Origin of the sequence: Bradyrhizobium genomosp. III (assembly GCF_000261705.1) — a bacterium.
Lineage (GTDB): Bacteria > Pseudomonadota > Alphaproteobacteria > Rhizobiales > Xanthobacteraceae > Bradyrhizobium > Bradyrhizobium ottawaense.
On the sequence record NZ_AJQF01000163.1, the window covers coordinates 1 to 44,559 of the forward strand.

Below are 44,559 nucleotides of genomic sequence, written 5' to 3' on the forward strand. Positions count from 1 at the left end.
TCATCAGCCCCATCGAGGAGCGCATCGCGACCTTGTCGGCGGCATCCAGCCCCGCGATCGGGGCCAGCATGATGATGAAGCCGACGATGGTGCCGAGCAGGCCGAGCTTCATCAGCGTATCCGAGACGAAGGCGCCGAATCCATTGGAGCCGCGCAGCCGGTCCGCGAGCGTCCGCAGCAGCAGCGTCTGGTCGACCGGGCGGTAGTCCTGCGCGGCCGCTTTCGTCACCAGGCTCTGGATGTGGTCGCGCACCAGCCCGCGCGGCAGCACCGCCGCGCTCGCGTCAAGCACCTTGCCGCCCTCAGGCGCGGCGAGCGCCTCGCGGCAGCGCCGCGCCGCTGCGCCTTCACGCGCGATCGCCCGCGTGCGCAGGAAGCAGTGGCCGCAGGTCAGGACATAGAGCACCGCGATGACGCTCGAAATGTAGGTCCGGTCCGAGGTCAGCATCAGATGGATCAGGCCGAACCGCCACAGCAGCACGACGGCGAAGACCGAGAGCCCCGTGAAGATCATCCAGAACAGGAGCGCGCTGCGCTCGGATGGGTCGGTCGCGGTTCCCGCGATCGGTCCAATCGTGATCGAACTCATGCTGCACTGCTCCCGGCCCGCAACGATTGGCCTGCAAAGATTTCCGGTCGATTAGATCAAAGCCGTCGTATCAGGTCCAAAGACCCATGCCCAATCCGGCTTGGGAAATTTGCCCGAGCTGCAATCCCGCCACACCCCGCAATTGGCAAGGCGCGGCGGCGTTGTTAGGCTGAGCTTATCAAACGTCGAGGGTGATCGCATGCGCCTCGTGCTTCAGCTTGTCGCCCGTCTGCTGCTTATCGTAGCCCTGTGCCTTGGCGCGGCAACCATATGGGCCACATTCGACGCCTATCGCAGCGTCGACCGGTCGACTGCGGCCTCGGCGCAGCGGGTCGCGCAGGCGCTTCAGGCGCTGTATTGGCGCGAGCTTTTGTTGCGCAGCAGCAGAGCGCGCGAGCACCTCCTGCCCGTTCCGGACTGGCGCACCCTGGAGACCATGAAGCTGATCTCGCCCGGCGTCTGCGTCGAGTTCCAGCCGGCTGCCGCATTCGAGAAGCCGCTCTGCGGCCAGAGCGAGGGGCTGGGAAAGACCCCGCCGCGCTGGTTCGCCGCGATCGTGCCGACCTTCCTCGGCAGCCACGCCGAGGTGGTCCGGCCGGTCAGTCCCCGCGCCGCGACCGCCGGCACCGTGGTCGCGACGCCGGATGCCGCGGCCGCCATCTCGCTCGCCTGGGAATACATCCTCAACGTGATCGACGTCGCGCTGTTGATGGCGGCGGCGATCGCGCTGCTGGCTTCGCTGGCGATCGCGCAGGCGCTGGCACCGGCGCGCACGATCGTGACCGCCCTGCAGCGCATGGCGCGCGGGCAGTATCGCACCAAGCTCCCGCGTTTCCGCTCCATGGAGCTGGCGATGATCGGCGGCGCCGTCGACGAGCTCGGCGGCCGGCTGGAGGAAGCCACAGAGCAGCGCGCCGCGCTGACGCGGCGCCTGATCGAGATCCGCGACGACGAGCGCCGCGCCCTCGCCCGCGAGCTGCACGACGAGTTCGGGCAGAATCTTTCCGCCATTCTCGCCTTCGCCAACACGATCGAAACGGCGAGCACGAAGGACAATCGGGATAATGGCATCGCGCAGGACGCGCGCATGATCTCGCAGGCCACCCATCATCTGATGGCCTCGCTCCGCGATGCGCTGAAGCGTCTGCGCAATCCCCTGCCCGAGGAGCTCGGGCTCGAGGCAAGCCTCGTCAATCTCGTCGACAGCTGGCGCTCACAGAGCGCGGCGCGGCCGACGATCCAGCTCGATCTCAGGGGTGACCTCACTGACATCAGCGGTCCGGCCGCCACCACGGCCTATCGCGTGGCACAGGAATGCCTGACCAACGCGCTGCGTCACGGTACGGCGCGCGAGATCTCTTTGCGCATCGAACGCCGGGCCGGCGAGGATGACTCGCTGCTCATCCGTGTCGAGGACGACGGCGGCGGCGATGCGGAGCGCGTCTCGCAATCTGCCGGCTTCGGCCTGACCGGCATCCGCGAGCGCGTCACGGCGGCCGGCGGATCGCTCTCGATCCTGCCCGCCCGTGGCGGCCTCAGTGTCGCCGCCACCATCCCGCTCGCCGCGTGAGGGCGGAATGAGCGAGGTTGCAGCAACAGGCATCTCCGTGCTGCTCGTCGACGACCACCCGATCGTCCGCCAAGGCTATCGGCGCGTGCTGGAAAGCCAAGGCGATCTGCATGTCGTGGCGGAGGCCGACAACGCCGCGGACGCCTACAGTGCGTTCAAGGCGCATGATCCCGATGTCGTCTTGCTCGACATCTCGATGCCCGGCGCGAGCGGGCTGGAGGCGATCCGCAACATCCGCGCGCGCAGTCCGCGGGCGCGGATCCTCGTCTTCACCATGCACAACGAGGCCGTGCTGGTGAAAGCCGCCTTCAGCGCGGGGGCCAGCGGCTTCGTCACCAAGAGCAGCGAACCGTCCGCCGTCGTCACCGCGATCCGCGCCGTCGCGCGCGGCGAGCGGGCCATGAGCGACGATATCGCGCATATCCTCGCCGAGGACAGTCTGTCGGCGGGCTCAGCGCTGGATCAGTTGGGCGAGCGGGAGATCGAGATCCTGCGCCAGTTCGCCGGCGGCGCCACCACCGAGCAGATCGCGACGCACCTCAATCTCAGTGTGAAGACAGTGCAGAACTACCACTATCTGATCAAGACCAAGACCGGCGCGCGCACCGACGCGCAGCTGGTGCGGCTCGCCGCGACCTGCGGGCTGACGAAGATCTAGCAGCGGGGCTGCCGCTTTCCCCACGTCACTTGAAGATTTCGAATCTGCCGGGCCCGATGGAACGGAGGCCATCCGGCTCCGGTTAGGAGTAGAGTGGAGGAATCGCCATGAGTAAGGCTCATCACAAGGCAGTCGACCATCCCCCGATCATCACCGTAGGCGAGCTCATCGATGAACTTTGCCGCCTGCCCGATACGGCCGTCGTCCACTTCCGCTGCCCCATGCTCGAGCAGGAGCTGACATTCTACCGCCTTCGAAAGCGGTCAAAGGATGCCGTTGAAATCGCGGTCAATGCATATCCGGAGAGCCCGCCAGTCGTACCGGCGACCAACGGCGGTGCGTTTCAGCCGCGCAGGCACGCGACAGCCGCGCCCCCCGTTCGGGAGAGTGCGCTTCTTCACAAGGCAAGAGGGTGAGATAGGCCTCCGGGTCTAGGCCGCCTTCAGGCCGCGCAGCAGCAGCGCGAGCGTCGCATCGACGCGCGCGGAGAGATCCGCATCCTTCCACTCGTCGGCATGCGCCGGATGGTGGAAGCGGACGGTGGCATCGAAGATCGCGCGCGCAGTGGTCTTGACGTCGCCGATGGCGAATGCGCCCTGCTTCACGCCGTCAGTCAGGATCGCCGAGATCTGGTCGATCATGGTGTCCTTGTGACATTTGACGGCCGCGCAGGCCTCGCGCGCCAGCGTCAGATAGGTCTCGAACATCTCGGGGTCGTCGAGCACACGCGAACGCTTGGCGGCGAACAGCGTCCGCAGCCAGCGGTCGAGCCGCGCCGGCGCCGGGCCCTGCTCCGCAGCGATCTGGCGGAGCGGCGCGTCGATGCGGTCCAGCCAGCGTTTGGCAACGGCCTCGCGCAGCGAGGCCTTGCTCGGGAAATGGCGATACACGCTGCCGTGGCTCACATCGAGCGCACGGGCAACGTCGACCACGGTGGCCTTGGCAAGTCCGTAACGCCGCAAGACGTCCTCGGTCACTTCGAGGATCCGCTCCGGCGTCAAGACAACGGCTTCATTCATGCCAGCACCATGTTCCCGTTTGGGCTCAGTTATCCGGCGATAGAGCTGCTTCCGAAGCGCCCATGCCGGCCGTTTCGGAAAGCTTTCGCCTTAATGAGGCAGTTTTGCAGCCTGCGCCGCGATCTGGCGCGCCACCAGCAAATTGAGCCAATGCCCAATCGCCCCGGTGAGATTGATGATTTCGGTCGTCATTTTCTTATATCTCCATTCGTCCACGGCCCTCGCCCTTCGATGGCGACCTTCGATCCGAGAGGTATTTCGGATGTCGGGCTCCCCCTGGAGGTGACCGCGGGACGCCCAATCGGAGCGTCCGAGAAGGGATATACACGTCCCGCTGACAGATTTCAATATCTGTCAGTCAATGATCCGTGATTGACAGTTAGTATTTGCGGCTGGCGTCGCCATCCCCGGCCGTCCGGTCCGGTGGATAGCTCGGCGATCCCCCTCTCCCGGGGTCCAGACCGTTTGTTTCGCCCTGCCTGCTCTGTTAAATCACGGCGTAAAAAGCATTTTGGCCGGCGCCGCCCCTTGGGACCGCCCGCCCACCTTCCTGGAGCCGTCAGATGATCCCCCGCTATACCCGCCCGGAAATGGCCTCGATCTGGGAGCCGCAGACCCGGTTCAAGATCTGGTTCGAGATCGAGGCGCATGCGGCGGACGCCCTCGCCGCTCTCGGCACCATCCCCAAAGAGGCCGCCAAAACGGTCTGGGCCAAGGCCAAGGACGCCACCTTCGACGTCGCCCGCATCGACGAGATCGAGCGCGAGACCAAGCACGACGTCATCGCCTTCCTCACTCACCTCGCCGAGATCGTCGGCCCCGAGGCGCGCTTCGTCCACCAGGGCATGACCTCGTCCGACGTGCTCGACACCTGCCTCAACGTCCAGCTCACCCGCGCCGCCGACCTCTTGCTCGCCGACCTCGACAAGGTGCTGGCCGCACTCAAGAAGCGCGCCTTCGAGCACAAGATGACGCCGACCATCGGACGCAGCCACGGCATCCATGCCGAGCCCGTGACCTTCGGCCTCAAGCTCGCTTATGCCTATGCCGAATTCTCGCGCGCCAAGGAGCGCCTGATCGCGGCGCGGAAGGAAGTCGCGACCTGCGCCATATCAGGCGCCGTCGGCACCTTCGCGCAGATCGATCCGCGCGTCGAAGAGCACGTTGCGAAAGCCATGGGCCTTGTCCCCGAGCCGATCTCGACCCAGGTGATCCCGCGCGACCGCCATGCGATGTATTTCTCGACGCTCGGCGTGATCGCCTCTTCGGTCGAGCGCATCGCGGTCGAGATCCGCCACATGCAGCGCACCGAAGTGCTGGAGGCCGAAGAGTTCTTCTCGGAAGGACAAAAGGGCTCCTCGGCGATGCCGCACAAGCGCAACCCGGTGCTGTCGGAGAACCTCACCGGCCTCTCCCGCATGGTGCGCGCCTATGTGACGCCTGCCCTGGAGAACGTCGTGCTCTGGCACGAGCGCGACATCTCGCACTCCTCGGCCGAGCGCATGATGGGCCCTGACGCCACCGTGACGCTCGACTTCGCGCTGGTGCGCCTCGCCGGCCTGATCGACAAGCTCCTGGTCTATCCCGCCAACATGCAGAAAAACCTCGACCGCCTCGGCGGCCTCGTCCATTCGCAGCGCGTGCTCCTGGCGCTCACGCAGAAGGGCGCGAGCCGCGAGGACGCCTACAAGCTCGTGCAGCGCAACGCGATGCCGGTCTGGCGCGGCGAAGGCGATTTCCTTGTTCTGCTGAAGAAGGACGCCGAGGTGAAGAAATATCTCACCGACGCCGAGATCGAGGAGCAATTCGACCTCGGCTATCACCTCAAGCACGTCGACACGATCTTCAAGCGCGTGTTCGGCGAAAGCTGAGCACCGCTTGCGTCGCCCAGGAGCCACGCTCGTGGCTGCCGGGGCTCGTGCAATTGCGGTCTATAGTCGCTTCTGCAGCCATTTCACGAGCGCGGGGCTGCCGAAGGTGGCGGCGATGAAGCCGCACATATTGCCGTCGACATAGCCCGCGCGGCCGCGCCCTTGCACGTAGCGCTTGCTGAAGAAGATCGTGTGCAGCTTGTTGCCAGCGTCATCGAGGAAGACGAGCTGCCAGCGCAAATCGGGCTGGTAAGACAATTGTACAGGCGCCAGCGTCTTGACGGCTGCCGCCAGTTCGGTCGCGTCGGTCGCGGTCAGGACCTGCGTCTTGCGTTCGCTCGCGTAGCTCGAAAAATGCTCCGGCGAGATCGGGATGCTGGTGAGCAGCCGGTCGGAGATCTTCTGAAGATCGATCCGCTTGATCTGCCCCGCCTGGATCTTCTGACTGATCGATCCAATCACGGCAGTGGCCGGGCCGACATCGCAGGCGAAGGCCGGACTGGCCATGATCGAGAAGCAGGCCGCCAGCACAAGACTATCGCGTCCGAACTTCATGCCCTGCCCTCGTCCCCGGCGGATCGCTGCCGCACCTTATAGCCACGGAGCGGGGCGACGAAAGCCCGGCGACCATTTGCGGACCGCGATGCCGCGGAGTACGCTTCCAGCCCATCGACCCCTGCGAACATAGAAGAAACGGATCCCCATGCCCATCGTCAACCGCGTTGCCGCCCTCTCCGACGAAATGGCCGCCTGGCGCCATGACTTCCACGAGAACCCCGAATTGCTCTACGAGGTCCACCGCACGGCCGGCATCGTCGCCGAGAAGTTGCGCGCATTCGGCTGTGACGAGGTGGTGACGGGTATCGGCCGCACCGGCGTCGTCGGGGTGATCCGCGGCCGCAAATCCGCCTCCGGCAAGACCATTGGCTTGCGCGCCGACATGGACGCGCTGCCGATCATGGAGACCTCGGGCGTGCCTTATGCGTCGAAGGTCCCCGGCAAGATGCACGCCTGCGGCCATGACGGCCACACCGCGATGCTGCTGGGTGCCGCCAAATATCTCGCCGAGACGCGCAATTTCGACGGCACGGCGATCATGATCTTCCAGCCCGCCGAGGAAGGCGGCGGCGGCGGCAAGGCCATGGTCGAGGACGGGTTGATGACGCGCTGGAACATCCAGGAGGTCTACGGCATGCACAACATGCCGGGCCTGCCCGAAGGCCACTTCGCAACCACGCCCGGCGCGATGCTGGCCTCCTCGGACAACATCCAGATCACTGTCCACGGCAAGGGCGGCCACGCCGGCGCGGGTCCGCACAAATCCGTCGACAGCGTGCTGATCGGCTCGCAGATCGTCAACGCGCTGCAATCGATCGTGGCGCGCAACGTCGATCCGTTGAAGTCGGCAGTCATCTCGATCACGCAATTCCACTCCGGCACCGCCTTCAACATCATTCCGGAGGTCGCCGAGCTAGGCGGTACCGTGCGCACGCTCGATCCCGAGGTGCGCGATCTCGTCGAGCGCCGCATCGGCGAAGTCGCCGAGAGCGTCGCCCGCGCCTATGGCGGCTCGGCCGAGACGAAATACACGCGGATGTATCCGGTGACGATGAACCATGCGCGCGAGGCCGGCCTTGCCGCCGACGTCGCCCGCGACATCGTCGGCACCGATCGCGTCAACGACAAGTTCATCCCGATGATGGGCGCCGAGGACTTCTCCTTCATGCTGGAGGCGCGTCCCGGCGCGATGGTGCTGGTCGGCATGGGCGACGGCAACGAGTGCCATCACCCGGCCTACGTCTTCAACGACAACATCCTCGGCCACGGCGCCTCGTTCTGGGCGCGTCTGGTCGAGACGCGGATGCCGGCGGGGTAATCCCTCGCCTCAGCGGGGGCCGCTTCAATTGCAGACCTCGGTCAAGCCGCCACCGTTAATGGCAACGCTCGGCGATCGTCCCAGCTTGCAGCCGGGACGAAGGGGCCGGCAGCCGGCATTTGTGCATACGATCTGGCCGGACGAATTCGCTTGTGAAGCAGCCGGCGATGACTCACTCTTTTTCCGGTCCGAGTCACGCCTTGCGGGTTCATCGCGCGTCGCCGCATCTCGGAGGCATTGAGGTCTGTTTTGACATCGACCGCATCGAAGCCCGCCTTCTTGAACATATCGCCGACCAGGGCGGCATCGTTCACGGGATTGGTGAGCCGCAGCGTGTTCTTGTACGCGGAATTGCCGATCACGAGCGCGACGCGCTTCTCGGCCTGCGCCGGCGCGCAAGTTACGAGAGTGGCAACGATCAAAGCGCAGAAAGATCGAACAATATTCACGCACATTACCTATCAGCCTTGATGCATTTCATGTGACCATTCGAAGGCTAGTTGCACACTTCCGCTTGGATCGCGCCGGAACTCCCCGGCCTTGGATCGCGCACAATGCGACACCCTTTGGCAACTGGCCTACATCCAGCACTTGTGCAGATTATTTGCCCTGAGGCCTGCGGGGGCGACGGCGCGGCCTCCTTTTGTTTTCGATCACTGTCCCGCCTCCGCGACTCCTCGCGCGTTGCGACCGGCTTCTTCTCCTGGACCTTCTCGCATTCATTGTCCTCGCCGACGCGATAGCCGGCGCGGCAGGTGATCTTGACGCATTGGTCGCCGTCGGCCTTGAAGCCGAAATTGCACACCAGCGGGCAAACCCTTCCCGGCTTCGCCTTCAGCGCATCGAGCGCATCCACGCTCGCGAGCTTCACGTCGAGCTGGGTGCCGGCATATTTGTTGAACAGCGTCAGCGAGCGCTGCGACGTCGCATTCCAGTCACCGTCCGCCGCGGCGGACAGGCAGCCGACGCGGCGCAACTCGCTCTGCACGGACTTAGTTAGATCAGCCGCCGACAATGTGGACGCCGGAGCGGGCGAGAGCGCGGCGACTTTCTGGTTCTCGACTTCGGGCATCTGCCGATCGGCCGTCGGCTTGGCCGCCTGCTCAGCCTTCTCCGCTGCCTGCTTTGCAGCAAGCTCGGCCTTGGCTTTCTCCGCCGCCTGCCTCTCGGCCAATGCCTTCGCTGCGGCCGCCTCGGCAACCTTGCGCTGCTGCTCGGCCGCCTCGGCCCTCGCCTGCTCGATCTGCTTCTGCTTCTCTGCGGCGATGCGGGCATCTTCGGCAACCTTGGCCGCAGCGGCCGCCTTGTCCTGCTCGGCCTTCTGGGCGCGTTCGGCAATGAGCCTGGTCTTTTCCTGCTCGGCCGCCTTGGCCTTCTGCTCGGCCGCAGCGCGCGTCTCTTCGGCGCCGATCTTGTTCAACTGGCCTTTGGCGAGATTCGCATAGAATCCGTCAGGATATTGCGCCAGGAACGCTTCCCAGCCGTCACGGGTGCCGAGTTGGAGCGCAAGTTCATAGTCTCGCCTGAGCTCAGACTGCGGATTGGCTTGCGGGCCGGTCGCAACGGGCTTGGCAGGAACGAGCGGCACGTCGTCGCCGCCGAGCGAGCCATACACGAATGGCTCTTGCTTGTTGGCCGTGCTCTTCAGCACGTCATCGCGCACGAAGCCGAACGCTTTGCGCAGATCCAGGCCGGGTTTTGGCAGGTGGTCCGAGAGAGCCGTGGCGAACGGGCTGTTCCGGGAGTCTCCATCGGACGCCGTCGAACCGGCCTTGGCCGCAAACGCAATCATCGTGTTCGGAGTTGTTGGCTCGACCTTGGCGAGGCCGCGGCCGATCGCGCGCGAGGCCACCGTGCGCTTCATCGTCTTCGCAAAGGGATTGTCTCGGCAGGCATCGAGGATGACGAGCCGAAGCTGCTTGGCAGGCTCGATGCTCACCAGCACGCGATCGATCGGCAACGCCTCGTCGTAGACGTCGGTGTCGGTCTCGAGCGCGGCATCGGTCGGGATCAGATAGTTGGTGCCGTCCACCTCCATGCCGTGGCCCGCATAGTAGATGACCGCGACATCGGCATCCCGGGTCCGCCCGCCGAATTCGCGCAGCGCCTTGCGCATTTCAGACGCGTTCAAGTCCTGCCTGACGTCGACCGTATCGAAGCCGGCCTTCCTCAACATGCCGCCGATCAAGCCGGCGTCGCTCGCGGGGTTGGCAAGCTTCGGCACGCTCTTGTAGGCGGAATTGCCGATGACGAGCGCGACGCGCTTGTCGGCGAGCGCCGGGCTGCAGGCGAGACAGCCTGCAAGAGCAAAAAAAGCAAGGGCCGTCAGCGCGATGGAGCAAGCCCGAAAGATGTGCTTCATCATCAGTTGCATATTTCAGCCGGTATCTTAGCCGCGGGATTGGAAGGATGATTAGCGGTCCCGAGCCGGCATCCCTTGGCGATCGGCCTGCATCCGGCGGCATTGCAGATCATCTGTCCCGAGGCTTGCGGCGCGGCCGGCGCGGCCTCCCTTTGCTTTCGATCCGTATCCCGCCTCCGCGACTCCTCGCGCGTCGCGACCGGCTTCTTCTCCTGGACCTTCTCGCACTCGTTGTCGTCGCCGACGCGATAACCGGCGCGGCAGGTGATCTTGACGCATTGGTCGCCGTCGGCCTTGAAGCCGAAATTGCAAACAAGCGGGCAGACCCGCCCCGGCTTCGCCTTCAGCGCGTCGAGCGCATCCACGCTGGCGAGCTTCACGTCGAACTGGGTGCCGGCATATTTGTTGAACAGCGCCAGCGAGCGCTGCGACGTCGCGCTCCAGTCGCCGTCTGCGACGGAGGACAGGCAGCCGACGCGGCGCAATTCGCTCTGCACGGATTTTGTCAAATCAGCCGCCGATAACGTGGATGCCGGCGCGGGCGAGAGCGCAGCGACTTTCTGGTTCTCGACTTCGGGCATCTGCCGATCGGCCGTCGGCTTGGCGGCCTGCTCAGCCCTCTCCGCCGCCTGCTTTGCGGCAAGCTCGGCCTTGGCCTTCTCCACGGCCTGCTTCTCGGCAAGCGCCTTCGCAGCCGCCGCCTCAGCTACCTTGCGCTGGTGCTCGGCCGCTTCCGCTTTCGCCTGCTCGATCTGCTTTTGCTTCTCTGCGGCGATCCGCGCCTCTTCCGCCGCCTTGGCAGCTGCTGCTGCCTTCTCCTGCTCGGCCTTCTGGGCGCGCTCGGCGATCAGCCTCGTCTTTTCCTGCTCGGCCGCCTTGGCCTTTTGCTCGGCCGACGCGCGCGTCTCTTCGGCGCCGATCTTGTTCAACTGGCCCTTGGCCAGGTTGGCGTAGAAACCGTCCGGATACGCCGCCAGGAACGCTTCCCAGCCGTCGCGCGTCGCAAGCTGAAGCGCGAGCTCGTAATCCCTGCGAATGGCATCCTGCGGGTTGGCCTGCGGACCGGTCGCGGCGGGCCTCACGACGAGGGGCACGTCGTCGCCGCCGAGCGAGCCATAGACATAGGGCTCCTGCTTGTAGCCGGTAGTCTTGAGCACGTCGTCGCGCACGAAGCCGAAGGCCTTGCGCAGATCAAGGCCCGGCTTCGGCAGATGCTCGACCAGCGCAGCGGCGAACGGACTGTTTCGCGCATCGCCATCGGACGCCGTCGATCCTGCCTTGGCCGCGAAGGCGATCATGGTGTTCGGGCTGGTCGGCTCGACCTTGGCCAGGCCGCGCCCGACGGCACGTGAAGCCAGCGTGCGTTTCATCGACTTGGCGAAGGGGTTGTCGCGGCAGGCATCCAGGATGATCAGGCGCAGCTGCTTGGCCGGCTCGACCGCGAACAGCGCGCGTTCGACCGGAATGGTCTCGTCGAGAACGTCGCCATCCGTCTCCAGTGTCGCGTCGGTCGGAATGAGATAGTTGGCTCCATCGAGCTCGATGCCGTGGCCGGCGTAATAGATCACCGCCATGTCCGCGTCGCGCGACCTGCCGGCGAACTCGCGCAACATGCGCCGCATCTCGCTGGCACTAAGATCCAGCCTGACGTCGACGGAATCAAAGCCCGCCTTCTTGAACATGCCGCCGACCAGCGTGGCATCATTCACGGGATTGCTGAGCTTGGGCGCGCTCTTGTAAGCGGAATTGCCGATCACGAGCGCGACCCGCCGGTCGGCATGCGCCGGTCCGCAGGCAAGGCCAATCGCGAATATCAACAAGACAAACAGTCGAAACGGAATCACTTGCGTCCCCCCGGAGGCAATTCCCTGAGACTATTCGCTAGCGTCGCCGATTGCTAATTCTTCCTATGTGATTCCTGTCACACAAGCCGGTCTAACGGGGGTAAGGATAATGCGGCGAAGCGTCACCCTGGTTTTTCCAGGTGACGCCGCCGTCTTTCGGGGCCGCTATATTTGCACCACCTCGTGGCGCATCACGAAGGGTGCAAGCAGCGCGTGTACCTCGCTCGCAACCGCCTCGCGCTGCTCCAACGGCAGGCCGGCAAGGGTCACGGTGGCGATTGATCCGTGACTGCCATGGGCACCGACTTTGACCCTGCAATCGATGCCGCGCTCGACCAGCGGCGTGAGCACCTTGGTGAACACGCGCTCAGCCGCGTCCCAGCGCAACTGCGGCTTGAACACCTTGCCGACGCCGGTCACCGGCATCGGGTCGATCGGAATGACCTGCACCGGGACGGCGGCCCGCTCCGGCGTGCGCTCGCGAACCCAGGATTCCAGTTCGCCGGGCTCCACGGTCGCGCCGGGCTTCAGCTGCACGTATCCCACCGGCAGTTCGCCGGCATAGGCGTCGGGCTGGCCGACGACGGCGGCGAAGCCGACCGCGGGATGCCGGAACATGATCTCCTCGACCGGCGCGGGATCGATGTTATGGCCGCCACGGATCACGAGATCCTTGGCGCGACCGGTGATCCAGAGATAGCCGTCGGCGTCGAGCCGGCCGAGATCGCCGGAATTGACCCAGACCTCGTCGACGAAGGCGCCCTTGTTGTGCTCGTCGTTGAGATAGCCGCCGAATACGCCGGGCCCTGCCATGATGACGACGCCGATCTCATCAGGCGCGCAGTCGCGGATCAGGCGGCCATCGGCATCGAGTTGCACGATGCGCACGCGCGCATAAGGCATGGGAAGGCCGACCGACCCGAGCCGGATCGGCCGTGATGGATAGGCCAGCGTGTGCACGCTCGAGGTCTCGGTCATGCCGTAGACCTCGACCACGGGCAGCTTCAGCTTGTCCTGGATCGCCGAGCCGACCGCGACGGGGATCGCCGAGCCGCCGCCGGCGGCATATTTGAGGCTGGAGATGTCGGCATGATCAGGCGGCACCGCGAGCGTTGCGGCGAGCACCGTCGGCACGCTCGACAGCGCTTCCGGCTTGAAGCGCTCGACCAGGCGCCAGATGTTCTTCACCGCACTCGGATTGCGCCAGCCGCTCGGCGACAGCACGACCAGCGAGCCGCCGCTCGACAGCATCGTCAGCACCTGTGTCAGCGATCCCCCGACGTGAAACAGCGGCATGCCGAACAGCAAATTGGCGCCGGGCTTCGCTCTCAGCAGCAGGTTGAGCGCCCATGCCTGATAGACTTGGTTGGTATGCGTGTGCCGCACCAGCTTGGGCGTGCCGGTGGTGCCGCCGGTGTGGAAATAGGCCGCGATGTCGGCACCCGAAATCTTGCGCCCGCTGACAAGCCGATCCGACGGCTGTTGCTTGATCAGGTCGCTGAAAGCAAAGATGCCATTCGCCGGATCGCCGCCGCCGAACACTTGCACGATCGCCTTGAGGTGCTTGAGTTGCGGGCGGATCTGCTCGACCTTCTGCCAGATGTCGGTGCCCGGCATCGGCCCGAGCGCCACCAGGATTTTGGTGTTCGCAGCTTCCAGGATCTCCGCAATCTGGTGCGGCTCCAAGAGCGGATTGACGGGATTGGCGATGCCGGCGGCCTCCGCGCCGAACAGCGTCACGAAGGCATCCGGCACCAGCGGCAGCATGAAGCTGATGACGTCGTCTTTCTCCGCGCCGAGCGCGTGAAACATGTTGGCAGCCTGCGTGACGCGCGCAATGAAATCGCGATAGGTGACCACTAGCGGCGTGTCGGCGGGATCAGCGTTTTGCAGAAACTGGATCGCCGCACCGTCGGGATTGCGCGCCGCGCCCAATTTGATGGCGTCAAACGTGCTCTCGGCAGCGATGCGGTCCGCATAGGGGACCCGCTCGAACGCCCGGACCTCCTCGTCGGTCAAAAGATCCGGATAGTCATTGCCAATGAGCCGATCGAGCGCGTGGATGCCCGCCATGGAATTCCGTCCTCCCTCAGATACATGTCCCCGCCCCCTGTCTTTTGACATTTTGGGTCGGCGCGGCCCCGACCGATGGCCGGCCCGGCGCGGACAGAATGATGGATGATTTGGCGTTCGTCCATCGCCAACGGCTCCGGCGATCGAACGCAACCTGAGCGGCGTTTGAACCTCCGCGGCCGATCCGGGGACCAAGAACTGGCGCTGAATTCGCTCGCCAGCGCCCTGCCGCAAGACTTGAGGTCATCATGTGACGACGCCCCTGCGGAACCGCGTCACACGGCTGATCGCCGCATTCGCCATCGCATCGACGATCGCGCTGCCCCGCGCGGCGCTCGCCGCGGACGGCCAGTTCGACAAGATGCGCGCCAAGATCGCGGCATTCATCACCGACAAGATGGAGAAGCTGGGCGGATCGCGCATCATCTACAAGGTGGACCCTGACGCCTTGCGGGAGGCGGTCACCACGGATCTGCGCGACGACGTCTACAAGACCCTGCGCGAGGGTCGGATCGCCTTCTCCGGCCTTGCGATTCGTGACGGCGGCGTCGATGTCAAGATCGCGGACGCCAAGGGCCGCGAACTGCTCACGCGCAAGCTCGCCTCGGCGGCAGAGGGATTGCCCACGCACGCGCTCGCCGTGACCGACGCCGGAGACGGGCTGACCAGGCTTGCGCCGACCGATGCCGCATCCGCCGCACGGCTGCGCGATCTCGTCGAGGATTCCATCGCCATGATCGAGCAGCGCCTCAAGGACGCCGGCGTCACACTTGCCAGCGTCCAGCCTGAGGGAACCGACCGCATCCGCATCTTCCTGCCGGGTACGATGGAGCCCGAGCGCATCACCGCGATCTTCGCCAGGAAGGTCAAGGTCAGCTTCCGCCTGATCGATGTCACAATGTCGGCGGAGCAGGCGCAATCCGGCACGCCTCCGGCGGGCACGGAAGTCATGTTCGGCTTCAAGGACAAGCGTCCCTATCTCGTCAAGGCCAGCGCGCTCGACGGTGACGACATCAGCTACGCGGGACCGGGATTCACGAGCGACACGAAGGAGCCGATCGCCTCGTTCCGCTTCAACGGCCGCGGTACGCGGCGCTTCGCTCACATCACCGCAGAGAATGTTGGAATGCCCTTCGCCATCGCGCTCGACGACAACGTGATCTCCGCCCCCGTGATCCGCGAGCCCATCACCGGCGGCTCAGGCCAGATTTCCGGCAACTTCACTCTGGAAGAGGCGAACAGCGTCGCCATGCTGCTGCGCGCCGGCTCGCTGCCCGGACGTCTTGGCCTCGTCGAGCAGCAGGTCATCCAACCCGCCGCCAAGCCATAAGGCGAAGATCGTCAGACGCGCCCCACCCGGGGCATCCGGCCGTTCCGCGACGCCGAAGCCCGCCCCGAATCACGGCCGCGTTGCGGCCGGACGCACAACCAACGGGCAATTGCCGAAACGCCCGATCAGGCTAAAATTTGCCTCTTGCGGCGTGACGGCCAAAGGCTTCATTTCAGGCGGCCGTCATTCGATTTCGGCTATACGTGTCGAGCATACCGACCAGGACTGAAAGCCTTACGCGGGGTTAGTACCATGCCGTCCGGCAGCGCAGACATTTCCTCGATCCTCGACCGCATTCTTGAGGCGGCGACGGATAATCTCAGAATCGCGAAAATCCTGGTGCAGATGGGCCTCGATCCCAACGACGTCACCTACGACGCGATCTTTAACCGGCTGCTGGAGATCTTCGTCCACAACATCACGTTCGCCAATCTGTTCGCCGTGGTCGGGGCCGGCTTCTTCGTCGCCACCCTCTTGATGCGAACGATGGTGCCGCTGCGCGTCGCCAACATGATCGGCTGCGTATTCTTCGCCGTCTTCGGCGCGCTCTCCGCCAACGTCGCGACGTTCCTGCTCTATCTGCTGATGCTTCCGATCAACGCCCTTCGGCTGCGGCAGATGCTCAAGCTGGTCAAGAAGGCGCGCCATGCCGCCGAAGGCGACATGTCGATCGAATGGCTCAAGCCATTCATGACCGAGCGCAAATATCGAAGCGGCGATACGCTGTTCAAACTGGGCGATCCCGCCAAGGAGATGCTCCTCACGGTCACCGGCAAGTTCCTAGTCAAGGAGATCAATGTCGAGATCGGGCCCGGAGCTCTCATGGGCGAGCTCGGCTTCCTGACGCCCGACAACCGGCGAACCGGAACCATCGAATGCGTCGAGGACGGTCAGGTGCTGACGATCACCTATGACCGGCTGCTCGAGATCTACTTCCAGGACCCGCAGTTCGGCTATTACTTCCTGGTCCTGACCAGCCAGCGCCTGCTGCAGAACATCGATCGTTTGCAGAAGCAGCTCGCCACGGAGCGGGCGGCCACGACGAACAGGATCGCGTGATCGCCGCTGCTCAGCCTAGCAGCAGCGCCATGCCGGGATCGCCCTTCTCCATCGCGCGCCGGTAGGCCGGGCGGGCACTGACGCGGCCGAGATATTTGACCACGTTCGGGCAGCGTTGGACATCATAGGGCTGGAAGTAGCGCATCGTCGTCAGCGAAAAGCCCATCATGATGTCGGCGGTAGTGAAGGCGTTGCCCGCCAGATATTCGGCGTCGCGAAGGCGCGCGTCGAGGAGATCGTAGGAGCGATCGAGCCGTCCCTTCATGGCAAGCAGGGTCGGGGTGTCCTGTGCAAGATCGAGCCGGTTCAGAATCATCATCCGCCCCATGCCGGGTTGCAAGGTGCCATTGGCGAAGTGAAGCCAGTACAGGAACTGCGGGAAGGCGGGATCATTGGGGCCGAGCACCAGACGGCCGTTGCCGTACTTTGCGACGATGTAGTCGACGATGGCGCCGGACTCCGCGAGCACGAGATCGCCGTCAGTCACGACCGGCGCGGCCCCGCTCGGGTGCAGCGCCTTGTACTCCGGCGGCGCCAGCATGGTGACGGGATCGCGGGCATAGCGCTTCAGCTCGTAGTGAAGCCCCAGTTCCTCGCACAGCCAGACGATGCGCTCGGACTGAGACTTGCCGAGGTGATGGACGGTGAGCATGAGGCCTCCTGCAGCGGTAAGTTGGGCACGTCGTGACGACGCATATAGCAGCCATTGCCAGGGGTGGGATCTCGGTCTTGTGCCCAGGACGCAGCGCAGCGCCCTCGGCGACGGTGCGCTGCAGAGAAGGGCCCATCCAGCCGGGTTTTTCCTGTCCGCAGCGCGTCCAGCCTCCCCCAAACGGCCCCGCCGCAAAATCGCCCTAAAAACCGAATGGTAACCATGGCGGGCTAGGGTAATGACGTGACCAATTCTCCGACGATCCTGGTGTTCGATTCCGGCCTTGGCGGGCTTACGGTCCTCCGCGAGGTTGTCGCCGCGCGTCCGGACGCCCATTTTGCCTACGTCGCCGACGACGCCTTCTTCCCCTACGGCCACCACAGCGAGGACGAGATCATCGCCCGCGTCGTGCCGCTGATGGGTGAACTGATCGGCACGCATGACCCTGATATCGTCGTCATCGCCTGCAACACGGCGTCCACCCTGGTCCTGTCCCACTTGCGCGCCGCTTATTCGGTGCCCTTCGTCGGCACGGTGCCGGCGATCAAGCCGGCCTGCGCGCAATCGAGGACCCGTCGCGTCTCGGTGCTCGGCACCAAGGGCACGGTGAAGCGCGAATACACCAAGGCCCTGATCCGCGATTTCGCGCAGGGCTGCGAGGTGACGCTGGTCGGGTCGCCCGAGCTTGCCTCGCTGGCTGAAGCTGAGCTCAGCGGCACTTCCGTCAGCGACGGCGACATCCTGGCCGAACTCGCCCCCTGCTTCGTCGGCGAAGACGCGACCTCGCGCACCGACACCGTCGTGCTCGCCTGCACACATTATCCGCTGCTGCTCGACCGGCTGAAGCGGCTGGCGCCCTGGCCGGTCGACTGGATCGATCCCGCGCCGGCGATCGCCCGCCGCGTCTCGGATCTGCTCGGCCCGCGCATCGGCGGCATCGCACAGGCCGGTGCCGAGATGATCTTCACCTCGAACCGCGTGCACGGCCTTTCGGCCACGCTGACGCCGTTCTTCGGCGGCCGCGCGCTGGCCTGACTTTGCGCATCGGCGCCGCGCTGCTAGGTTTTGCCGTCGTCACCTCACCGCAGGCCTTTCCATGTCGGTCCAGATCCCGCCGCTCAACCGCCTCCGCCAATTGTGGCGCGATGGCCGCCCCGCTTTCGGCGCGATAGCGACCATCCCGAGCGTGCAGATGGTGCAGATCATGGCGCGCTCGCTCGACTGGATCATCGTCGATCTCGAGCATGGCCCCATCGGGCTGACCGAAGCACACGCAATGATCGCGGCAACGACCGGCACGCCGTGCACGCCCCTGGTTCGGATCGCGGCGAATGAGCCGTGGCTTGCGAAAGCCCCGATGGACATCGGCGCCTTCGGCATCAACTTTCCGATGATCACGAACCGCAGTGATGCCGAGAAGGCGGTCCGCAGCGTGCGCTACCCGCCGCGCGGCGACCGGCTCTGGGGCCCGTTCCACGCCCCGTTCCGCTGGGGCCAGTCGATGCCGGACTACATGGCAAGCGCCGACGACGAGATGATCTGCATGATCACCATCGAGCATGTCGATGCCGTCAACCGCATCGACGAGATCATGGCAACGCCGGGCATCGACGTCGCGGTGATCGGCCCTGGCGATCTCGCCACCTCCATCAACAAGCGCGGACAGATGGACGATCCGGAGCTGCTGGAGCTGGTCGCGCGCGCCGAGGCCGGCATCCTCAGAAGCGGCGTGCCGATCGGCGGCGTGGCCCGCACCGCGGACCAGGCCAACGCCCTGGTCGACCGCGGCTACCGCGCCATCGCGCTCGGCTTCGACTGGTCGCTGCTCCAGCGCGGCATCCTGGCGGCGTTCGAGGGCATCAGGCGCTGAGCAGGCTGATTGCCACCTTGCCGGGAACTGCGGCCCTGCTAGGGTCGGCCGCATCGGGAGGAAAAACCATGCTTAAGAAGACTTTGCTCGCTCTGACCTTTACCGGCCTTGCCTTCGCGGCCTTCGCCCAGCAGCCCGGCATCAAGCGCACCCCGCTCCAGAAGGTCGAATTTCCGGACGGCTACAATACCATCACCGCCATCGCGGAAGTCCCGGCGGGAGGCTCGGCCGGACGCCATACCCATCCGGGAATCGAGACCGGCTACGTGCTCGAAGGCGAGCTGAACCTCCTGATCGACGGTCAGCCGGAGAAAACCCTGAAAGCCGGTGATTCCTACCAGATCCCGGCAGGCGTCGTGCACGACGCCAAGGCTCATGGCGATAAGGCCATGAAAGTGCTGGGAGTTTACGTCGTCGACAAGACCAAGCCGCTGGCTTCGCCGGCTCCCTGACTGGTCGAACCGTTCAACCCCTGGCGGGTTGGTTCGTGCTAAAGGAACGGCGAGCGGGAGCCCGCTCGCTGCACATTTTTTCATCTATGGGAACCGAAGACCGATGCGGGGGACGCCAAAGCCCATTTCGCTGCCGCGCCGCTTGATTTGCGACCTCATGCGCGCGTCGATGGACGTGCCGTTCGTTTCGCTTTCCCGTTCACTCAATATCCGCCCCTTGCTCGAGGCACGCGCCGCAGCTGCCGCGCCAGCGGGCTGGGCTGCGACCTTCGTCAAGGCGTTCGCCCTGGTCGCCAGGGACGAGCCGATCCTGCGCACTGTCTACGCCAAATGGCCGTGGCCGACGTTCTACGAATTGCCGAACAGCGTGGCGTCGGTGGCGATCGCCCGGGTCGAGGATGGCGAGGAATGCGTGATGCCGCAGCGAATCGCGGCCCCCGAGGCCATGGCGCTGGCGGCGGTCGATGCCGAGATCCGGCGCGGCAAGACGGCGCCGATCGACGACGTCCCGATGTTCCGGAAGATCATGCGGGCAACCCGGCTGCCGCTACCGCTGCGGCGCCTGTCCTGGGCGATCGGCCTCAATTTCGGCCGCCAGCGCGGCAACTGGTTCGGCAGCTTTGCGGTGAGCTCGGTGGCCGCCTATGGCGGCGGCGAGCTCCACCCGATCACACCGGGCCCCTTCATCGTCAGCTACGGCCTGGTTGAGCCCGACCAGACCATTCATGTCGTGATCCGCTGGGACCACCGGGTTACCGATGCGGCCCCGATCGCCCGGGTCCTGACCCGGCTGGAACAAGTCCTGAACACTGAAATCGCTGCCGAATTGCGGGCGGCCGGCGCGAAGCCGATAAGAGTTGGTCGGGACATGATTCCGGGCCCATTCGCATTGACAGAACGGCCCAAACTCCCCTAAAAGCCGCCTGCTCGCGGGCCGATTTCGGCCCGCGAAGCGTTTCGCGACCCGTGGTCCTCTCCCTTGAAGCTTTGGGGATCGGACCTGTCAGTGCCGGGCTAGCCCGTCACACAGGAGGGCGCGTTTCCTCAAACCATGTACCTGAAGAGGACGCGATGACTAAGCGCAGTGAGGCGAAGTACAAACTCGATCGCCGTATGGGCCAGAACATCTGGGGCCGCCCGAAGAGCCCCGTGAATCGCCGCGAATACGGCCCCGGCCAGCATGGCCAGCGCCGCAAGGGCAAGCTCTCGGACTTCGGCGTGCAGCTGCGCGCCAAGCAGAAGCTGAAGGGCTACTACGCCAACATCTCCGAGCGGCAGTTCCACGGCATCTATGTCGAGGCGAGCCGCCTCAAGGGTGACACCGGCGAGAACCTGATCGGCCTGCTGGAGCGTCGTCTCGACGCGGTCGTGTACCGCGCCAAGTTCGTCTCGACGATCTTCGCCGCGCGTCAGTTCATCAACCACGGCCACATCAAGGTGAACGGCCGCAAGGTCAACATCTCGAGCTATCAGCTCAAGGTCGGCGACGTGATCGAGGTCAAGGAAGCCTCCAAGCAGCTCGCCCATGTGCTCGAAGCCAGCCAGCTCCCCGAGCGCGACACTCCCGACTATCTCGAAGTCGACCACGGCAAGATGACCGCGAAGTACGTGCGCATCCCCGGCCTCTCCGACGTGCCGTTCCCGGTGCAGATGGAGCCGCATCTGGTCGTCGAATTCTATTCGCGCTAAGATCTGAATATCGAAGGCCCCGGTTCGCCGGGGCCTTTTTGCTTAAGAGCCACACTTCAGTGGCCGTCATGCCTGCAGGAGGCGTCGCATGCTCTACACCCCTCCCCCCATCGATCCCAAGGCGCCGCCGGTGCGCATCAATCTGCTCTCGGACACGCAGACGAAGCCGACGGCCGCGATGCGCGACGCCATGGCGCGGGCAGAGGTCGGCGACGAGCAGGTCGGTGACGATCCGACCGTGAATGCGCTGTGCGAGCGCGTCGCCGCGCTGATGGGCAAGGAAGCCGCGGTCTATATGCCCTCGGGCACGATGTGCAACGTGACCGCGACCCTGGTGCATTGCCGTCCCGGCGACGAGATTTTGGCGCACGAGACCGCGCACATCATCGCCCGCGAAGGCGGCGCGCATGCCGCGATCGGCGGCTTCCAGGTCACCCAGTTGAAGGGCCCCGACGGCCAGTTCACGCCGGAGACGTTCCGGAAAGCCCTGCATCCCCGCACGCGCTACCAGCCGCCGCAGACCGTCGTCAGCGTCGAGCAGACCGCCAATATCGGCGGCGGCACGATCTGGAAGAAGGCCGTGCTCGACGAGATCGTCGCGATCGCCAAGCAGCACGGGCTCGTCACCCACATGGACGGCGCGCGCCTGCTCAACGCCACCGTCGCCAGCGGCATCTCTCCGCGCGACATGACCGCCGGCTGGGACTCGGCCTGGATCGACTTCTCCAAAGGCCTGGGCGCGCCGATCGGCGGGGTGCTCGCGGGCTCGCGCGCCTTCATCGATGCGGTCTGGCAGTGGAAGCAGCGCCTCGGCGGATCGATGCGGCAGGCCGGCAGCGGCGCCGCCGCCTGCATCTACGCGCTCGACCATCACGTCGACCGCCTCGCCGACGACCACGCCAATGCGCGCGCGCTCGCCCGCGGGCTGTCGCAGATCCCCGGCGTCGAGGTGCAGGAGCCCGAGACCAATCTCGTGTTTTTCAAGCCCGACGGCGCCGGCGTTGCCGGCGACAAGATGGTTGCAGCGCTGCGCCAGCGCGGCGTGACGCTTGCGATGATGGACGGCCGCATCCGCGCCTGCACCCATCTCGACGTCAATGCGGCTCAGATCGAGGAGACGATCGGGTACGTCAGAGAGATCGTGCGCGGGGCGTGATCACCGCCCCATCGCCTGATAGATCAGCGTCTTCAACGCCAGCTGGATCCGGCCGCGTTGCGACGGGGTCTGCACCATGAAGATTCCGAACAGATCGTCTTCGGGATCGATGAAGAAGAAGGTGCCGCCGACGCCGTCCCAGCGATATTCGCCAAGCGGCCATGACGTCCCCGGCGGCACCGAGGTGCGCACCGCAAAGCCGAGGCCGAAGCCGGAGCTGCCGCCCGGATAATAGTTCTGATCGCGCGCGATCTTCGTTTCCGGCCCGATGTGATCCGACGCCATCAGCACGATGGTCTCGGGCTTGAGATAGCGCCGGCCTTCATAGCTGCCGCCATTCAGCAGCATCTGCGCGAAGCGGGCGTAGTCGCCGACTGTGCCGACCATCCCCCCGCCGCCCGATTCCCACTTCACCGGCCGCCTGATATCGCGAACCTGCGTCGTCGGATTGATGTTGCGATCCTCCGGCATCGGCTCGGCAATGCGCGGAAATTTAGCGGGATCGGCGACGAAGAACGCCGTCTCGGTCATGCCGAGCGGATCGAGCAGCCGTTCCCTCTCGAACTGGAGCAGCGTCTTTCCTGAGATCACCTCGACGACGCGGCCGAGCACGTCGGTGGAGAAGCCGTAGTCCCACACCGTGCCCGGCTGCTCGACCAGCGGCAGCGTGGCGATTTTCGCGGCGAAGTCGGCATTGCTGAGATTACTGTTGAAGAGATTGGCTTCGGCATAGAGCTCGCGCACTGCGCCGCCGTCATGATAGCCGTAAGGCAGCCCCGAGGTGTGGCGCAAGAGGTCCTTGATCGTGACGGGACGCTCCAGCGGCTCCAGCGCCAGAGCGACCTTGCTATCCTCGGCCTTCTTCTCCACGCCGACCTTCATGCCGGCGAAAGCAGGAATGTATTTCGAGACCGGATCGTCGAGCGCGAGCTTGCCCTCCTCGACCAGCATCATCGCCATGACTGATGTGATCGGCTTCGACATCGAATAGAGACGGAAGATCGTGTCCGCGCTCATCGAACTCTCGGTCGCGACATCGCGAACGCCGAAATTCTCGTAATAGACCGGCTTCCCATGCTGCTGGAGCAGCAGAATGGCGCCGGGAATCTTGCCGGTGGCGATCTCGTTCCGGATGTAGTCGGAAACCTTTGCCAGGCCCTCGGGCGAGAGGTTGCGCGCGGCGCGCTCGGAGCTCGCCTGCGCACTCACGACACCGAACAGAAAGGCGAGCGCCGCGATCAGCGCGCGGCGCCCGAACATGTCACTTCTCCATGGCTTCATAGACCAGCTGCTTCAATGTCCGCTGCACGCGCTGGCGCTCGGTCGGGGTCTGCTCCAGCAGCACGAAAAACATGTCCTGCTTGGGATCGATCACGAAATAGCAGCCGGAGGCGCCGTCCCATTTCAACTCGCCGAGATTGCCGGGCGGCGGCGGCTTGGCGTTGCCGGGATCGGTGCGCACCGCGAGCCCGAGGCCGAAGCCGAAACCGTCGCCGGGGAAATAGAAATAGTCGCGGTCGACGCCTGATTTGGGGCCGAGCTGATCGGTCGTCATCAGCTTGAACGTCTCGGGCTTGAGAATGGTCTTGCCGTCGAGGCTGCCGCCGTTGAGCAGCATCTGCGCGAAGCGCTCATAATCGGCCATGGTCGTCACCATGCCACCGCTGGCGAACTGCATCTTCTTGACCACGGTCGGATCGTTGATCCGGCCAACGCGGAAGTCGCTGTCGTTCGGCACCGGCTGCGCCAGAAGCTTCTGCTTCTCGGGAGCGGTGACGAAGAAGCCGGTGTCGACCATGCCGAGCGGATCGAGCAGCTTCTCCCGCATGATGTCGATCAGCGGCTTGCCGGCCGCGATCTCCATCACGCGTGCCAGCACGTCGGTGGAATGGCCGTATTGCCAGAGCGCGCCCGGCTGGTTGTGCAGTGGCAGCTTGGCAATACGCTCGGCGAACTCGGCGAGGTCGAAATCGCCCGCGTAGATGTTGGCATCGCGATAGGCCTTGCGGACCAGGCTGTCGCCATAGAAGCCGTAGGTGATGCCGGAGGTGTGCGTCATCAAATCGTGCACCGTCATCGACCGGTTCGGCGGCACCAGCTCGAGCGACTTGGTGCCGTCCTCCGCCTTCTTCTCGACGCCGACCTTCACGTTGGCGAAGGACGGAATGTACTTCGAGACGGGATCATCCAACTTGATCTTGCCGTCCTCGACCAATTGCATCGCGACCACCGAAGTGATTGCCTTGGACATCGAGAACAGGCGGAAGATGGTCTTGTCCGTGATCGGCGCCTTGCTGACCACGTCCTGCACGCCGAAGGCTTCGTGATAGACCGGCTTGCCATGCTGCCGGATCAGCACGGTCGCGCCGGCGATCTTGCCGGTCGCAACCTCGTTCTTGAAGAATTCGCTGATCTTGCCGAGCTTGTCCTGATTGAAATGCGCACCGGCCGGAATCTCGTAGGTGCCCTCCGCTCGCGCCAGCGACATCGCACCGAGCGACACCAGCGCGCCGCAGACCAGCGCACGCAGTCCAGACTGTGAAATCATATCCCCTCCCCGGAACATGGTCCGGCGGAGTGTACCGACCGCGTCATCAGGCACAAGGGCCGGCGTGTCGCGCAAGTGCCTCGGCATGGAGCTTGGCGCTCGGCTCGGCGAAGCAGCAGAACACCACGCGGGCCACGGACGGCGCCACGGCGAGCCCTTCGATTGTGGTACGAACGGCGATATCGGCCGCCCGGCCGGCGGGGAAGCGGAAAATGCCGGTCGAAATCGCGGGGAATGCCACCGAGGTCAGCTTGTGCTTCCCGCACAGCTCCATCGAGCGGCGATAACAGGACGCGAGCAGATCGTCCTCTCCGAGCGTGCCGCCATTCCAGACCGGTCCGACGGTGTGGATCACATGGGCAGCCTTGAGCCGGTAGCCTTTGGTGATCTTGGCATCACCCGTCTTGCAGCCGTGGAGCATGCGGCATTCGGCGACCAGATCGGGCCCTGCGGCCCGATGGATCGCACCATCCACGCCGCCCCCACCAAGGAGCGACGTGTTGGCCGCGTTGACGATGGCGTCAACGCTCAGTGTGGTGATGTCTGCGACAATGACCTCGAGCTCGGCGCCGCCGATCCGGCGCGTCAGCTGGGTCACCTATCAGGCCGCGACGACGACGCCCTTTTCGGTGAAAAGCTGCTGCAATTCACCGGCCTGGAACATCTCGCGGACGATGTCGCAGCCGCCGACGAACTCGCCCTTCACATAGAGCTGCGGGATGGTCGGCCAGTTGGAGAAGGTCTTGATGCCGTTGCGCAGTTCGGCGGATTCGAGAACGTTGAGGCCCTTATAGCCGACGCCGATATGGTCGAGGATCTGGACGACCTGGCCGGAGAAACCGCACTGCGGAAATTGCGGCGTGCCCTTCATGAACAGAACCACGTCGTTCGACTTCACTTCGTTGGCGATGAATTCCTCGATGCTCATTTCCGTGTCCTTCTGGGGCGGAGCCCTCACCAATCAATTCGGGCTGGCTCCGCCGATCTAACCCGATACCTGCCTATATATGTAGCCCAAACCGTTGTGCATCCAAAGTAAAATGGCGGCGACACGCCCCGCTGGCCGGTTTGCCCCCCAACCGGATCCATAGGCTGATGACATCAATATCATCGCCGGGGAGGACTTTCATACCGTAACGGAGCCCCTATCTAGGACGAACCCAGGTTTTGGAACCGGGCAACGCCAACAACGTTCTCTTGTCCTGTCTGGAGAAAAACGTGACGAAACAAGCCTCCGCTACGGCCGCCACCTCGCTTTCGTCACTGTCCTCCGCCGGTAACCTCGCCCAGCGGCTGGAAGATGCTTTTCTCGCCGTCCGCAACGAGACCGAACGCCGGGCTGCGCCGCTGTCGCCGGAGGACCAGCAGATCCAGTCCATGCCCGATGCGAGCCCGACGAAATGGCACCGGGCCCATACCACCTGGTTCTGGGAGCAATTTTTGCTCGGCGAGCACGCGGCCGGCTACCGGCCGTTCCACCCCGATTTCGCATTCCTGTTCAATTCCTATTACGTCAGCGCCGGCCCGCGTCACGCGCGCAATCATCGCGGTGATATCACCCGTCCCAGCGCAAACGAGGTCGGCGTCTATCGCAACTATGTCGATGCGGCCGTCGTCAAATTCTTCCGCGAGGCCGGGGAAGACAAGCTTCGCGCGATCGCAGCGCTGGTCGAGGTCGGGCTCAACCACGAGCAGCAACACCAGGAATTAATATTCACCGACATCCTGCACGCCTTCGCGCAGAACCCGGTCTATCCGGCCTACGACCCGGACTGGCGCTTTCCGGCCGCGACGCGCGCCGGCGATGACTGGCTGACGCTGAACGAGGGCATCCACACCGTCGGCCATGTCGACGACAGCTTTCATTTCGACAATGAGAAGCCGGCGCATCGCGCCCTGGTCGGCCCGGTCCGGGTCGCGCGCAATCTCGTCACCAATGCCGAGTGGCTGGCCTTCATGCGGGACGGCGGATACCGGACCGCAACGCTGTGGCTGATGGACGGCTTTGCCGCGGCCAGCCAGGAAGACTGGCAGGCCCCGGGTCACTGGCGCGAGATCGATGGCCAGTGGCACGTGATGACGCTGGCCGGTGTGAAGCCGGTCGATCCCACGGCGTCGGTCTGTCATATCAGCTACTACGAGGCCGACGCCTTCGCGCGCTGGGCCGGCAAGCATCTGCCGACCGAGATGGAGTGGGAGGTCGCGGCCCGCGCCGGCCAGCTCAACGATGCCTTCGGCATCGTCTGGCAGTGGACCCGCAGCTCGTACGCACCCTATCCCGGCTACCGCGCCGTCGAAGGCGCGCTCGGCGAGTACAACGGCAAGTTCATGGTCAACCAGCTGGTGCTGCGGGGCTCTTCGCTTGCAACTCCGGAAGGCCACAGCCGTATCACCTATCGCAACTTCTTTTATCCGCACCACCGCTGGCAGTTCACGGGACTGCGGCTCGCCGATTACGACTAGTTCTCATCCGACGACAAATGCGCGCCGGACAGCGCGTTCAGGAGAGTATCATGAATGTGCACGCCAGCGCTTTGGCCGAAGCCCATCTTCCCGACGAGCAGACCACCGCCTTCGCCCGCGAGGCGATCAAGGACCTCTCGCAGCAGCCCAAAACACTGTCGCCGAAATATTTCTACGACGCGACCGGATCGGAGCTGTTCGAGGCAATCACGCGCCTGCCGGAATACTATCCGACGCGGACCGAGCTCTCGATCCTGAAGGACCGTGGCAGCGAGATCGCAAAGATCATTCCCGAGCATGCCGCGCTGGTCGAGTTCGGCGCCGGCGCGACGACGAAGGTCCGCCTGCTGCTCAACCATTGCAGGTTTGCGGCCTATGTCCCCGTCGACATCTCCGGTGACTTCCTCAAGGCGCAGGCGAACGGCCTGAAGCGCGATTTCCCCTCGCTCGGCATCTATCCGGTGGCTGCCGACTTCACCACGCCGTTCGAGTTGCCGAGGGCGGTCGCGTCGATGCCCAAGGTCGGCTTCTTCCCCGGCTCGACCATCGGCAATTTCGAGCCGCATGAAGCCCAGGCTTTCCTGAAGAGCGCACGCCAGATCCTGGGTCGGAGCGCGCAGATGATCATCGGCGCCGACCTCGAAAAGGATGAGCGGGTGCTGCACGATGCCTATAACGATGCCGCCGGCATCACCGCGCGCTTCAACCTCAATGTTCTGGTGCGGATCAACCGCGAGCTTGGCGGCAATTTCGACCTCTCCGCCTTCACCCACCGCGCGATCTACAATCGCGAGCGGCACCGCATCGAGATGCACCTGATCAGCAGGAAGAGCCAGACCGTGCGCCTGCTCGGCACCAGCTTCTCGTTTCGCCCCGGCGAGAGCATCCACACCGAGAACAGCTACAAATACAGCATCGAGCGTTTTGCTGAGCTGGCACAGGGCGCCGGCTGGCGGGTGCGCGAGAGCTGGACGGATGCGGCGAAGATGTTCTCGGTGCATGCGCTGGAGGTGGCGGAGTAAACGCTCCGGCGGTTATCCGCGAGAGCGATTTCCCCGCAGCGCATCCTTCGAGACGCCTCGCTTAGGCGGGCTCCTCAGGATGAGGACGGAGTGCGTGGCAGGCAGTTTCAACGAGCGCCGACGCCAAATAGCCTCATCCTGAGGAGACCGCGCAGCGGTCGTCTCGAAGGACGAGGCGGTTGCTCAGGCCGCTCGCAGTTCAATGTTCCTTGGCGTCTTCTCTGTCCGCCCCCAGCGACACCGATTCCCACACCGCGACGACGATCATGATCACCGTCGACGCGATCGACAGCCAGAGCGGCGGGAGGTCGGCTGCGAACCACCACAGCACCAGCAGCAGCATGATGCCGATGCCGTGCGAGAGCTGGAGGAAGCCGCGGATCGCGTGCTTGAACAGGATGGTGCCGATCAGAAACACCAGCGGCCCGCCGATCGTGCTCAGAACCGTCCTCATATCGGAATGGCCGGTCGGGTGCTTCAGCACCAGCTCGTCCGAGACCGCGGTCAGGATGATGCCGGCGATGATCGGCGTGTGCAGATAGGTATAGGCGAGCCGCGCCAGGCGGCCGGATTCGGCGGACTTCGAGATCCGCTCCGAGCCGGCCTCGGCGCCCTTGTGGAAATAGACCCACCACATTGCGATGGCGCCGACCAATGCGGAGACGAAGGCCATGATATTGTCCGCGGTCCACTCCAGTTCGGCAAAGGTCGCCCCGTTGACGACGACGGCTTCGCCGAGCGCGATGATGACGAAGAGAGAGCAACGCTCGGCCATGTGGCCGCCCTCGACGGCCCAGGCTTCGACCGACGAGAAGCCGAGTTTGGGAACCCAGAAGCGCGCCGCCGGCGAGACGTATTCCCACGTGACCGCCGCAATCCACAGCCATAGCCGCGTCTCGCCTTCGGACAGGCCGCCCGCGATCCACAGCACCGCGGAGATCGAGAGCCAGCTCAGAATGCGGATCGCGTTGTGGCGGACCGCGGTCCGATGCCGCGGCGTTGCGAACAGCCAGAAGGCGGTGCGCCCGAGCTGCATCGCCGCGTAGGCGATCGCAAACCACAGGCCCCGCCCCTCGAAAGCGGTCGGAATCGTCGTCGACAGCACCAGCCCGCCCAGCATCATCAGGAAGAGCATGACGCGGACCGGGGTCAGCTCCGGATTGAGCCAATTGGTGACCCAGGCGGTGTAGACCCACACCCACCACACCGCGAGAAACAGCACCGTGACGTGCACCGCGCCGAGCGGCGTGAAATGGTGCAGCAGCGTATGCGACACCTGCGTGACGGCGAAGACGAAGACGAGGTCGAAGAACAGCTCGACATTGGTGACGCGGCTGTGCTGGTTCGGCACGATGACGCGAAACATCGCGCCGCGAGAATTGTCCGCAGCCATCGTCGTCTCCCGTCGCGCGATCAGGTCAGGCGCCCGGCACGCCGGTTTGCAGCGCCAGCGCGTGCAGCACGCCGCCCATCTGGCCGCGCAGGGACTGATAGACGATCTGGTGCTGCTGGACGCGGGATTTGCCGCGGAAGGATTCCGAGATCACGGTCGCGGCATAGTGATCGCCGTCGCCGGCGAGGTCACGGATGGTCACCTCGGCATCGGGGATCGCCGCCTTGATCATCGCCTCGATATCGTGGGCGTCCATGGGCATTCGGGTCTCGCTCCTTCTGGTCTCGAATCGCTGCCGGGGTCCCCTCGCCGGCAGCGCCAAACTTAGCGTGAACGGTCTTCTGCGTCACGCTTTCCGGCACTATATCCATGATCCCATCAGGATAAAGGCACGACAAAGTGCCGCGCGCGGCAGATTGATCGAAAAGGCGTGAAATCATGAAGCTTCCAGGGCCCGACCATCCCATCACCATCACCCAAAATCCCCGCCGCGTCCGTGTGACCGCCGGCGACATCGTGATCGCCGAGACCGGCAAGGCGCTGACGCTAAAGGAGGCCAAATATCCGGCGGTGCAATATGTGCCGCGGGAGGACACCAACATGGCCTTGCTGGCGCGTACCGACCGCGTCACCCACTGCCCCTACAAGGGGGATGCGAGCTATTACAGCGTAAAGGCCAACGGCAAGGTGCTCGATAATGCGATCTGGACCTACGAGACGCCCTTTCCCGCGATGAGCGAGATTTCCGGCCATCTCGCCTTCTATCCGGACAAGGTGAAGATCGAGGAAGTGGGGTAGGCGCACGCGCTGTGACGCCGGGGCGATCCTGGATCGCCTCCTTCCAGTCGACACAAGGCACGCGATGCCGCGCCGGGCCACAAGACTGATTGGGGTCTCGTTGCTGGGATTGTCCGGCATCCTTGTTGTGCTCGCTGCTGCCGGGCTGGGTTTTCGTGCCTATCGACAGCACCTTGCTGCCCAAACTCTCGCGATCCGCTCTCCTGCCGGCGTGCAGGAGGGAGAGTTCATCGAGATCGGCGGCATCAAGCAATGGATTCAAATCCGCGGTGAGGATCGGGATAACCCGGTTCTCCTGTTCGTCCACGGCGGCCCCGGCGGCTCCACCCTGCCGATCTCGTCGGGCTGGCGCCCCTGGGAAGAGCATTTCACCGTTGTCCAATGGGACCAGCGCGGCACCGGCCGCACCTTTGGCGCAGCTGGAGACGCGCTCGCCCCCACGATGACACTGGAGCGGATGACGCAAGACGGCATCGAACTGGCCGAGTACCTGCGCACGCATTTGCACAAGGACAAGATCGTCCTGGTCGGGCATTCCTGGGGCTCATTCCTGGGAATTCGAATGGCGAAGCAACGTCCGGATCTGTTCTCGGCCTATGTCGGCACAGGCCAGGTGGTCGGCAAGGCGACCTTCGAGAAGGCCTTCGAACTCACGATCGCGCGTTTGCAACGGCTTGCGGCAGCGGCCACCAACAGGGAGGCCCTGGCCGAATTGGCGCCGATCGCTTCACAACCGGTCCTCACCCCGGAAAATCGCCTGATTGCGGACAAATGGAGCAATGTGCTGGGTCTGCCGCTCGCCGACGGCTTCCAGCTCGCCGGTCCCATCCCGCCGCTCTTCATGCCGGATGTCTCGCTGCTTGATCTGTACAATTGGCGGAGGGGCGCCGCCTTCTCAGCAAAGTACCTGACGGGACGGAACGGGCCGATGTTTCAGAGCGATATGGCCTCGCTCGGGTTCGAATTTTCGATCCCGATGTTCTTCATCGAGGGCGATGCGGATGGCGTCACGCCGAGCGAACCCGCCGAGCAATATTTCAAGGAGGTCACCGCCCCGCACAAGGAGTTTGCTCGGATTCGCGGCGGCGACCATTTCATTCCGTTCGATCGTCCTGATGAATTCTTGGCCGAGCTGATGGCCCGCGTCATGCCGTTCGCAGCCCACTGAGGACTGGTGCAGCCGCCCGGCTACGCCCTGAAGATCGTGAGCCCAAGTATCAGCAACACCAGGAAGATCACGACGAAGACATAAAACAGGAAGCGGGCGATATCGGCGGAGACGGCCGAAATGCCGCTGAAGCCGAGCACGCCGGCCACGATCGAGACAAGTAGGAAGATCAACGCCCATTTCAGGATCGTCATTGCCAGCTCCGAATTGTGCCGCTCCTCGCGGCCGTCAGCCCTTCCCTTCGGCGGACGCTAACTTCGCTGTTCGGAACTGGTTCCTACGGGTGTCAGGACCCAGGTTGGGGCTCAAGTGGGGCCTCAACTACGGCGCAAACGAGCCTTGCTGAATCGGGCTCGCGGCGGCACAGTCCGGCCCGGGGCAGGCGCGCGGGGGACCATGATGACGATGGCGGATTCAGCGACGATCGGCGCGGAGGCACACGCCGCGCCGAAAACCAAAGCGCGCAATTTGTCGCTCGATCGTGCCCGCACCTTCCTGACCCTCGTGGTGCTGCTGCATCATGCAGTGATCCCCTACACGCATTTCGGTCACACCGATCCGGCCTCCTTTGCCGGTTTCGACATGATCGTGCTCGCCACCGACAGCTTCTTCATGGCGATGTTCTTCTTCCTGTCGGGCCTGTTCACCTGGCCGGGCATCGCGCGCAAGGCGCCGTCGGTCTTTTTGCGTGACCGCCTGCTGCGGCTCGGGCTGCCGTTCGCGATCGCGGCCTTCACCATCATCCCGCTCGCCTATTACGCCATCGCGCTACGGGCCGAGCCCGAGCTGACCTTCGCAGCGTTCTGGTGGAAGACGGTGACGTCGGGCCCATGGCCGAGCGGCCCGATCTGGTTCGTATGGGTGCTGCTCGCCTTCGACCTGACCGCGAGCCTGCTCTACCGGGTCTCGGCGCATCTGGTCGATCCCGGCAACCGCGTCTCGTTGCTCGGATTTCAGCAGCCGGCCGTGTTCTGGCTGATGCTCGTCGCCGTAAGCGTCATCGTCTATCTGCCTGCGCTGCTCTATTTCGGTACCAACAAATGGTTCGAGTTCGGACCGTTCTCGGTGCAGGCGAGCCGGATCCTGCTCTACTTCAGCTACTTCTTCATCGGCGCCAGCGTCGGTTCGGCGAATTTCGATCGCGGCATCCTCAGCGCCGACGGTCAGTTGCCGAAGCAGCGCTGGCTATGGGTGATCGTCACGCTGATCCCCTACTGCCTGATGTGGTGCATGATCTACATCAAGCGCGAGATCCTCGGGAATCCCGATCACCTGCCGCACTGGTACCACGTGTTCTACGGCACGTTCTTCGTGCTGTTCTCGGCCTCGATCCTGCTCGCGATCCTCGCCTTCTTCCTGCATTCGAAGGCGCCGGGGCCGACCCTGCTCGACCGCATGCAGGCGGATGCCTATGGCATCTTCCTGGTGCACTACCCGATCGCGCTGTGGATCCAGTACGCGCTGTTCGACTATGCGTGGCCTGCGATCGTGAAGGCCACGATCGGCCTCGTGCTCACGGTGATCCTGAGCTGGGGCCTGACGGCGGCATTGCGGAAGATTCCGGGGGCGTCCCACGTGTTGTGAGGCACGAGGTCCCTCCACGCGTCACTGCGAGCGCAGCGAAGCGATCCAAAGTCCCCCGGCGGAGGTAGTCTGGATTGCTTCGTCGCTTCGCTCATCGCAATGACGGAGTGCGTGGCAGCAGCTCAGGCCGCCTTCCCGCCCATATATTCCGGCAGCCAGCGCTCGAACGATTTGCGCAAGCTGTCGATCGCCACGGGCGCTTCGCCCGCGATCGCGATCGCATCGCCGCCGGTGGTGCCGATTCGCACGCAGGGCACTTCGCAGCCGCGCATCTTGGCCAGCACGCGGCCGGCTTCGGTTTCCGGCACGGTGACGAGATAGCGCGCCTGGTCCTCGCCGAACCAATAGGCCTGCGAGACCAGTGAAGTCGGCGCCGCCAGCAGCTTGGCCCCGATGCCGCCCGCCATCGCCATCTCGGCCAGTGCGATCAGGAGGCCGCCGTCGGAGAGGTCGTGCACGGCGGTCGCGGTGCCGCCATGGATCATGCCGCGCACGCAATCGCCATTGCGCTTCTCGGCGGCGAGATCGACCGGCGGCGGCGCGCCCTCCTCGCGGCCGCAGATGTCGCGCAGGTAAACGGACTGGCCGAGCCAGCCATGGGTCTCGCCGACCAGGAGGATCGCTTCGCCCTCGGCCTTGAAGGCGAGCGAGGCGGATTTGGTGAAATCGTCGAGCAGGCCGACGCCGCCGATGGACGGTGTGGGGAGGATCGCGCGGCCGTTGGTCTCGTTGTAGAGCGAGACGTTGCCGGAGACGACCGGGAAGTCGAGCGTGCGGCAGGCTTCCGAGATTCCCTTCAGGCAGCCGACGAACTGGCCCATGATCTCGGGCCTTTCAGGGTTGCCGAAGTTGAGGTTGTCGGTGATCGCGAGCGGCTTGCCGCCGACCGCGGTGATGTTGCGCCAGGCTTCCGCCACCGCCTGCTTGCCGCCTTCGAACGGGTCCGCCTCGCAATAGCGCGGCGTGACGTCAACGGTCAGCGCCAGCCCCTTCGGCCCGTCCTCGATGCGCACCACGGCGGCATCGCCGCCGGGACGCTGCATGGTATTGCCGAGAATGACGTGGTCGTACTGCTCCCAGACCCAGCGCTTGCTGCACATGTCCGGCGTGCCGATCAGCTTCTCCAGCGCGCTACCTACGCCCATCGGCGCCGGCACATCGCGCGCATGCACGACCGGCAACGCGGCGGAAGGGACATGCGGACGGTCGTAGAGCGGCGCCTCGTCGCCGAGCTCCTTGATCGGCAGGTCGGCCATGACGTCGCCGCCATGCTTGACCACGAAACGCTTGCTCGGCGTGGTGTAGCCGACCACGGCGAAGTCCAGGCCCCACTTCTTGAAGATCGCCTCGGCTTCCTTTTCCTTCTCGGGCTTGAGCACCATGAGCATGCGCTCCTGGCTTTCCGAGAGCATCATCTCGTAGGCGCTCATCCCGGTCTCGCGGGTCGGCACCGCATCGAGATCGAGATCGACGCCGAGGTCGCCCTTGGCGCCCATCTCGACCGCCGAGCAGGTCAGGCCCGCCGCGCCCATGTCCTGGATCGCGATGACGCAGCCCTTCTCCATGATCTCGAGGCAGGCTTCCAACAGCAGCTTCTCGGCGAAGGGATCGCCGACCTGCACGGTCGGGCGCTTCTCCTCGGACTTGTCGTCGAACTCGGCCGAGGCCATCGATGCGCCGTGGATGCCGTCGCGCCCCGTCTTGGAGCCGAGATAGACGATCGGCATGTTCACGCCGGACGCCGCCGCATAGAAGATCTTGTCGGCATCGGCGAGGCCCACCGCCATCGCGTTGACGAGGATGTTGCCGTCATAGCGGGTGTGGAAGCGCACCTGGCCGCCCACCGTCGGCACGCCGAAGGAATTGCCGTACCCACCGACGCCGGCGACGACGCCGGAGACCAGATGCCGTGTCCGGGCATGTTCGGGCGCGCCGAAGCTGAGCGCATTGAGGCAGGCGATGGGACGCGCGCCCATGGTGAAGACGTCGCGCAAAATGCCGCCGACTCCCGTGGTGGCGCCCTGGTAGGGCTCGATGTAGCTCGGGTGGTTGTGGCTTTCCATCTTGAAGACCACCGCCTGGCCGTCGCCGATGTCGATCACGCCGGCATTCTCGCCGGGGCCCTGGATCACCCAGGGCGCCTTGGTCGGCAGGCCCTTGAGATGGATGCGCGAGGATTTGTACGAGCAGTGCTCGTTCCACATCGCCGAGAAGATGCCGAGCTCGGTGAAGGTCGGCTCCCGCCCGATCAGCTTCAGGATGCGCTCATATTCGTCGGGCTTGAGCCCATGGGCGGCAACCAGTTCGGGGGTGATCTTGGGTTCGTTCTTCATGGATTCCAGGCTTTCGGCGGCGGTTTGGCCGTTCTTAGGAACATCCAGGGCTCGCGAAAAGCCCTTTATGGCGCATTTTCCCGCTGTCCCACGTTTTGCAGGCGGGGACGGCGGGAACAGGAATTGCACGGCGCGGACGGATCGGATTTAAGGGCTGAAGACCCGCAATTGAAGGCCCATTTCCTTGCACGAATTGACCAAAGCGCCCCCACCCCGCCGCCCTGACCTCCACGTCGCCACCGAGGGCGAATTTGTGGGCTGGCGGACCTGGATTCGCGACAGTTTTGAGTCCCATGTCGGCCCCTTCTGGCACCGGATCGAGGCGGATGGCAACGTCCGCAGCGCCTTCCGGGTCGAGAAAAAGCACCTCAACGGCTCCGGGAACGTCCACGGCGGCTGCTACATGGCCTTTGCCGACTACTCCCTGTTTGCGATCGCCACCCATGTCCTGGACAGCCGGGCGGTGACGACCAATTTTGCCTGTGAATTCCTCGACGCGGCACGCGAGGGCGAGCTGATCGAATGCACCGGCGAGGTCACCCGCGCCGGCGGCTCGCTGATCTTCCTGCGCGGCAAGATGATGTCCGGGACGCGGGTGCTGCTCACCTTTTCCGGCACGATCAAGCGGATGAAGCGGAAGGCGCTACCTCAGCCAAACGCATAGCTCGGCGCCTTCCCTTTTCGCGCCCCCTCGCCCAGACTTCCCGGCAAGCGCTGTCGCGCCGGGGAGCAGGAACAAGGTGCCGCAGAGCACATCGGAGGCGGGGCGCTCAGCGGCCTCCGTTTCATCGCCGTTGCCGGCCATGGCCGCCACCGGCGCGCGCAACTGGCGCGACTATGCGCTGCTGCTCGCGCTCGCCTGCTGCTGGAGCTCGACCTACCCGCTGGCCAAGCTGGCGCTTCCTACCGTCCCGCCCATCACCTTCATCTCGGCACGCTCGCTGATCGCGGCTGCCTTCCTGTTCGCGATCCTGTGGATGCGCGGCATCAGCGTCCCGACCGACGCGAAGGCGTGGAAGCTGTTCGCGACCCAGCAGCTGATCAACTCGACCTTTCCGTTCCTGATCATCACCTGGTCGCAGCTCTATGTGCCGGCGTCGAACACCGTGGTGCTGGCCTCGACCACGCCGATCTTCGCCTTCCTGATCACCTCGCTGATCACCCGGCATGAGCCGGCAACGCTGCTCAAGCTCGCCGGCGCGATCCTCGGCCTCGCCGGCACCATTCTCATCGTCGGCCTCGATGCACTGCGCGGCTTCGGGACCGAGATCGTGGCGGAGATCGCGATCCTGCTCGCCACCATCTCCTTTGCCTGCGCCACGATCTTCGGCCTTCGCCTCTCCGAATACGACCCGATGGTGGTGGCGGCTGGCTCGCTATTATTCGGCGGTCTCATCCTGCTGCCGCCATCGCTGATCATCGACCAGCCCTGGACGCTGCAGCCGACGCCGACCGCGATCATCGCCACCATCGTCATGGGCATCGTCTCCAGCGCGCTAGGCTTGATGCTGTTCTACGTCTGCCTCGGCCGGCTCGGTACGCTGACCACGAACGCGCAAGGGTACTTGCGCATCCCGATCGGCGTCGGCCTCTCCGTGCTGCTGCTCGGCGAGAGCGTGCCGTCGAACCTCGCGCTCGGCCTGTTGCTGGTGATGGCGGGCGTGGCGGCGATGACGGTGCCGGCAGAGAAGTTCAAGCTGCGCTAGGCCGATTGCGCGGGCTTTGAGCGCCAGCGCGGGCATAGCTCGATTGTCACACGCTGGACGAATATGAGGTAGTCGGGCGCAAGCCTGTCGTGACGCATCCCTCCCTCAGGGCCCAGCATGGAAAGTCGTTCACCGGACGCCATTGGCGATTCAAAGGCCGATCGCGCGCCCAGCCTCTGGTGATTTGCGCTCGCGCTCTTCCCGCTCGTTGCATCCCAAGTGATGCGACTGCATCAGCATAGTGCCGCGGGCTGGCTCGTCTGGGACTATGCCGGCCGAGTCGCCGCTCTGGTCATCCTTGCGGCGATTCCGGCAGCACGCGCTATCGCCTATCGCAGGGAGAAACGCCGGATCTCTCTACTCGAAATCGGGGTCTGGATTGCTGGGTCAGTGCTGCTGGACCGGTTGGGTCAGTGGCCGCTACGTCTCATGAATGCGACATTTCCGGCGACCATCGTCGGCAAGTATCCGCACCCAATCGGCTGGCTCAACGTCTTCGATCTTGTCGTTGGCCTGATACTGATCGCGGCCAGCGAAGAGATCATCTTCAGGCGATTGCTTCGGAACACCGCCCGACCTTACCTGGGTGACGGCGCCTTTGCCGTTCTCATCAGTTCTCTCATGTTCGGTGCCCATCATTGGTGGTCCGGGGTCGGGAACATCCTTCTCGCCACAATATTCGGCATCCTTTTCATGGTGATGTATCGGCGGTCAGGCGCCCTTTGGCCGGTCGTGCTCGCGCATTACCTCGTTGACCTGGTCGCGTTTGCCGGAATTTGGCGCTGGTTCTAAAGCGCGAAGGCAACTAGCGCGACGCCGACAATTGCTTCTCGGCGATCGACAGCCATTCCGCCTGCGCGTTGCGCAGATATTTCGGTGCGCGGCGCATCTGGATCAGCAACTCGTTGAAGACCATTCGCGCCTCGGCGGTGCGGCCGACCACCTGCAGCAGCAGGCCGTAGCGCACCCGCGCTTCGGCGCCGGGGTAGTAGCCGGCGAGAGCGTGATATTCCTCCAGCGCCTCGTCGGTCCGGCCGACCTCGACGAGCGCGCGGGCGTAGAGCAGATGCGCATCCGCGGAATCGAAGTCGGGCCATTGCTTCTGGAGATCGTCGAGCGTCGTAAGCGCGTCGGGCGGACGCTTGGCGGAAAACTCGGCCTGCGCCTTGCGAAACGCATAGGCGGGATCGTGCCCCATCGGCAGCTTCAGGATGTGGTCATAATGCTGCTCGGCCTCAGCGAACCGGCCGATATTCGCGCACTCGTCCGCCAGCGCCGCGCGGTTGGCGATGGTGTCGGCGTCAGCCAGCCGGTCCGACAATTCGCGATAGCGCTTCTCCGGATCGAGCCGGTTGGCGACGCGCTGGCGCGCCTGCCGGGCACCGTGACTGGAAAACCATTCGGGAATGAGCTCGACCGCGATATAGGCGAGCGCGCCCATCATCGGCACCAGCAGGATGATGAAGGCCCAGGGCCGCAACCGCCCGGTTCGCGAGGCGTGATAGATCAGCGTGAGATCGAGCAGCAGAACGATCAGGGCAACGGGCATGTGACATCCACGGGCACAGCGACAGCGCACGCTCCGTGATATCGCAATTGCAGCGGCGGAACAACTTTGAGTTGCTCCCCTTGCAGAAAATCAGCGACCCCGGACGCACGCGCCGTGATGGCGACGAGGAGTCAGTCGCCTCAAGCGTGACGGAGGTTCACGAGCGAAATTTGCATCATGCGCGGCCATTCGAGTCGCGCAGCAATCCGCTCGCCAACTGTCGAAACGCGTCCACGGCCTTGTTCAGCACGACTTTCGGATCGTTGGCTGCGGCGACCCATAATGCGGCACTGAGCGCGGCGCCGTTCAGCAGTCGCCCGGCTGCTTCAACATCCAAAGGCTTCACCACCTTCTCGTCGATCAGTGACCGGATCGTTCGCATGGTGATATCCAGGCAGGCGTTCTCGCCGGGCCAGTTGGACGGATCACCGAGTACGGCAGGTCCATCCAGAAGCATGATGCGCTGAATTTCAGGATCGAGCGCCATTTCGATATAGGCACTGCCCTCTGCAAGCAGGCCCTGCCACAAGGTTGGCGCTTGCTCCCGGATCGCGCGCAGCCGCTCCGCCATTTCGCCATCGATCTGCGCGACGACGGCCCAGAGCAGCCCCTTCTTGTCCTCGAAATTGTGATAGAGCGCGCCCCGTGTCAGCCCGACCGAGGCCGTCAGCTCATCCATCGACGCTTCTGCATAACCCTGCGTGGCGAAAGCCTTGCGCGCAGCGCGGATGAGCTTGGCCCGATTTTCCGCCATGGCTGCGGCACGTTTTCCCTCGATCATGCTCGACCCATTTTCTGTTGACATACGCCCCGTATGTGAGCGATAAGCCCACATACGAACCGTATATGAACAATGTCACGACCGGCGCCGCAAGGCAATTCGCGGTCCCTGCCCCTGATCTTTCGAAAGGCACAGCCACATGCTCCAGCGCGAGGCTATCTTCCCCGCTCACCGTCACGCACTTTATGAAGCTCATCGGTATTCGGCCGCGATCCGGTCCGGCGACTTGCTGTTCGTCTCGGGACAGGTCGGCAGCCGCGAGGACGGCTCACCCGAGCCCGTGTTCGAGGACCAGGTCCGGCGTGCGTTTGCCAATTTGCGCGCGGTGCTCGCAGCTGCCGGATGCACGCTGGACGACGTGGTGGATGTCACCACGTTTCACACCAATCCTGCCCAACAGATCGATACGGTGATGGCTGTCCGCAGCACCGAGATCGGCGACGCGCCCTATCCGAATTGGACGGCTGTTGGCGTGAATTGGCTTGCCGGGTTCGACTTCGAGATCAAGGTCGTCGCGCGGATTCCTTGAGTCGCGCAAAGCCGTCTCCCGCCAATGCGGGAGCCGGCAGGGGCGGCCTACTACTTGGCGTCGTCCGCCAGCATTTTCCGATATTTTTCGACGTCCCGTGTCACGAGCTGCTGCAGCAGCTCCGGCGTATGCTCATTGGCATCGGGCGCAACGGTCGACAGGTCGGCAAAGCGCTTCTTGACCGCGTCGGTCTCCACCGCCGTGCGCGCCGCGGCGTTCAGCTTGGCAATCACGGCCGGCGGCGTGCCCCTGGGCGCGAACAGGCCGTTCCAGCCCTGTGCCTCGAATTCGGGCAGGCCCGCTTCCGCCGAGGTCGGCAGGTCCGGCAGCGTGGCGAGCCGCACGGTCGAGCCGACCACGAGCCCCTTCACCAGCTTCTCGTTGATCGATTGCGAGACCGAGGCCGCCGCATCGCAGACGCCGTCGATCTGGCTGCCGACGGCATCGGTCAGCGCGGGCGCGGCGCCGCGATAGCCGACCAGCGTCGCGTCGATGCTGGCGGCGGTGACGAAGCTCTTGCAGATCAGATAGTTCGAGGAGCCGACGCCGGCATGGCCGAGATTGATCTTGCCGGGATTGGCCTTGGCGTAGGCGATGAACTCCTTGAGGTCCTTCGCCGGAAAGTCCTTGCGCAGCGCGATGATGCCGAACGTCTTCGCCACCATGGCGATCGGCACGAAGGAATCAGGCGTGAACGGCAGCTTGGGATAGATCGTGTAGGTCGCGGCATTGGTGCCGGCATTGCCGATTGCGATGGTGTAGCCGTCGGGCTCGGCACGGGAGGCGCGCGCCAGCGCGGTCGAGCCGCCGGCCCCGGCGACGTTCTCGATCACGATGGTCTGGCCGAGCGCGATGCCCATCTGCTCGGCCACCGCGCGCGCGATCACGTCCGAGGTGCCGCCGGCCGCGAACGGCACGATCATGGTGATCGGACGTTTTGGATAATCCTGCGCGAACGCGGCCGTCGCGAATGCCAGCGCCGCGATCGCAGCGAGAGCCCGCTTCACCGCGAACGCAATCACGCGGCTTTTTCCAGATGCGCGGTCAGGCCCGCGAACAAGCCGCGGCCGTCGGTGCAGCCCATGATGTCTTCGACGTGGTTTTCCGGATGCGGCATCATGCCGAGCACGTTGCCCTTGTCGTTGACGATGCCGGCGATCGAATGCGCGGCGCCGTTGATGTTGTGAGCTTCGTCCACCACGCCCTCGGCGGAGCAATAGCGATAGAGCACCCGCCCCTCGCCTTCGAGCCGCTTGATGGTCTCTTCGTCCGCCTCGTAATTGCCTTCGCCATGGGCGACCGGCACGCGGATCACCTGTCCGGCATTGTAGCCGCGGGTGAACGGCGTGTCGGACCGCTCGACGCGCAGATGCACGTCATGGCAAATGAATTTCAGCCGCTCGTTGCGCATCAACACGCCGGGCAGCAGGCCGGACTCGCAGAGGATCTGAAAACCGTTGCAGACGCCGAGCACGATGCCGCCCTTGGCCGCATAGTCGCGCACCGCGTCCATCACCGGCGCGCGTGCCGCGATGGCGCCGCAGCGCAAATAGTCGCCGTAGGAGAAGCCGCCCGGCACCACCACGAGATCCGTGCCCGCGGGCAGCGACGGCTCGGCGTGCCAGACCATCGCCGGCTCGCTGCCCGAGATCATCCTCAGCGCCCGCGCCATGTCGCGTTCGCGGTTGATTCCGGGAAAGACGAGGATGGCGGCTTTCATGGCAAAAGTTCCGACGGTGATGGGAATCGGGCTGGCCAAAGGGCCAATTCGCGAAGAGACATAGCCATTTGACGGGGATTTTACCAGTGCTAGCCTTGCCGGACGGCCTTGTACACAGGCCATAGCCGAGGCACTTTTGCCCGACGATCTTGCCCGGGATTGAAGCCATGAACGTCCCGTCGCTGCCCACATCCCCTTCCGAGCCCGTGTCCACCGAGGGCGTCGTCGCCGCCGGCGCCTATGTCGATGGCCGCCGTATCGCCAATATCGCCATCAGCGAGGCCTCGAGCTGGCGGGCCAAGCCCGGGCACGTGGTCTGGATCGGCCTGCACGAGCCCGACATGGCGCTGCTCGGCGCAGTGCAGAAGCAATTCGACCTGCACGAACTCGCGATCGAGGATGCCAACCACGCCCATCAGCGGCCCAAGATCGAGCAATATGGCGAAGCCCTTTTCATCGTGGCGCGGACGGCGCAGCTGGTCGAGGGCCGCATCGTCTTCGGCGAAACCCACATCTTCGTCGGCGAAGGTTATCTGGTCTCGGTGCGCCACGGCGCCTCGACGTCCTACAGGCCGGTGCGCGAACGCTGCGAAAGCTGCCCGCGGGCGCTCGCCCGCGGCGAGGATTACATCCTCTATGCGATCCTCGATTTCATCGTCGACAATTACTCGCCCGTGCTCGAGAGCATTCACGACGAAGTCGAGGGTATCGAGGACGACGTGCTGTCCAAGGCGATCAGCAAAGCCCAGATCGAGCGGCTCTACATGCTGCGCCGCGACCTATTGCGGCTGCGCAACGCGATCGGGCCGCTGGTGGAGGTCTGCCGCCGGCTGGAGCATGACGAGCTGTCGATGGTGCGGCAGGCCATGCAGCCGCTATTCCGCGACGTCACCGACCACGTCCGCAACATCCAGGAGCGCATCGATTCCATGCGCGAGGTGCTGGCCTTCGCATTCGAGGCCAGCCTGCTGGTGGGCCAGGCGCAGGAGACGGCGGTGTCCAAGAAGCTCGCGTCCTGGCTCGCGATCATCGCGATCCCGACCGCGCTTGCCGGCATCTACGGCATGAACTTCAAGCACATGCCGGAGCTGGAATGGGACTACGGCTATTACATGCTGCTCGGCGTGATGCTGACGGCGTGCACCGCGTTGTACTGGCGTTTTCGTCGCGCCGGATGGCTATGAGGAAATCGCTTCGTAGCCCGGATGGATCGAAGCGCAATCCGGGCTACCATGGCGGACAGGCCTAGACGATTTCGACCCGATAGTTCTCGATCACGGTATTCGCCAGCAGCTTGTCGGCGGCTTCCTTCAGCGCGGCTTCCGCCTTGGTCTTGTCGGCGCCGGCGAGCTCGATGTCGAACACCTTGCCCTGGCGGACGCTGGCGACGCCGTCGACGCCGAGCGACTTCAGCGCGCCTTCGATGGCCTTGCCTTGCGGATCGAGGATGCCCGTCTTCAAGGTAACGGTGACACGTGCCTTCACGTCGAAATTCCCTCAGCTCTTCACCAGCACCGGGCCGGAGCCCTGCGGACGCTCGTTCTCCATGAGGATGCCGAGACGTTTTGCAACTTCAGTATAGGCCTCGAGCAGGCCGCCGAGATCCCTGCGGAAACGGTCCTTGTCGAGCTTCTCGTTCGACTTGATGTCCCACAGACGGCAGCTATCCGGCGAGATCTCGTCGGCGACGATGATGCGCATCATCTCGTTCTCGAACAGACGTCCGCATTCCATCTTGAAGTCGACGAGGCGGATGCCGATTCCGAGGAAGAGGCCGGTGAGGAAGTCGTTGACGCGGATGGCGAGCGCCATGATGTCGTCGATCTCCTGGGGCGTCGCCCAGCCGAAGGCCGTGATGTGCTCTTCCGACACCATGGGGTCGTTGAGCTGGTCGTTCTTGTAGTAGAATTCGATGATCGAACGGGGCAGCTGGGTGCCCTCCTCGATGCCGAGGCGCTGCGACAGCGAGCCCGCGGCGACGTTCCGCACCACCACCTCGAGCGGCACGATCTCGACCTCGCGAATCAACTGCTCGCGCATGTTGAGACGGCGAATGAAGTGGGTCGGCACCCCGATGTCGTTGAGGTGCTGAAACAGATACTCCGAGATCCGGTTGTTGAGGACGCCCTTGCCCTCGATTACCTGATGCTTTTTCGCATTGAACGCGGTCGCGTCGTCCTTGAAGTGCTGGATCAGGGTACCGGGCTCCGGGCCTTCATACAGAACCTTTGCCTTGCCTTCATAAATGCGACGCCGCCGGCTCATGGGGATGTACCGTGTTTTGTTGAAATCCATGTATTTGGTGTGCTCCGGTTACTAGGATTTACGACCCACAGCGGAGCTGCCGTGAACGACCCGGAACCCCGTCCATAACCCTTGGAAACAGAACGGGAACCAAGCCTTCAGGCAACCTATCCGATTGGCTGACCGAGCACAATCGATCCGGCCGTCCGGCGCCAACTTATACCATCTTGCCTGCGGCTTAACGGCCCGTTGTTTTGCCGATTCGTGCTATCTATGTAGGCATGCAGTCGGGTCGCCGCAACGGAAGGCTCCCGCTCCATTCAGCAGGGGATTTGGAACAAGGCATGAGCGAGTTCGACAAGCGCCAGGAAGGTTTCGAGAAGAAATACGCCCTCGACGAGGAGCAGAAATTCAAGGCGGAGGCCCGCCGCAACCGGCTACTCGGGCTGTGGGCGGCTGAAAAGCTCGGCATGTCAGGCGATGCCGCCACCGCCTATGCCAAGGAGGTGGTCGCGGCCGATTTCGAGGAGGCCGGCGATGCCGACGTCCTGCGCAAGATCACGGCCGATTTCACCGCCAAGAACGTCGCCGTCACCGAGCAGGCGATTCGCGCCAAGATGAGCGAGCTGCTCGCGGTGGCGGCTGCCGAGG

The 44,559-nt window shown here is 64.5% G+C and carries 44 protein-coding genes and 1 pseudogene; 23 read left to right on the forward strand and 22 right to left on the reverse strand.

All coding sequences use genetic code 11. From position 1 onward, the window contains the following. Positions 1-589, reverse strand: a 589-nt coding sequence (locus tag IC66_RS0113935; protein ID WP_049806527.1) for a hypothetical protein, incomplete at its 3' end; no start/stop codon positions are given. A 199-nt stretch (positions 590-788) separates the two neighbouring features. Here IC66_RS0113935 and IC66_RS0113940 point away from each other — a divergent pair. Then, the gene (locus tag IC66_RS0113940) at positions 789-2,159 is read left to right on the forward strand and encodes a sensor histidine kinase (RefSeq protein WP_038948030.1); all 1,371 of its coding nucleotides are present in this window, start codon (positions 789-791) and stop codon (positions 2,157-2,159) included. 7 nt (positions 2,160-2,166) lie between these two features. Then, complete coding sequence (locus IC66_RS0113945) at positions 2,167-2,817, forward strand: response regulator (RefSeq protein ID WP_028142878.1); 651 nt, start codon at positions 2,167-2,169, stop codon at positions 2,815-2,817. Positions 2,818-3,248: 431 nt separating this feature from the next. Here the strand turns inward: IC66_RS0113945 and IC66_RS0113955 are convergent, their stop codons facing one another. Then, positions 3,249-3,836, reverse strand: coding sequence for a TetR family transcriptional regulator (locus IC66_RS0113955; protein ID WP_028142877.1), 588 nt, complete (start codon positions 3,834-3,836; stop codon positions 3,249-3,251). A gap of 563 nt (positions 3,837-4,399) precedes the next feature. Between IC66_RS0113955 and purB the strand changes: the two genes are divergently transcribed. Beyond that, positions 4,400-5,707 carry an adenylosuccinate lyase gene (gene purB, locus IC66_RS0113965; RefSeq protein WP_038948031.1) on the forward strand — a complete coding sequence of 436 codons (1,308 nt, stop codon included), beginning with the start codon at positions 4,400-4,402 and terminating at the stop codon, positions 5,705-5,707. 60 nt (positions 5,708-5,767) lie between these two features. Here purB and IC66_RS0113970 read toward each other — a convergent pair whose 3' ends face one another. Continuing rightward, complete coding sequence (locus IC66_RS0113970) at positions 5,768-6,262, reverse strand: hypothetical protein (protein WP_038948033.1); 495 nt, start codon at positions 6,260-6,262, stop codon at positions 5,768-5,770. 148 nt (positions 6,263-6,410) lie between these two features. Between IC66_RS0113970 and IC66_RS0113975 the strand changes: the two genes are divergently transcribed. Beyond that, positions 6,411-7,583 carry a M20 aminoacylase family protein gene (locus IC66_RS0113975; RefSeq protein WP_038948034.1) on the forward strand — a complete coding sequence of 391 codons (1,173 nt, stop codon included), beginning with the start codon at positions 6,411-6,413 and terminating at the stop codon, positions 7,581-7,583. Positions 7,584-7,801: 218 nt separating this feature from the next. On the opposite strand, the pseudogene IC66_RS45170 reads toward IC66_RS0113975, so the two are convergent. The 4 genes and pseudogenes from IC66_RS45170 to IC66_RS0113995 all read right to left on the reverse strand — a co-directional run. Beyond that, a pseudogene (locus tag IC66_RS45170) lies at positions 7,802-8,038 on the reverse strand (caspase family protein); the annotation flags it as partial. 41 nt (positions 8,039-8,079) lie between these two features. Beyond that, on the reverse strand, positions 8,080-9,948 hold the full coding sequence (locus IC66_RS0113985) for a caspase family protein (RefSeq protein WP_157158054.1): 1,869 nt from the start codon (positions 9,946-9,948) through the stop codon (positions 8,080-8,082). Then, complete coding sequence (locus IC66_RS0113990; RefSeq protein WP_028142872.1) at positions 9,948-11,789, reverse strand: caspase family protein; 1,842 nt, start codon at positions 11,787-11,789, stop codon at positions 9,948-9,950. The genes IC66_RS0113985 and IC66_RS0113990 overlap by 1 nt, the downstream gene beginning before the upstream one ends. 165 nt (positions 11,790-11,954) lie before the next feature. Further along, a complete protein-coding gene (locus tag IC66_RS0113995) occupies positions 11,955-13,862 on the reverse strand; it encodes an acyl-CoA synthetase (protein ID WP_038948038.1) in 1,908 nt (635 codons plus the stop codon). A gap of 250 nt (positions 13,863-14,112) precedes the next feature. Between IC66_RS0113995 and IC66_RS0114000 the strand changes: the two genes are divergently transcribed. Together IC66_RS0114000 and IC66_RS0114005 are read left to right on the forward strand one after the other, a co-directional pair. Beyond that, positions 14,113-15,192, forward strand: a complete 1,080-nt coding sequence (locus tag IC66_RS0114000; RefSeq protein WP_038948039.1) for a SecDF P1 head subdomain-containing protein — start codon at positions 14,113-14,115, stop codon at positions 15,190-15,192. A 252-nt stretch (positions 15,193-15,444) separates the two neighbouring features. Continuing rightward, the gene (locus IC66_RS0114005) at positions 15,445-16,251 is read left to right on the forward strand and encodes a Crp/Fnr family transcriptional regulator (RefSeq protein ID WP_038948040.1); all 807 of its coding nucleotides are present in this window, start codon (positions 15,445-15,447) and stop codon (positions 16,249-16,251) included. A gap of 10 nt (positions 16,252-16,261) precedes the next feature. Here the strand turns inward: IC66_RS0114005 and IC66_RS0114010 are convergent, their stop codons facing one another. Then, positions 16,262-16,903, reverse strand: coding sequence for a glutathione S-transferase family protein (locus tag IC66_RS0114010; protein WP_038948041.1), 642 nt, complete (start codon positions 16,901-16,903; stop codon positions 16,262-16,264). A gap of 243 nt (positions 16,904-17,146) precedes the next feature. On the opposite strand from IC66_RS0114010, the gene murI reads away from it, so the two are divergent. From murI to IC66_RS0114040, 6 genes are all read left to right on the forward strand, one after another. Continuing rightward, positions 17,147-17,938 (forward strand): glutamate racemase, encoded by a 792-nt coding sequence (gene murI / locus IC66_RS0114015; protein WP_028142865.1) that lies wholly within the window; start codon positions 17,147-17,149, stop codon positions 17,936-17,938. Positions 17,939-17,999: 61 nt separating this feature from the next. Then, entirely contained in the window at positions 18,000-18,773 is a 774-nt protein-coding gene (locus tag IC66_RS0114020; protein ID WP_038948042.1) for an HpcH/HpaI aldolase family protein, read from the forward strand. Between the two features lie 68 nt (positions 18,774-18,841). Next, positions 18,842-19,225 (forward strand): cupin domain-containing protein, encoded by a 384-nt coding sequence (locus IC66_RS0114025; RefSeq protein ID WP_028142863.1) that lies wholly within the window; start codon positions 18,842-18,844, stop codon positions 19,223-19,225. Between the two features lie 103 nt (positions 19,226-19,328). Continuing rightward, positions 19,329-20,141, forward strand: a complete 813-nt coding sequence (locus IC66_RS0114030) for an acyltransferase (protein ID WP_049806528.1) — start codon at positions 19,329-19,331, stop codon at positions 20,139-20,141. 155 nt (positions 20,142-20,296) lie between these two features. Beyond that, on the forward strand, positions 20,297-20,914 hold the full coding sequence (rpsD, locus tag IC66_RS0114035; protein WP_018316575.1) for a 30S ribosomal protein S4: 618 nt from the start codon (positions 20,297-20,299) through the stop codon (positions 20,912-20,914). A gap of 88 nt (positions 20,915-21,002) precedes the next feature. After that, complete coding sequence (locus IC66_RS0114040; RefSeq protein WP_038948044.1) at positions 21,003-22,070, forward strand: threonine aldolase family protein; 1,068 nt, start codon at positions 21,003-21,005, stop codon at positions 22,068-22,070. On the opposite strand, the gene IC66_RS0114045 is transcribed toward IC66_RS0114040, so the two are convergent. From IC66_RS0114045 to grxD, 4 genes are read right to left on the reverse strand one after another with little or no spacing between them, the layout of a single operon-like run. Continuing rightward, the gene (locus IC66_RS0114045) at positions 22,071-23,330 is read right to left on the reverse strand and encodes a serine hydrolase domain-containing protein (protein WP_038948045.1); all 1,260 of its coding nucleotides are present in this window, start codon (positions 23,328-23,330) and stop codon (positions 22,071-22,073) included. A 1-nt stretch (position 23,331) separates the two neighbouring features. Further along, positions 23,332-24,618: a serine hydrolase domain-containing protein gene (locus IC66_RS0114050; RefSeq protein ID WP_038948046.1), complete on the reverse strand. Its 1,287-nt coding sequence runs from the start codon at positions 24,616-24,618 to the stop codon at positions 23,332-23,334. 46 nt (positions 24,619-24,664) lie between these two features. Beyond that, positions 24,665-25,216 carry an O-acetyl-ADP-ribose deacetylase gene (locus IC66_RS0114055; protein WP_038948047.1) on the reverse strand — a complete coding sequence of 184 codons (552 nt, stop codon included), beginning with the start codon at positions 25,214-25,216 and terminating at the stop codon, positions 24,665-24,667. Between the two features lie 3 nt (positions 25,217-25,219). Continuing rightward, positions 25,220-25,546, reverse strand: coding sequence for a Grx4 family monothiol glutaredoxin (gene grxD, locus IC66_RS0114060; RefSeq protein ID WP_018316580.1), 327 nt, complete (start codon positions 25,544-25,546; stop codon positions 25,220-25,222). 239 nt (positions 25,547-25,785) lie between these two features. On the opposite strand from grxD, the gene egtB reads away from it, so the two are divergent. Together egtB and egtD are read left to right on the forward strand one after the other, a co-directional pair. Next, positions 25,786-27,081, forward strand: a complete 1,296-nt coding sequence (egtB, locus tag IC66_RS0114065; protein ID WP_038948048.1) for an ergothioneine biosynthesis protein EgtB — start codon at positions 25,786-25,788, stop codon at positions 27,079-27,081. A 50-nt stretch (positions 27,082-27,131) separates the two neighbouring features. Then, positions 27,132-28,103 (forward strand): L-histidine N(alpha)-methyltransferase, encoded by a 972-nt coding sequence (egtD, locus tag IC66_RS0114070; RefSeq protein ID WP_038948049.1) that lies wholly within the window; start codon positions 27,132-27,134, stop codon positions 28,101-28,103. Between the two features lie 199 nt (positions 28,104-28,302). Here egtD and IC66_RS0114075 read toward each other — a convergent pair whose 3' ends face one another. Together IC66_RS0114075 and IC66_RS0114080 are read right to left on the reverse strand one after the other, a co-directional pair. Further along, positions 28,303-29,496 carry a low temperature requirement protein A gene (locus IC66_RS0114075; RefSeq protein WP_038948050.1) on the reverse strand — a complete coding sequence of 398 codons (1,194 nt, stop codon included), beginning with the start codon at positions 29,494-29,496 and terminating at the stop codon, positions 28,303-28,305. Between the two features lie 25 nt (positions 29,497-29,521). Further along, positions 29,522-29,758 carry a BolA family protein gene (locus IC66_RS0114080; protein WP_018316584.1) on the reverse strand — a complete coding sequence of 79 codons (237 nt, stop codon included), beginning with the start codon at positions 29,756-29,758 and terminating at the stop codon, positions 29,522-29,524. A gap of 176 nt (positions 29,759-29,934) precedes the next feature. Here IC66_RS0114080 and IC66_RS0114085 point away from each other — a divergent pair, with 176 nt between their 5' ends. Continuing rightward, positions 29,935-30,294: a DUF427 domain-containing protein gene (locus IC66_RS0114085; protein WP_038948051.1), complete on the forward strand. Its 360-nt coding sequence runs from the start codon at positions 29,935-29,937 to the stop codon at positions 30,292-30,294. A 100-nt stretch (positions 30,295-30,394) separates the two neighbouring features. Further along, complete coding sequence (locus IC66_RS0114090; protein ID WP_240536395.1) at positions 30,395-31,462, forward strand: alpha/beta fold hydrolase; 1,068 nt, start codon at positions 30,395-30,397, stop codon at positions 31,460-31,462. A 20-nt stretch (positions 31,463-31,482) separates the two neighbouring features. Here the strand turns inward: IC66_RS0114090 and IC66_RS43380 are convergent, their stop codons facing one another. Next, a complete protein-coding gene (locus IC66_RS43380) occupies positions 31,483-31,656 on the reverse strand; it encodes a DUF1328 domain-containing protein (protein WP_028142852.1) in 174 nt (57 codons plus the stop codon). A 202-nt stretch (positions 31,657-31,858) separates the two neighbouring features. Here IC66_RS43380 and IC66_RS0114100 point away from each other — a divergent pair, with 202 nt between their 5' ends. After that, positions 31,859-33,046 (forward strand): acyltransferase family protein, encoded by a 1,188-nt coding sequence (locus tag IC66_RS0114100; RefSeq protein ID WP_028142851.1) that lies wholly within the window; start codon positions 31,859-31,861, stop codon positions 33,044-33,046. 122 nt (positions 33,047-33,168) lie between these two features. Here IC66_RS0114100 and purL read toward each other — a convergent pair whose 3' ends face one another. Continuing rightward, positions 33,169-35,379: a phosphoribosylformylglycinamidine synthase subunit PurL gene (purL, locus tag IC66_RS0114105; protein ID WP_038948053.1), complete on the reverse strand. Its 2,211-nt coding sequence runs from the start codon at positions 35,377-35,379 to the stop codon at positions 33,169-33,171. 184 nt (positions 35,380-35,563) lie between these two features. Between purL and IC66_RS0114110 the strand changes: the two genes are divergently transcribed. The 3 genes from IC66_RS0114110 to IC66_RS0114125 all read left to right on the forward strand — a co-directional run bounded on the left by IC66_RS0114110 (position 35,564) and on the right by IC66_RS0114125 (position 37,877). Beyond that, a complete protein-coding gene (locus IC66_RS0114110; protein ID WP_038948054.1) occupies positions 35,564-36,043 on the forward strand; it encodes a PaaI family thioesterase in 480 nt (159 codons plus the stop codon). 76 nt (positions 36,044-36,119) lie between these two features. Next, positions 36,120-37,085 carry a DMT family transporter gene (locus IC66_RS0114115; RefSeq protein WP_038948055.1) on the forward strand — a complete coding sequence of 322 codons (966 nt, stop codon included), beginning with the start codon at positions 36,120-36,122 and terminating at the stop codon, positions 37,083-37,085. A 222-nt stretch (positions 37,086-37,307) separates the two neighbouring features. Then, positions 37,308-37,877, forward strand: a complete 570-nt coding sequence (locus IC66_RS0114125; protein WP_244429112.1) for a CPBP family intramembrane glutamic endopeptidase — start codon at positions 37,308-37,310, stop codon at positions 37,875-37,877. Positions 37,878-37,890: 13 nt separating this feature from the next. Here the strand turns inward: IC66_RS0114125 and IC66_RS0114130 are convergent, their stop codons facing one another. Beyond that, positions 37,891-38,634, reverse strand: coding sequence for a tetratricopeptide repeat protein (locus IC66_RS0114130; RefSeq protein WP_038948056.1), 744 nt, complete (start codon positions 38,632-38,634; stop codon positions 37,891-37,893). Positions 38,635-38,809: 175 nt separating this feature from the next. Then, the gene (locus tag IC66_RS0114135; protein WP_038948057.1) at positions 38,810-39,415 is read right to left on the reverse strand and encodes a TetR/AcrR family transcriptional regulator; all 606 of its coding nucleotides are present in this window, start codon (positions 39,413-39,415) and stop codon (positions 38,810-38,812) included. A 139-nt stretch (positions 39,416-39,554) separates the two neighbouring features. Here IC66_RS0114135 and IC66_RS0114140 point away from each other — a divergent pair, with 139 nt between their 5' ends. Continuing rightward, complete coding sequence (locus IC66_RS0114140) at positions 39,555-39,944, forward strand: RidA family protein (protein WP_028142844.1); 390 nt, start codon at positions 39,555-39,557, stop codon at positions 39,942-39,944. Between the two features lie 50 nt (positions 39,945-39,994). Here IC66_RS0114140 and IC66_RS0114145 read toward each other — a convergent pair whose 3' ends face one another. Both IC66_RS0114145 and purQ read right to left on the reverse strand, forming a co-directional pair. Beyond that, complete coding sequence (locus IC66_RS0114145; RefSeq protein WP_038948058.1) at positions 39,995-40,966, reverse strand: tripartite tricarboxylate transporter substrate binding protein BugD; 972 nt, start codon at positions 40,964-40,966, stop codon at positions 39,995-39,997. After that, positions 40,963-41,664 (reverse strand): phosphoribosylformylglycinamidine synthase subunit PurQ, encoded by a 702-nt coding sequence (purQ, locus tag IC66_RS0114150; protein WP_038948059.1) that lies wholly within the window; start codon positions 41,662-41,664, stop codon positions 40,963-40,965. The genes IC66_RS0114145 and purQ overlap by 4 nt, the downstream gene beginning before the upstream one ends. Positions 41,665-41,831: 167 nt before the next feature. Between purQ and IC66_RS0114155 the strand changes: the two genes are divergently transcribed. Further along, positions 41,832-42,848: a magnesium and cobalt transport protein CorA gene (locus IC66_RS0114155; protein ID WP_028142841.1), complete on the forward strand. Its 1,017-nt coding sequence runs from the start codon at positions 41,832-41,834 to the stop codon at positions 42,846-42,848. 61 nt (positions 42,849-42,909) lie between these two features. Here the strand turns inward: IC66_RS0114155 and purS are convergent, their stop codons facing one another. Continuing rightward, the gene (gene purS, locus IC66_RS0114160; RefSeq protein ID WP_028142840.1) at positions 42,910-43,149 is read right to left on the reverse strand and encodes a phosphoribosylformylglycinamidine synthase subunit PurS; all 240 of its coding nucleotides are present in this window, start codon (positions 43,147-43,149) and stop codon (positions 42,910-42,912) included. Between the two features lie 12 nt (positions 43,150-43,161). Then, positions 43,162-43,929 (reverse strand): phosphoribosylaminoimidazolesuccinocarboxamide synthase, encoded by a 768-nt coding sequence (purC, locus tag IC66_RS0114165; RefSeq protein WP_173015815.1) that lies wholly within the window; start codon positions 43,927-43,929, stop codon positions 43,162-43,164. A 323-nt stretch (positions 43,930-44,252) separates the two neighbouring features. Between purC and IC66_RS0114170 the strand changes: the two genes are divergently transcribed. Then, positions 44,253-44,559 (forward strand): DUF1476 domain-containing protein (locus tag IC66_RS0114170; protein WP_038948060.1); only part of this gene is annotated, 307 nt, incomplete at its 3' end.

Coding starts and splice junctions, on each gene's coding strand:
- egtD (WP_038948049.1), top strand. CDS start 27,132: ATGAATGTGCACGCCAGCGCTTTGGCCGAAGCCCATCTTCCCGACGAG.
- IC66_RS0114050 (WP_038948046.1), bottom strand. CDS start 24,618: ATGATTTCACAGTCTGGACTGCGTGCGCTGGTCTGCGGCGCGCTGGTG.
- IC66_RS0114130 (WP_038948056.1), bottom strand. CDS start 38,634: ATGCCCGTTGCCCTGATCGTTCTGCTGCTCGATCTCACGCTGATCTAT.
- IC66_RS0114100 (WP_028142851.1), top strand. CDS start 31,859: ATGATGACGATGGCGGATTCAGCGACGATCGGCGCGGAGGCACACGCC.
- purL (WP_038948053.1), bottom strand. CDS start 35,379: ATGAAGAACGAACCCAAGATCACCCCCGAACTGGTTGCCGCCCATGGG.
- rpsD (WP_018316575.1), top strand. CDS start 20,297: ATGACTAAGCGCAGTGAGGCGAAGTACAAACTCGATCGCCGTATGGGC.
- purQ (WP_038948059.1), bottom strand. CDS start 41,664: ATGAAAGCCGCCATCCTCGTCTTTCCCGGAATCAACCGCGAACGCGAC.
- IC66_RS0113945 (WP_028142878.1), top strand. CDS start 2,167: ATGAGCGAGGTTGCAGCAACAGGCATCTCCGTGCTGCTCGTCGACGAC.
- IC66_RS0113970 (WP_038948033.1), bottom strand. CDS start 6,262: ATGAAGTTCGGACGCGATAGTCTTGTGCTGGCGGCCTGCTTCTCGATC.
- purB (WP_038948031.1), top strand. CDS start 4,400: ATGATCCCCCGCTATACCCGCCCGGAAATGGCCTCGATCTGGGAGCCG.
- IC66_RS0113975 (WP_038948034.1), top strand. CDS start 6,411: ATGCCCATCGTCAACCGCGTTGCCGCCCTCTCCGACGAAATGGCCGCC.
- IC66_RS0114040 (WP_038948044.1), top strand. CDS start 21,003: ATGCTCTACACCCCTCCCCCCATCGATCCCAAGGCGCCGCCGGTGCGC.
- IC66_RS0114085 (WP_038948051.1), top strand. CDS start 29,935: ATGAAGCTTCCAGGGCCCGACCATCCCATCACCATCACCCAAAATCCC.
- IC66_RS0114155 (WP_028142841.1), top strand. CDS start 41,832: ATGAACGTCCCGTCGCTGCCCACATCCCCTTCCGAGCCCGTGTCCACC.
- grxD (WP_018316580.1), bottom strand. CDS start 25,546: ATGAGCATCGAGGAATTCATCGCCAACGAAGTGAAGTCGAACGACGTG.
- IC66_RS0114005 (WP_038948040.1), top strand. CDS start 15,445: ATGCCGTCCGGCAGCGCAGACATTTCCTCGATCCTCGACCGCATTCTT.
- IC66_RS0113985 (WP_157158054.1), bottom strand. CDS start 9,948: ATGATGAAGCACATCTTTCGGGCTTGCTCCATCGCGCTGACGGCCCTT.
- IC66_RS0113940 (WP_038948030.1), top strand. CDS start 789: ATGCGCCTCGTGCTTCAGCTTGTCGCCCGTCTGCTGCTTATCGTAGCC.
- IC66_RS0114045 (WP_038948045.1), bottom strand. CDS start 23,330: ATGTTCGGGCGCCGCGCGCTGATCGCGGCGCTCGCCTTTCTGTTCGGT.
- IC66_RS0114080 (WP_018316584.1), bottom strand. CDS start 29,758: ATGCCCATGGACGCCCACGATATCGAGGCGATGATCAAGGCGGCGATC.
- purC (WP_173015815.1), bottom strand. CDS start 43,929: ATGAGCCGGCGGCGTCGCATTTATGAAGGCAAGGCAAAGGTTCTGTAT.
- IC66_RS0113995 (WP_038948038.1), bottom strand. CDS start 13,862: ATGGCGGGCATCCACGCGCTCGATCGGCTCATTGGCAATGACTATCCG.
- IC66_RS0114020 (WP_038948042.1), top strand. CDS start 18,000: ATGTCGGTCCAGATCCCGCCGCTCAACCGCCTCCGCCAATTGTGGCGC.
- IC66_RS0113955 (WP_028142877.1), bottom strand. CDS start 3,836: ATGAATGAAGCCGTTGTCTTGACGCCGGAGCGGATCCTCGAAGTGACC.
- IC66_RS0114125 (WP_244429112.1), top strand. CDS start 37,308: ATGCGACTGCATCAGCATAGTGCCGCGGGCTGGCTCGTCTGGGACTAT.
- IC66_RS0114025 (WP_028142863.1), top strand. CDS start 18,842: ATGCTTAAGAAGACTTTGCTCGCTCTGACCTTTACCGGCCTTGCCTTC.
- IC66_RS0114010 (WP_038948041.1), bottom strand. CDS start 16,903: ATGCTCACCGTCCATCACCTCGGCAAGTCTCAGTCCGAGCGCATCGTC.
- IC66_RS43380 (WP_028142852.1), bottom strand. CDS start 31,656: ATGACGATCCTGAAATGGGCGTTGATCTTCCTACTTGTCTCGATCGTG.
- IC66_RS0114135 (WP_038948057.1), bottom strand. CDS start 39,415: ATGATCGAGGGAAAACGTGCCGCAGCCATGGCGGAAAATCGGGCCAAG.
- IC66_RS0114075 (WP_038948050.1), bottom strand. CDS start 29,496: ATGGCTGCGGACAATTCTCGCGGCGCGATGTTTCGCGTCATCGTGCCG.
- IC66_RS0114030 (WP_049806528.1), top strand. CDS start 19,329: ATGCGGGGGACGCCAAAGCCCATTTCGCTGCCGCGCCGCTTGATTTGC.
- IC66_RS0114140 (WP_028142844.1), top strand. CDS start 39,555: ATGCTCCAGCGCGAGGCTATCTTCCCCGCTCACCGTCACGCACTTTAT.